The 57671-nt window shown below is 54.3% G+C and carries 59 protein-coding genes (2 of these 59 only partly in view); 24 read left to right on the top strand and 35 right to left on the bottom strand.

Annotated features, from left to right (window positions below; genetic code table 11):
- Both ftsH and rlmE read right to left on the bottom strand, forming a co-directional pair.
- Positions 1-1822, bottom strand: the 5' portion of a protein-coding gene (gene ftsH, locus J1G48_RS02720; protein WP_001107481.1) for an ATP-dependent zinc metalloprotease FtsH. Its footprint begins 113 nt before the window's first position; the window shows 1822 of its 1935 coding nt (coding positions 1-1822); it begins with the start codon at positions 1820-1822; its stop codon lies off the left edge, out of view.
- A gap of 103 nt (positions 1823-1925) precedes the next feature.
- Positions 1926-2552 (bottom strand): 23S rRNA (uridine(2552)-2'-O)-methyltransferase RlmE, encoded by a 627-nt coding sequence (rlmE, locus tag J1G48_RS02715; RefSeq protein WP_000145974.1) that lies wholly within the window; start codon positions 2550-2552, stop codon positions 1926-1928.
- A 126-nt stretch (positions 2553-2678) separates the two neighbouring features.
- Between rlmE and yhbY the strand changes: the two genes are divergently transcribed.
- Positions 2679-2972 carry a ribosome assembly RNA-binding protein YhbY gene (yhbY, locus tag J1G48_RS02710; protein ID WP_001592995.1) on the top strand — a complete coding sequence of 98 codons (294 nt, stop codon included), beginning with the start codon at positions 2679-2681 and terminating at the stop codon, positions 2970-2972.
- Positions 2973-3127: 155 nt separating this feature from the next.
- Here yhbY and greA read toward each other — a convergent pair whose 3' ends face one another.
- Entirely contained in the window at positions 3128-3604 is a 477-nt protein-coding gene (gene greA / locus J1G48_RS02705; protein WP_001148008.1) for a transcription elongation factor GreA, read from the bottom strand.
- 247 nt (positions 3605-3851) lie between these two features.
- Between greA and dacB the strand changes: the two genes are divergently transcribed.
- Entirely contained in the window at positions 3852-5285 is a 1434-nt protein-coding gene (gene dacB / locus J1G48_RS02700) for a serine-type D-Ala-D-Ala carboxypeptidase (RefSeq protein WP_001212681.1), read from the top strand.
- A 130-nt stretch (positions 5286-5415) separates the two neighbouring features.
- Here dacB and cgtA read toward each other — a convergent pair whose 3' ends face one another.
- The 4 genes from cgtA to rplU all read right to left on the bottom strand — a co-directional run bounded on the left by cgtA (position 5416) and on the right by rplU (position 8287).
- Entirely contained in the window at positions 5416-6588 is a 1173-nt protein-coding gene (cgtA, locus tag J1G48_RS02695) for an Obg family GTPase CgtA (protein ID WP_000673556.1), read from the bottom strand.
- A gap of 15 nt (positions 6589-6603) precedes the next feature.
- On the bottom strand, positions 6604-7569 hold the full coding sequence (locus J1G48_RS02690) for a DMT family transporter (RefSeq protein WP_000813052.1): 966 nt from the start codon (positions 7567-7569) through the stop codon (positions 6604-6606).
- Positions 7570-7698: 129 nt separating this feature from the next.
- Entirely contained in the window at positions 7699-7956 is a 258-nt protein-coding gene (rpmA, locus tag J1G48_RS02685) for a 50S ribosomal protein L27 (protein ID WP_000940593.1), read from the bottom strand.
- A gap of 19 nt (positions 7957-7975) precedes the next feature.
- The gene (rplU, locus tag J1G48_RS02680) at positions 7976-8287 is read right to left on the bottom strand and encodes a 50S ribosomal protein L21 (protein ID WP_000271396.1); all 312 of its coding nucleotides are present in this window, start codon (positions 8285-8287) and stop codon (positions 7976-7978) included.
- Between the two features lie 257 nt (positions 8288-8544).
- On the opposite strand from rplU, the gene ispB reads away from it, so the two are divergent.
- Both ispB and sfsB read left to right on the top strand, forming a co-directional pair.
- On the top strand, positions 8545-9516 hold the full coding sequence (gene ispB / locus J1G48_RS02675; protein ID WP_001047354.1) for an octaprenyl diphosphate synthase: 972 nt from the start codon (positions 8545-8547) through the stop codon (positions 9514-9516).
- 231 nt (positions 9517-9747) lie between these two features.
- Positions 9748-10035, top strand: coding sequence for a DNA-binding transcriptional regulator SfsB (sfsB, locus tag J1G48_RS02670; protein ID WP_000444167.1), 288 nt, complete (start codon positions 9748-9750; stop codon positions 10033-10035).
- A gap of 58 nt (positions 10036-10093) precedes the next feature.
- On the opposite strand, the gene murA is transcribed toward sfsB, so the two are convergent.
- From murA to mlaF, 7 genes are all read right to left on the bottom strand, one after another.
- Entirely contained in the window at positions 10094-11353 is a 1260-nt protein-coding gene (gene murA, locus J1G48_RS02665) for a UDP-N-acetylglucosamine 1-carboxyvinyltransferase (protein WP_000357287.1), read from the bottom strand.
- 53 nt (positions 11354-11406) lie between these two features.
- Positions 11407-11661: a BolA family iron metabolism protein IbaG gene (gene ibaG / locus J1G48_RS02660; protein WP_001518349.1), complete on the bottom strand. Its 255-nt coding sequence runs from the start codon at positions 11659-11661 to the stop codon at positions 11407-11409.
- Positions 11662-11848: 187 nt separating this feature from the next.
- Positions 11849-12145: a lipid asymmetry maintenance protein MlaB gene (mlaB, locus tag J1G48_RS02655; protein WP_000188844.1), complete on the bottom strand. Its 297-nt coding sequence runs from the start codon at positions 12143-12145 to the stop codon at positions 11849-11851.
- Positions 12145-12780 (bottom strand): phospholipid-binding protein MlaC, encoded by a 636-nt coding sequence (gene mlaC / locus J1G48_RS02650; protein WP_000476475.1) that lies wholly within the window; start codon positions 12778-12780, stop codon positions 12145-12147. Before mlaC ends, mlaB begins: the two co-directional genes overlap by 1 nt.
- Positions 12781-12798: 18 nt before the next feature.
- Entirely contained in the window at positions 12799-13350 is a 552-nt protein-coding gene (gene mlaD, locus J1G48_RS02645) for an outer membrane lipid asymmetry maintenance protein MlaD (RefSeq protein WP_001193591.1), read from the bottom strand.
- Positions 13351-13354: 4 nt separating this feature from the next.
- Positions 13355-14137, bottom strand: coding sequence for a lipid asymmetry maintenance ABC transporter permease subunit MlaE (gene mlaE, locus J1G48_RS02640; RefSeq protein WP_000925786.1), 783 nt, complete (start codon positions 14135-14137; stop codon positions 13355-13357).
- Between the two features lie 7 nt (positions 14138-14144).
- Positions 14145-14957, bottom strand: a complete 813-nt coding sequence (gene mlaF / locus J1G48_RS02635) for a phospholipid ABC transporter ATP-binding protein MlaF (protein ID WP_000531566.1) — start codon at positions 14955-14957, stop codon at positions 14145-14147.
- Positions 14958-15169: 212 nt separating this feature from the next.
- Here mlaF and J1G48_RS02630 point away from each other — a divergent pair, with 212 nt between their 5' ends.
- From J1G48_RS02630 to yrbL, 12 genes are all read left to right on the top strand, one after another.
- Positions 15170-16147, top strand: a complete 978-nt coding sequence (locus J1G48_RS02630; RefSeq protein ID WP_000922742.1) for a calcium/sodium antiporter — start codon at positions 15170-15172, stop codon at positions 16145-16147.
- A gap of 13 nt (positions 16148-16160) precedes the next feature.
- Positions 16161-17147 (top strand): arabinose-5-phosphate isomerase KdsD, encoded by a 987-nt coding sequence (gene kdsD, locus J1G48_RS02625; RefSeq protein WP_000018617.1) that lies wholly within the window; start codon positions 16161-16163, stop codon positions 17145-17147.
- A gap of 20 nt (positions 17148-17167) precedes the next feature.
- Positions 17168-17734 (top strand): 3-deoxy-manno-octulosonate-8-phosphatase KdsC, encoded by a 567-nt coding sequence (gene kdsC / locus J1G48_RS02620; protein ID WP_000030032.1) that lies wholly within the window; start codon positions 17168-17170, stop codon positions 17732-17734.
- Complete coding sequence (gene lptC, locus J1G48_RS02615) at positions 17731-18306, top strand: LPS export ABC transporter periplasmic protein LptC (protein WP_000047845.1); 576 nt, start codon at positions 17731-17733, stop codon at positions 18304-18306. The genes kdsC and lptC overlap by 4 nt, the downstream gene beginning before the upstream one ends.
- A complete protein-coding gene (gene lptA, locus J1G48_RS02610; RefSeq protein ID WP_000669770.1) occupies positions 18275-18829 on the top strand; it encodes a lipopolysaccharide ABC transporter substrate-binding protein LptA in 555 nt (184 codons plus the stop codon). The genes lptC and lptA overlap by 32 nt, the downstream gene beginning before the upstream one ends.
- Before the next feature lie 6 nt (positions 18830-18835).
- Positions 18836-19561, top strand: coding sequence for an LPS export ABC transporter ATP-binding protein (lptB, locus tag J1G48_RS02605; RefSeq protein ID WP_000224104.1), 726 nt, complete (start codon positions 18836-18838; stop codon positions 19559-19561).
- Between the two features lie 47 nt (positions 19562-19608).
- Positions 19609-21042 (top strand): RNA polymerase factor sigma-54, encoded by a 1434-nt coding sequence (gene rpoN, locus J1G48_RS02600; protein WP_000809020.1) that lies wholly within the window; start codon positions 19609-19611, stop codon positions 21040-21042.
- Between the two features lie 22 nt (positions 21043-21064).
- A complete protein-coding gene (gene hpf / locus J1G48_RS02595; RefSeq protein ID WP_001176589.1) occupies positions 21065-21352 on the top strand; it encodes a ribosome hibernation promoting factor in 288 nt (95 codons plus the stop codon).
- A 117-nt stretch (positions 21353-21469) separates the two neighbouring features.
- Positions 21470-21961 carry a PTS IIA-like nitrogen regulatory protein PtsN gene (gene ptsN, locus J1G48_RS02590; protein WP_000609332.1) on the top strand — a complete coding sequence of 164 codons (492 nt, stop codon included), beginning with the start codon at positions 21470-21472 and terminating at the stop codon, positions 21959-21961.
- Between the two features lie 45 nt (positions 21962-22006).
- The gene (gene rapZ / locus J1G48_RS02585) at positions 22007-22861 is read left to right on the top strand and encodes an RNase adapter RapZ (protein ID WP_000243749.1); all 855 of its coding nucleotides are present in this window, start codon (positions 22007-22009) and stop codon (positions 22859-22861) included.
- Positions 22858-23130, top strand: a complete 273-nt coding sequence (gene npr, locus J1G48_RS02580) for a PTS phosphocarrier protein NPr (RefSeq protein WP_000216797.1) — start codon at positions 22858-22860, stop codon at positions 23128-23130. Before rapZ ends, npr begins: the two co-directional genes overlap by 4 nt.
- Positions 23131-23379: 249 nt before the next feature.
- A complete protein-coding gene (gene yrbL, locus J1G48_RS02575) occupies positions 23380-24012 on the top strand; it encodes a PhoP regulatory network protein YrbL (RefSeq protein WP_000602193.1) in 633 nt (210 codons plus the stop codon).
- Between the two features lie 74 nt (positions 24013-24086).
- On the opposite strand, the gene mtgA is transcribed toward yrbL, so the two are convergent.
- The 4 genes from mtgA to J1G48_RS02555 form a co-directional block, all read right to left on the bottom strand.
- Positions 24087-24815, bottom strand: coding sequence for a monofunctional biosynthetic peptidoglycan transglycosylase (mtgA, locus tag J1G48_RS02570; protein ID WP_000044648.1), 729 nt, complete (start codon positions 24813-24815; stop codon positions 24087-24089).
- Entirely contained in the window at positions 24812-25465 is a 654-nt protein-coding gene (gene elbB, locus J1G48_RS02565; RefSeq protein ID WP_000719822.1) for an isoprenoid biosynthesis glyoxalase ElbB, read from the bottom strand. Before elbB ends, mtgA begins: the two co-directional genes overlap by 4 nt.
- Positions 25466-25691: 226 nt before the next feature.
- On the bottom strand, positions 25692-28028 hold the full coding sequence (gene arcB, locus J1G48_RS02560; protein ID WP_000809819.1) for an aerobic respiration two-component sensor histidine kinase ArcB: 2337 nt from the start codon (positions 28026-28028) through the stop codon (positions 25692-25694).
- 93 nt (positions 28029-28121) lie between these two features.
- Positions 28122-29051, bottom strand: a complete 930-nt coding sequence (locus J1G48_RS02555) for a TIGR01212 family radical SAM protein (RefSeq protein WP_001176879.1) — start codon at positions 29049-29051, stop codon at positions 28122-28124.
- Between the two features lie 671 nt (positions 29052-29722).
- Between J1G48_RS02555 and gltB the strand changes: the two genes are divergently transcribed.
- The 5 genes from gltB to J1G48_RS02530 all read left to right on the top strand — a co-directional run bounded on the left by gltB (position 29723) and on the right by J1G48_RS02530 (position 39557).
- Positions 29723-34183, top strand: coding sequence for a glutamate synthase large subunit (gene gltB, locus J1G48_RS02550; RefSeq protein WP_000965032.1), 4461 nt, complete (start codon positions 29723-29725; stop codon positions 34181-34183).
- 9 nt (positions 34184-34192) lie between these two features.
- Positions 34193-35611 carry a glutamate synthase subunit GltD gene (gene gltD / locus J1G48_RS02545; protein WP_000081705.1) on the top strand — a complete coding sequence of 473 codons (1419 nt, stop codon included), beginning with the start codon at positions 34193-34195 and terminating at the stop codon, positions 35609-35611.
- A 206-nt stretch (positions 35612-35817) separates the two neighbouring features.
- Complete coding sequence (locus J1G48_RS02540; RefSeq protein WP_000184323.1) at positions 35818-36921, top strand: PDDEXK nuclease domain-containing protein; 1104 nt, start codon at positions 35818-35820, stop codon at positions 36919-36921.
- 115 nt (positions 36922-37036) lie between these two features.
- The gene (gene codB / locus J1G48_RS02535) at positions 37037-38290 is read left to right on the top strand and encodes a cytosine permease (protein ID WP_000076269.1); all 1254 of its coding nucleotides are present in this window, start codon (positions 37037-37039) and stop codon (positions 38288-38290) included.
- Positions 38277-39557, top strand: a complete 1281-nt coding sequence (locus J1G48_RS02530) for a cytosine deaminase (protein ID WP_001180689.1) — start codon at positions 38277-38279, stop codon at positions 39555-39557. Before codB ends, J1G48_RS02530 begins: the two co-directional genes overlap by 14 nt.
- Positions 39558-39638: 81 nt before the next feature.
- Here J1G48_RS02530 and nanQ read toward each other — a convergent pair whose 3' ends face one another.
- The 12 genes from nanQ to zapE all read right to left on the bottom strand — a co-directional run bounded on the left by nanQ (position 39639) and on the right by zapE (position 49866).
- Positions 39639-40106 carry an N-acetylneuraminate anomerase gene (gene nanQ, locus J1G48_RS02525; protein WP_000979905.1) on the bottom strand — a complete coding sequence of 156 codons (468 nt, stop codon included), beginning with the start codon at positions 40104-40106 and terminating at the stop codon, positions 39639-39641.
- Entirely contained in the window at positions 40103-40978 is an 876-nt protein-coding gene (gene nanK / locus J1G48_RS02520) for an N-acetylmannosamine kinase (protein WP_000208970.1), read from the bottom strand. The genes nanQ and nanK overlap by 4 nt, the downstream gene beginning before the upstream one ends.
- Entirely contained in the window at positions 40975-41664 is a 690-nt protein-coding gene (locus tag J1G48_RS02515; RefSeq protein ID WP_000054439.1) for an N-acetylmannosamine-6-phosphate 2-epimerase, read from the bottom strand. The genes nanK and J1G48_RS02515 overlap by 4 nt, the downstream gene beginning before the upstream one ends.
- A gap of 46 nt (positions 41665-41710) precedes the next feature.
- Positions 41711-43201, bottom strand: coding sequence for a sialic acid transporter NanT (gene nanT / locus J1G48_RS02510; RefSeq protein ID WP_000108071.1), 1491 nt, complete (start codon positions 43199-43201; stop codon positions 41711-41713).
- Positions 43202-43316: 115 nt separating this feature from the next.
- On the bottom strand, positions 43317-44210 hold the full coding sequence (gene nanA, locus J1G48_RS02505; protein ID WP_001029665.1) for an N-acetylneuraminate lyase: 894 nt from the start codon (positions 44208-44210) through the stop codon (positions 43317-43319).
- Between the two features lie 134 nt (positions 44211-44344).
- A complete protein-coding gene (nanR, locus tag J1G48_RS02500; protein WP_000382926.1) occupies positions 44345-45136 on the bottom strand; it encodes a transcriptional regulator NanR in 792 nt (263 codons plus the stop codon).
- 108 nt (positions 45137-45244) lie between these two features.
- Positions 45245-45745: a ClpXP protease specificity-enhancing factor gene (gene sspB / locus J1G48_RS02495; protein ID WP_000366112.1), complete on the bottom strand. Its 501-nt coding sequence runs from the start codon at positions 45743-45745 to the stop codon at positions 45245-45247.
- 5 nt (positions 45746-45750) lie between these two features.
- A complete protein-coding gene (gene sspA / locus J1G48_RS02490) occupies positions 45751-46389 on the bottom strand; it encodes a stringent starvation protein SspA (protein WP_000257298.1) in 639 nt (212 codons plus the stop codon).
- Between the two features lie 262 nt (positions 46390-46651).
- Positions 46652-47404, bottom strand: coding sequence for a DUF695 domain-containing protein (locus J1G48_RS02485; protein ID WP_000950539.1), 753 nt, complete (start codon positions 47402-47404; stop codon positions 46652-46654).
- A 199-nt stretch (positions 47405-47603) separates the two neighbouring features.
- Complete coding sequence (gene rpsI / locus J1G48_RS02480; RefSeq protein ID WP_000829815.1) at positions 47604-47996, bottom strand: 30S ribosomal protein S9; 393 nt, start codon at positions 47994-47996, stop codon at positions 47604-47606.
- Positions 47997-48011: 15 nt separating this feature from the next.
- On the bottom strand, positions 48012-48440 hold the full coding sequence (gene rplM, locus J1G48_RS02475; protein WP_000847559.1) for a 50S ribosomal protein L13: 429 nt from the start codon (positions 48438-48440) through the stop codon (positions 48012-48014).
- A gap of 301 nt (positions 48441-48741) precedes the next feature.
- The gene (gene zapE, locus J1G48_RS02470; protein ID WP_001191221.1) at positions 48742-49866 is read right to left on the bottom strand and encodes a cell division protein ZapE; all 1125 of its coding nucleotides are present in this window, start codon (positions 49864-49866) and stop codon (positions 48742-48744) included.
- A gap of 192 nt (positions 49867-50058) precedes the next feature.
- Here zapE and zapG point away from each other — a divergent pair, with 192 nt between their 5' ends.
- The 3 genes from zapG (at position 50059) to degS (ending at position 53144) form a co-directional block, all read left to right on the top strand.
- Positions 50059-50457 carry a Z-ring associated protein ZapG gene (gene zapG, locus J1G48_RS02465; protein ID WP_001519074.1) on the top strand — a complete coding sequence of 133 codons (399 nt, stop codon included), beginning with the start codon at positions 50059-50061 and terminating at the stop codon, positions 50455-50457.
- Between the two features lie 156 nt (positions 50458-50613).
- Entirely contained in the window at positions 50614-51981 is a 1368-nt protein-coding gene (gene degQ / locus J1G48_RS02460) for a serine endoprotease DegQ (protein ID WP_119795181.1), read from the top strand.
- A gap of 92 nt (positions 51982-52073) precedes the next feature.
- On the top strand, positions 52074-53144 hold the full coding sequence (gene degS, locus J1G48_RS02455) for an outer membrane-stress sensor serine endopeptidase DegS (RefSeq protein WP_000497705.1): 1071 nt from the start codon (positions 52074-52076) through the stop codon (positions 53142-53144).
- 33 nt (positions 53145-53177) lie between these two features.
- Here the strand turns inward: degS and J1G48_RS02450 are convergent, their stop codons facing one another.
- The 5 genes from J1G48_RS02450 to ttdB all read right to left on the bottom strand — a co-directional run.
- Positions 53178-53909 carry a triphosphoribosyl-dephospho-CoA synthase gene (locus tag J1G48_RS02450; RefSeq protein ID WP_000602034.1) on the bottom strand — a complete coding sequence of 244 codons (732 nt, stop codon included), beginning with the start codon at positions 53907-53909 and terminating at the stop codon, positions 53178-53180.
- A gap of 19 nt (positions 53910-53928) precedes the next feature.
- Positions 53929-55230: an oxalacetate decarboxylase subunit beta gene (locus tag J1G48_RS02445; protein ID WP_000444887.1), complete on the bottom strand. Its 1302-nt coding sequence runs from the start codon at positions 55228-55230 to the stop codon at positions 53929-53931.
- Between the two features lie 12 nt (positions 55231-55242).
- On the bottom strand, positions 55243-57015 hold the full coding sequence (oadA, locus tag J1G48_RS02440) for a sodium-extruding oxaloacetate decarboxylase subunit alpha (RefSeq protein WP_000150436.1): 1773 nt from the start codon (positions 57013-57015) through the stop codon (positions 55243-55245).
- 15 nt (positions 57016-57030) lie between these two features.
- Complete coding sequence (locus J1G48_RS02435) at positions 57031-57273, bottom strand: oxaloacetate decarboxylase subunit gamma (RefSeq protein WP_000180123.1); 243 nt, start codon at positions 57271-57273, stop codon at positions 57031-57033.
- A gap of 156 nt (positions 57274-57429) precedes the next feature.
- Positions 57430-57671 carry the final stretch of a L(+)-tartrate dehydratase subunit beta gene (gene ttdB / locus J1G48_RS02430; protein ID WP_000162404.1) on the bottom strand. The gene runs 376 nt beyond the window's last position, so the window shows 242 of its 618 coding nt (coding positions 377-618); its start codon lies beyond the right edge, outside the window — the gene reads right to left on this strand; it ends in the stop codon at positions 57430-57432.

Genomic DNA, 57671 nt, shown 5'->3' with positions numbered 1-57671 from the left:
TTGGATCTTCCCAGCCCGCAGGCGGACGCACTTCACGACGCGCCATCAGGTCATCAATCTGCGGCGCATCGATGGTTTCATATTTCATCAGCGCATCTTTCATCGCGTGCAGAATATCCATATTGTCAGTCAGGATCTGACGAGCGCGATTGTAGTTACGTTCAATCAGCGCTTTCACTTCCTGGTCGATGATACGCGCAGTTTCATCAGACATATGTTTCGCTTTTGCGACGCTACGGCCGAGGAATACTTCGCCCTCTTCTTCCGCATACAGCAACGGACCGAGTTTCTCCGAGAAGCCCCACTGGGTGACCATGTTACGCGCCAGGTTAGTCGCGACTTTAATGTCGTTCGACGCGCCGGTAGAAACATGCTCAACGCCGTAGATAATCTCTTCCGCCAGACGGCCACCGTACAGCGTGCTGATTTGGCTTTCCAGCTTCTGACGGCTGGCGCTGATCGCGTCGCCTTCAGGCAGGAAGAAGGTCACGCCCAGCGCACGACCGCGCGGGATAATCGTCACTTTGTGCACCGGATCGTGTTCCGGCACCAGGCGACCGATAATCGCGTGGCCCGCTTCGTGGTACGCGGTCGACTCTTTCTGCGCTTCCGTCATCACCATGGAGCGACGTTCGGCGCCCATCATGATTTTGTCTTTCGCTTTCTCGAACTCAACCATCGACACAACGCGCTTGTTACCACGAGCCGCAAACAGCGCCGCTTCGTTCACCAGGTTCGCGAGGTCAGCACCGGAGAAGCCCGGCGTACCGCGCGCAATGATCGCCGCATCAATATCCGTCGCTAACGGTACGCGACGCATATGCACCTTCAGAATCTGCTCACGACCGCGAACATCCGGCAGGCCTACCACCACCTGACGGTCAAAACGACCTGGACGCAGCAGCGCCGGGTCCAGAACGTCCGGACGGTTGGTTGCCGCGATAACGATGATACCTTCGTTACCTTCGAAGCCGTCCATCTCAACCAGCATCTGGTTCAACGTCTGCTCACGTTCATCGTGACCACCGCCCAGACCTGCGCCACGCTGGCGGCCTACGGCGTCGATTTCATCGATGAAGATAATGCACGGCGCCGCTTTCTTGGCCTGTTCGAACATGTCACGCACTCGAGACGCGCCGACACCGACGAACATTTCCACAAAGTCAGAACCGGAAATCGTAAAGAATGGCACCTTCGCTTCACCCGCAATGGCTTTTGCCAGCAGGGTTTTACCGGTACCCGGCGGGCCGACCATCAGGACGCCTTTCGGAATTTTACCGCCCAGCTTCTGGAAACGGCTCGGTTCACGCAGGTATTCAACCAGTTCCGCCACTTCTTCTTTCGCTTCGTCACAACCCGCGACGTCAGCAAACGTGGTTTTGATCTGATCTTCCGTCAGCATACGCGCCTTGCTCTTACCGAACGACATGGCGCCTTTGCCACCGCCGCCCTGCATCTGACGCATGAAGAAGATCCAGACGCCGATCAGCAACAGCATCGGGAACCAGGAAATGAAGATAGAAGCCAGCAGGCTTGGCTCTTCAGGTGGTTCGCCAACAACCTTGACGTTTTTAGTCAGCAGGTTATCAAGCAGCTTCGGATCATTAATCGGAATGTAAGTCGTGTAACGGTTACTATCTTTCTTGGTAACGTTGATCTCACGTCCGTTGATACGCGCTTCGCGAACCTGGTCCTGATTGACCTCTTGCAGGAAGGTAGAGTAATCCACCTTACGGCCATTAGACTCGCTGGGCCCAAAGCTCTGGAATACTGACATCAGCACAACGGCAATGACCAGCCAGAGTATTAGGTTTTTCGCCATGTCACTCAAGGGATTAACCTCTTATTACAACTGTGTTAAAAACAGCGTCAGGATACTCTATATCCAGTTTCTTTCAAACCTTACGTCTGAAATCTGCCGGTTATCACTTTCGCCCGGTCGCTACAATGTACACTTCACGCGAACGCGCACGCGAAGAGTCCGGCTTACGAACTTTAACCTTCGTAAACAGGGAGCGAATTTCCCTTAGATACTCATCGAAACCTTCGCCCTGGAACACCTTCACTACAAAACTTCCGCCTGGCGCCAGCACATCGCGGCACATCTCTAACGCCAGCTCCACCAGATACATGGCGCGGGGGATATCCACCGCCGGTGTTCCGCTCATGTTTGGTGCCATATCCGACATGACAACTTGTACTTTACTGTCACCCACGCGTTCCAGTAACGCTTTCATGACAAGTTCATCACGAAAATCGCCCTGAAGAAAGTCCACACCAACGATAGGATCCATAGGTAAAAGATCACAAGCGATGATGCGGCCTTTGCCGCCAATCTGCGTGACCACATACTGTGACCAGCCTCCTGGCGCAGCGCCGAGATCGACTACCGTCATTCCCGGCTTAAAAAGTTTGTCACTTTGCTGTATTTCATCAAGTTTAAACCAGGCACGGGAGCGTAGCCCCTTTTTCTGCGCCTGTTGAACATATTTATCGCTAAAGTGTTCCTGAAGCCAGCGGCTTGAGCTGGCAGAACGCTTTTTACCTGTCATTTAACTTTCCCGTCGGGGCAGTTCATCGTAGCCAATGGCGTAAATTTCTACACGCCTATTTGGCGATATAAGGGAGATGGCGGTAGAATGACCCGTTTTCAATCCCAACGTAAGCAAAAATATACGATGAATCTGAGTACTAAACAAAAACAGCACCTAAAAGGTCTGGCACATCCGCTCAAGCCTGTTGTTATGCTTGGCAATAATGGTTTGACCGAAGGGGTACTGGCCGAGATTGAACAAGCGTTAGAGCACCATGAACTTATCAAGGTGAAAATCGCCTCGGAAGATCGCGAAACAAAAACCTTGATCGTGGACGCTATCGTGCGCGAAACCGGCGCCTGTAACGTACAGGTCATCGGTAAAACGCTGGTGCTGTATCGCCCAACTAAAGAGCGTAAAATCTCGCTGCCGCGTTAAGGATATCCTAAAGTCGAACACAAAATCTGTGTAAAACGAGGGGTTTTCCACGAGCAGGAGAGCAAAATGCCACGCTCTCTCCGTTGATAAAAGGCCGCTATGCGGCCTTTTTCCTTTCTTTACAATACACCAACAATTTGCGTATTGAGTACTACTTAAAGGTATTCCACTTTAAGCACTTCGTATTCCACATCGCCGCCAGGCGTTTTGATCACCACGACGTCATCCTGCTCTTTGCCGATCAGGCCGCGAGCGATTGGCGAGTTTACCGAAATGAGATTTTGCTTAAAATCCGCCTCATCATCGCCAACAATGCGGTAGGTCTGCTCTTCGTCGGTGTCCAGGTTCAGCACCGTGACGGTAGCGCCGAAAATCACGCGGCCATTGTTCGGCATTTTAGTGACATCAATCACCTGCGCATTCGACAGTTTTGCTTCGATATCTTTAATGCGCCCTTCGCAGAAACCCTGCTGTTCGCGTGCAGCATGATACTCCGCGTTTTCTTTTAAATCGCCATGTTCGCGCGCTTCGGCGATAGCGGCGATGATTTCAGGACGGCGCACAGATTTCAGAAAATCCAGCTCTTCGCGCAGTTTTTCGGCTCCGCGTAAGGTCATCGGAATAGCTTGCATTTGTTATACCTCTTGAACATTCCTGTAGGGGGCAATGAACTCTACCCCGGCTGCTAAGCCAGCCCCGGCATATGCCATACCAGGGTCAGAAGCAAAAAAACACCAACCCGGGCGCGCAGTCCCAGGTCAGCTACAATTTCCTCTTTGATAACCATTTTACCCTGGAGTTCCCTATGGGTCATCGTTTACTTTTTAGGGCGTTGCGCCGTAGTATGACGGCTTGTTTCCAGGGTGTTAGCGCGAGATTATGCGATTTTCCAGATTTATCATCGGATTGACCACCAGTATAGCGTTCAGCGTTCAGGCCGCGAATATTGACGAATACATCAAACAGCTTCCGGCCGGCGCCAACCTCGCGCTGATGGTGCAAAAGATTGGCGCGCCCGCGCCGGCTATTGATTATCATAGTCAGCAGATGGCGCTTCCCGCCAGTACCCAAAAGGTGATTACCGCGCTGGCGGCGCTGATTCAACTCGGCCCGGATTTCCGTTTTACGACCACGCTGGAGACTAAAGGCAACGTCGATAACGGCATCCTGAAAGGTGACGTAATTGCGCGCTTTGGTGGCGATCCAACGCTAAAACGTCAGGATATTCGCAATATGGTCGCGACGCTGAAAAAGTCCGGCGTCACGCAAATCGACGGCAATGTGCTTATCGACACGTCGATTTTCGCCAGCCACGATAAAGCGCCAGGCTGGCCGTGGAACGACCTGACGCAGTGTTTCAGCGCGCCTCCCGCCGCCGCCATTGTTGACCGCAACTGTTTTTCTGTGTCGCTTTATAGCGCGCAAAAACCAAACGATTTAGCCTTTATTCGCGTGGCTTCTTATTATCCGGTAACGATGTTCAGCCAGGTACGGACTCTACCGCGCGGTTCGGCAGACGCGCAGTATTGCGAGCTGGATGTTGTGCCTGGCGATTTGAACCGTTATACGCTTACCGGCTGTTTACCACAGCGCGCCGACCCGCTGCCGCTGGCCTTTGCTATTCAGGACGGCGCCAGCTACGCGGGCGCGATCCTCAAGCAGGAACTGAAAGAGGCCGGGATAACTTACCGCGGCACGCTGCTGCGCCAGACGCAGGTTAACGAGCCCGGAACGATCGTCGCCAGTAAACAGTCGGCGCCACTGCACGATCTGCTTAAGATTATGCTGAAAAAGTCAGACAACATGATCGCCGATACTGTTTTTCGGATGATTGGTCATGTCAGGTTTAACGTGCCTGGCACCTGGCGGGCGGGATCGGATGCCGTTCGCCAGATCCTACGCCAACAGGCGGGAATTGATATCGGCAATACCATTATTGCCGACGGTTCCGGTCTTTCTCGCCATAATCTGATCGCTCCCGCCACGATGATGCAGGTGCTGCAATATATCGCCCAACACGATAACGAGCTGAACTTTATCTCTATGCTGCCGCTGGCGGGCTATGATGGTTCATTACAATACCGCGCCGGGCTGCATCAGGCGGGCGTAGACGGTAAGGTTTCGGCGAAAACCGGATCACTGCAGGGCGTGTATAATCTGGCGGGCTTTATTACCACCGCAAGCGGACAACGGATGGCATTTGTACAGTATTTGTCCGGCTACGCGGTTCCACCTGCCGATCAGCGTAATCGCCGAATCCCGCTGGTACGCTTCGAGAGTCGGTTGTATAAGGATATTTATCAGACTAACTGAGTGCATTATTGCCGGATGGCGGCGCTAACGCGTCTTATCCGGCCTACAACGAACATAATAAAATGGGCCGCAAATGCGGCCCGTTGGCTTTTGTAGGCCGGATAAGCTTTAGCGCCATCCGGCTACGAGATTAACGTTTGTAGATGAATTCGACGCCTTCTTCGTCGTCTTCATCCCAGTCGTCATCCCAGTCATCGTCTGCGTCTTCTTCCACTTCAGCCAACTGCTGGCGATGATAATCGTCCCACATGAACTCGACTTTTTCCGGCTGTTTTGCTTCTTCAGCCTGCGCGATCGGATTCTCGATGATAAAGGTCATCACATCCCAGCAGAGATCTTTCACCCCTAGCTGACTGGCGGCGGAAATCAGATAGTATTTCCCTTCCCAGCCCAACGCTTCGGCGATCGCTTTCGCTTTCTCTTCCGCTTCGGTTTTATCCATCAGATCGATCTTGTTGAACACTAACCAGCGCGGTTTAGCCGCCAGATCCTGGCTGTATTTTTCCAGTTCGCCAATAATGATACGGGCGTTTTCCACCGGATCGGAACCGTCGATCGGATCGATATCAATGAGGTGCAGCAGTACGCGGCAACGTTCGAGGTGCTTCAGGAAGCGAATCCCCAGGCCCGCGCCTTCCGCCGCGCCTTCGATCAACCCCGGAATGTCGGCCACCACAAAACTCTTTTCGCTGTCCATACGTACCACGCCCAGGCTCGGCACCAGCGTGGTAAACGGATAGTCCGCGACTTTCGGTTTTGCTGCCGATACCGCGCGAATGAACGTTGATTTACCGGCGTTTGGCATCCCCAGCATCCCGACATCCGCCAGCAGCATCAGTTCCAGCAGCAGGTCGCGCTTATCGCCCGGCGTACCATTGGTTTTCTGGCGCGGCGTACGGTTAACCGAGGATTTAAAACGGGTATTGCCTAGCCCATGCCAGCCGCCCTTCGCGACCAACAGACGCTGACCGTGTTTGGTCATGTCGCCCATCGTTTCACCGGTTCCCTGGTCGATAACGCGCGTACCGACCGGCACTTTGATGGTCACGTCTTTACCGCGTTTACCGGTACAGTCGCGGCTCGCGCCATTCTGACCACGTTCAGCGCGGAACGATTTTTCAAAGCGGTAATCGATCAGCGTATTCAGGTTTTCATCGGCTTCCATCCAGACGTCGCCGCCGTCGCCGCCATCACCGCCGTCCGGGCCGCCTTTCGGGATATATTTTTCGCGGCGAAAGCTCACACAGCCATTACCGCCATCGCCTGCAACGACCAGAATCGATGCTTCATCAACAAACTTCATTTTATTCTCCGTAAATCATTCGCCTGAGCGGGGTTGCGAAACCACCGTTTCATGCTTGCGTAAACCGCCCCAAATACGATGACCAATGGCGGAATACATCGCGCCCGCAACCACGACAAACGCACCGAGATAACCTAAAAGGTTTAACATCGGTCTGGCGAAGAAATCGGGCCAGGCCATAGATAAAAGATCTGAAAACAGCAGGGTAAATAGCGGTGTAAGCGTGATTATCGCGCTCACCTGCGCCGCCTGCCAACGCGCCATCGCTTCCGCCAGGGCGCCATATCCTACCAGCGTATTTAGCCCGCAGAAAATCAAACAGGCGAGCTGCCAGTCGCTCAGTTGCGCTATCACCATCGGTTTTGCCAGCGGCAAGAGCGCTATCGTACATAAAGTGTACAGTAAAAACAGGATCTGCTGCGAGGCCAGACGTCGCAATAATACTTTTTGCGCCACGCCATAGCTCACCCACACCATCGCCGCGCCTACGCCAAAAATAACGCCCCAGGTGTAGTCGGTCAGTCGGGTAAAAATCTCGATCAGACTGGTGTTAAAAAACATCACCAGCCCGCTCAATAACATCAGCGCGCCAATCACCTGCGTACCGCGCATCTTTTCTTTCAGAATAAAGACGCTGGCGACCATCATGCCAACCGGCGAGAGCTGGCCGATAACCTGCGACGCGGTTGGGCTTAAATATTGCAGGGAAGAACTGAACAAAATGAAATTACCGAACAGTCCGCAGGTCGCTATCGCCAATAACACCAACCAACGCGGCTTACGAAAAATACGCAGCGGCGGCAGCTTTCTTTTTACTGCCAGTATCGCCCCGAGGCCAATGCTGGCCATTAAGAAGCGGTAGAAGACAATGGTTGAAGGCTCCATCACCTCCAGCACTTGCTTCATTGCTATTGGCAACGCTCCCCAGCACATCGCGGTAGTGAGCGCTAAAAGAATGCCAATGCCTGCCTGCTGCTTCATGCCGTGTTCCCTGCAAAGACCCGTTAACGGCATTCGCACAGCCACACGGGTATATTTTAGTCGGCCATCGAATGTAAAAAGCCCCGCAACAGGTGCGGGGCTTTCATCCGTTACCGGACCACAAAAAACTTACTCAGCAACGATGCTGATGTATTTACGGTTTTTCGGGCCTTTAACTTCGAATTTCACTTTACCGTCTGCTTTAGCAAACAGAGTGTGGTCACGACCGCAACCAACGTTGGTGCCAGCGTGGAATTTAGTACCACGTTGACGAACGATGATGCTGCCTGCCAGAACTGCTTCACCGCCAAAGCGTTTTACGCCCAGACGTTTAGCTTCAGAATCGCGACCGTTACGAGTCGAGCCGCCAGCCTTTTTATGTGCCATTTAATCTGCTCCCCTAATCTTAAGCGCTGATGCCGGTAATTTTCACATCAGTGAACCACTGACGATGGCCCTGCTGCTTACGGTAGTGTTTACGGCGACGAAACTTAACGATTTTAACTTTCTCGCCACGACCGTGGGCAACAACTTCAGCTTTGATTACGCCGCCATCAACGAAAGGAACGCCGATTTTGACTTCTTCACCGTTTGCGATCATCAGAACTTCAGCGAACTCGATAGTTTCGCCAGTTGCGATGTCCAGCTTTTCCAGGCGAACGGTCTGACCTTCGCTTACTCGGTGTTGTTTACCACCACTTTGGAAAACCGCGTACATAAAAAACTCCGCTTCCGCGCACACCTTTCAATGATTCAGAGCGCGCTATAAATATTCACAATAGGGCGCGAATATTACGCAAATTGCACGGCTTTGACAAGTGCTACCATCAATACATGAAGAAAAAAAACACAACGCATACGGTAACGTTTATCTGCGGCGTTTTTTCAGTACAATCAGGGTATATTTCTAACCATAAACCCTACGTTACCTCATTCAGACATGGGATAATCGGGGCGATAAGCCCGGCTTTTGCGATGAATTTAGAAAAAATCAACGAGTTAACCGCGCAAGATATGGCGGGTGTCAATGCGACAATCCTTGAACAGCTTAATTCCGACGTTCAACTGATTAATCAGCTAGGATATTACATTATTAGCGGCGGCGGAAAACGCATTCGTCCGATGATTGCCGTTCTTGCCGCACGCGCGGTGGGTTATCAGGGTAACGCGCACGTGACTATCGCCGCTCTGATCGAGTTTATCCACACGGCGACGCTGCTACATGATGATGTGGTGGATGAATCTGATATGCGTCGCGGCAAAGCGACGGCAAATGCCGCTTTCGGTAATGCCGCCAGCGTGTTGGTCGGCGACTTTATCTATACCCGCGCCTTCCAGATGATGACCAGCCTCGGCTCGTTAAAAGTGCTGGAAGTGATGTCGGAAGCGGTCAACGTGATTGCAGAAGGTGAAGTGCTGCAATTGATGAACGTGAATGACCCGGACATTACCGAAGAAAATTACATGCGGGTGATTTACAGTAAAACGGCCCGTCTGTTCGAAGCCGCCGCCCAGTGCTCCGGTATTCTTGCCGGTTGTACGCCTGAGCAAGAGAAAGGGTTGCAGGACTATGGCCGCTACCTTGGTACGGCTTTCCAGCTCATTGACGATCTGCTGGATTACAGTGCCGACGGCGAGCATCTCGGTAAAAATGTGGGTGATGACCTCAATGAGGGCAAACCTACCTTACCGTTGCTTCACGCCATGCGCCACGGTACGCCAGAACAGTCAGCGATGATCCGTACCGCTATTGAACAAGGCAATGGCCGTCATCTTCTGGAACCGGTTCTGGAAGCGATGACCACCTGCGGTTCGCTGGAATGGACGCGTCAGCGAGCGGAAGAAGAAGCCGACAAAGCGATATCCGCGTTGCAGATATTGCCGGATACCCCATGGCGTGAGGCGCTAATCGGTCTCGCACACATCGCGGTGCAGCGCGATCGTTAATGCCGTTCTCTTATCCCGCGTACTGCGCGGGATATCCCATTAAGTTCTAATAAACTCCAGATACCCTATCGCCTGTTTTTCACATACTCATCCAGGACTTCCCCTGGCATATTCTGAATATTGCCGCCACTTACATGAACTTTTTAGAACATTCCTTCACGAAGCGTTATAGTATCGAACGTCGTCGGGTTGTTAAAACCGTAAGTGATTAACCTAAGGAGTGATGGATGTATGGAAAGCAAGCTTATTGACTGGCATCCGGCCGATATCATTGCCGGACTACGTAAAAAAGGGACTTCAATGGCCGCTGAGTCACGTCGGAATGGATTGAGTTCATCCACGCTGGCCAATGCATTAACGCGCCCGTGGCCGAAAGGAGAGTTGATTATCGCGAAAGCATTGGGAACGGAACCCTGGGTTATTTGGCCATCGCGTTATCACGATCCGCGCACGCATGAGTTTATCGACAGAACGCGGCTTATGAGAGCGCGTAATAAAGACAAACAGAATGTAGAGTAAGCGCCTGTAAAATACCCCCCGCAATCGCGTTCGCGGGGGTTATTCAGCGTACAGAAGGTTATTCGCCTTTCACGCGTTCAATATTCGCGCCTAGCGCGCGCAGTTTGTCTTCGATGCGCTCATAACCGCGATCGATGTGATAAATGCGATCCACAATCGTCGTGCCTTCCGCAATACAGCCCGCCAGCACCAGGCTCGCAGATGCCCGCAGATCTGTCGCCATAACCTGGGCGCCAGAGAGCGTTTCTATGCCATGGCATATGACGGTATTGCTTTCAATTTCCGCACGCGCGCCCATGCGGCTGAGTTCAGGCACGTGCATAAAACGGTTTTCAAAGACAGTTTCAGTGATAAAGCCCGTCCCTTCCGCCACCAGGTTCAGCAACGTGAACTGCGCCTGCATATCGGTCGGGAATGCCGGGTGCGGCGCGGTACGGACATTGACCGCCTTCGGTCGTTTGCCGTGCATGTCCAGACTAATCCAGTCCTCGCCCACTTCGATATCCGCGCCAGCATCGCGCAGTTTCGCCAGTACTGCGTCCAGAGTGTCCGGTTGCGCGTTACGGCAGAGGATTTTGCCGCGAGAGATCGCTGCCGCCACCAGGAAAGTCCCCGTTTCGATACGATCCGGCAGCACACGATAAACGCCGCCGCCCAGACGCTCTACGCCCTCGATCGTAATACGATCGGTGCCCTGCCCGGCGATCTTCGCCCCCAGCGTAACCAGGAAGTTAGCGGTGTCGACAATTTCCGGCTCGCGCGCGGCGTTTTCAATGATGGTCGTCCCTTCCGCCAGCGTGGCGGCGCACATAATGGTGACGGTCGCGCCGACGCTGACCTTATCCATCACGATATGCGCCCCTTTAAGACGTCCTTCGACGGAGGCCTTTACGTAGCCCTCTTCCAGCTTGATGGTCGCACCCAGTTGTTCCAGACCGGTAATATGCAAATCAACCGGACGCGCGCCGATAGTACAGCCCCCCGGCAGAGAGACTTGTCCCTGACCAAAACGGGCAACTAGCGGCCCCAGCGCCCATATCGAGGCGCGCATGGTCTTAACCAGATCATAAGGCGCGCAGAACACGTTCACCTGGCTGGCGTCAATGTGTACCGATCCATTGCGTTCCACTTTCGCGCCTAATTGGCTCAGGAGCTTCATCGACGTATCCACGTCTTTCAGTTTTGGAACGTTTTGGATCTCTACCGGTTCTTCTGCCAGCAGAGCGGCGAACAGGATCGGCAGCGCGGCGTTTTTGGCGCCGGAAATTGTGACTTCGCCCTGGAGCGTCGTTGGCCCCTGTACACGAAATTTATCCATTATTGTATTCTCAGTTAAGCATTCATCTCCGCTACCGGCAGGTTACCCGTAGCTTAAAATCCGTTAAGTTTACGATCGCGCGCCCATTCCGCCGGGGTATATGCTTTGATCGATACGGCATGGATACGGTTGTCCGCAATGTACTCCATTAGCGGCCCATAGACCGTTTGCTGTTTCTTGACCCGGCTCATGCCGTCAAACATCTCGCCCACGGCAATAACCTGAAAGTGACTGCCATCGCCGGAGACGTGGACTTCCTGGAGGGAGAGGGCATTCATCAGCACACTCTGAATTTCATGATTTTCCATGGGTTCTTTATTCGTCAAATAGTGAAAACAGCCCAACATCTTAGAGCAAAGTCGCGCCGTCTTAAATAAGCAAAAGATTACGCTGATAAATCAGCGCGGTAAAAGTGCCGGATGGTGCTGCTAACGCAACTTATCCGGCCTACGGGGATCATGCGAAGTGTAGGCCGGATAAACCATCCGGCATTCATTACATACGGGGAAGTACGTCTTCGGGCAAGTTATATAATTGCGCCAGCGCGTAAACCTTGTCGTTAACGCCAGACAGCGACACGGCATTGCCCTGCTTTTTTGCCTGGTTCACAAGGTGCGCCAGCAGCGCCAGTCCCCCCGTATCCACCCTGGAGATCTGGCTCAGGTCGATACGGGTAACGCCAGTCATCGCTTCTACGCGCGCGTCCCATAGCGGCGCCAACACGTCCTGATCCAGCTCTCCCGCCAGCACCAGAGTGTCCGCCTCACGCGTCCAGGTGAGTTGCGGCGTCATTACTGTTTCTCGTCCAAAGTAATTTTCTGTTGAGAGATAGATTTCAGTTGTGCGGTCAGGCCGTCGATGCCTTTAGTACGCAGCAGATCGCTCCACTCATTTTGCTTGGTGGTGATCATGCTGACGCCTTCCGCAATCATGTCATACGCCTGCCAGTTGCCGGTCTGAGTGTTTTTGCGCCACTGGAAATCCAGGCGTACCGGCGGACGACCGTTGGGATCGATAATCGTTACACGGATAGGCACAATGGTCGCATCGCCCAGCGGTTGCTCAGGCGCTATCTGGTAAGTCTGACCGTGGTACATCGCCAGCGCCTGACCGTATGCCTGTTTCAGGTATTCGCGAAACGCGGCAAAATAGGCTTCACGCTGCGCCGGGGTCGCCTCTTTGTAGTAGCGGCCCAACACCAGCGCGCCGGCATATTTTACCTGCACGTACGGCAGAAGTTCCTGATCAACAACGTCTCGCAGGTAATCCGGATTGGCACGAATTTTCGGCTGTTCGTTTTTCAGGCGATCAAACGTTTTCTGCGCCGCCTCGTTCATCAGTTTATAAGGATTGCTCTGATCCGCTGCCGTTGCTGCGCTTAATGGCGCAATGACCAGCAGGGCCACCATCATCAGTCGTTTAAACATGCCTCAATTCTCCTGAGATTATTTCGTTTCGCCCGCGGGCGTTGTGGCTTCAGTATGGCCTTCCGTTGCGGCTGGCGCATCGCCAGAATTCTTATTGTCGTCGCCTTTGCTGTTATAAAGGAACTGGCCAATCATATCTTCCAGCACCATTGCAGACTTGGTGTCCTGAATCGTACTCCCATCTTTGAGGATAGACGTTCCCAGCTCAGGATCTTCAAAACCGACGTTTAATGCCAGATATTGCTCCCCCAGCAGCCCGGAAGTACGAATACTCAACGAGCTGGTATCGGGAATATGGTTATAACGCTCTTCGATGTCGAGCGTTACGCGCGGCAGGTATGTTTTCGGATCAAGCGAGATATCTTCAACCCGCCCGACAACCACCCCGCCGATGCGTACCGGGGAACGCACTTTCAGACCGCCGATGTTATCGAAGGTCGCATAAACCTTATAGGTCGGCTCCGTGCGCATAGAGGTCACATTTGCCGCCTTCAGGCAAACAAACAGCGCCGCCAGCAACGCTACCAGCAAAAAAACGCCTACCCAAATTTCATTTTTTTTCGTTTGCATGAACTCAATTCCCAAACATCAGTGCGGTCAGCACAAAATCCAGCCCCAGAACGGCCAACGATGCGTGAACCACGGTACGCGTCGTTGCCCGGCTAATCCCGGCAGAAGTTGGTATTGCGTCATAACCGTTGAATAACGCAATCCATGTTACCGTAATGGCGAACACCACGCTCTTTATCAGACAGTTCACCAGGTCCATACGCCAGTCGACGGCATTCTGCATCGCGGACCAGAAGAACCCGGCGTCGATTCCTTTCCAGCTTACGCCGACCAGCGAGCCGCCCCAGATACCGACCGCCACAAAGATAATGGTCAGTAGCGGCAACGAAATCACGCCCGCCCAAAAGCGCGGCGAAATCACCCGGCGCAATGGATCGACCGCCATCATCTCCATACTGGAGAGCTGCTCCGTCGCCCGCATCAGGCCGATTTCCGCCGTCAACGCCGACCCGGCCCGCCCGGCAAACAGCAACGCCGCGACCACCGGCCCCAGCTCGCGCAGCAGCGAAAGCGCCACTAACATGCCAAGACTGGTCTCCGCGCTGTAAGTGGTCAGAACCAGATAGCCTTGCAGCCCCAGCACCATACCGATGAATACGCCGGAGACAATAATGATAAGCATCGACAAGACGCCCACATTATAAAGCTGGCGCACCAGCAGCGGCGCATGTTTGCGAAACTCCGGCTTACCGATAATCGCATTGAATAACATTAACCCGGCGCGCCCGAACGTCCTGACGGTTTTGATCCCGCTGTGTCCGAGTGCTGCCAGCGCATTTAACAGCATGAGTGGCTTAACTCCCTGTTTCGAGTAAATCAAGGTGATAGTCGCCCGCCGGATAGCGGAACGGAACCGGCCCGTCGGCAATGCCGTCAAGGAACTGACGCACGCGCGGGTCCGTATTCTCCTGCAACGCCTGAGCGCTACCGTGAGCGACGATTTTTTTGTCCGCCATGATCCAGGCGTGATCAGCAATACTGAGCACCTCTGGCACATCATGCGAGACCACCACGCAGGTCACGCCCAGCGCGCTGTTCAATTCTGAAATCAGCTTCACCAGAACGCCCATGGTAATCGGGTCCTGGCCGACAAACGGCTCATCGAACATGATGAGATCCGGTTCCAGAGCGATGGCGCGCGCCAACGCGGCGCGGCGCGCCATCCCACCGGAGAGCTCGGAAGGCATCAGTTTTGCCGCGCCGCGCAGCCCGACAGCTTCCAGTTTCATCATCACGACGCTTTTTAGCAGCGGCGCGGGTAAATTGGTGTGCTCCCGTAGCGGATAGGCCACATTGTCAAACACGTTCATGTCGGTAAACAGCGCTCCCGACTGAAACAGCATACTCATACGTTTGCGGACGGTGTAGAGCCGCGAACGGGACATGGCCGGCACATTCTCGCCATCAAATAAGATCTCGCCCTTATCCGGCGGGATCTGTCCGCCAATCAGGCGCAACAGCGTGGTTTTACCGATGCCCGACGGCCCCATGATCGCCGTGATCTTCCCGCGCGGCACCGTCAGGGAAATATTATCGAAAATGCAGCGTTCGCCACGGGAAAAGCTGACGTCGCGCATATCGACTAAATTGGCCGCAGACTGACCCATTGATTCATCCTTCGTATTGCCTTGTTGAGGTAACCATGGCGCTGAATTTAACCATGGGTTCGACATAATTACAGAATATTAACTGACAGGGTTAGCGAAAGCTGGCATTCGTTTTACTTTTTAGCCGCATAAAGTCAAAATTAGGACTTCGTTACGGCTTCCAGATATCCCTTCCAGGGGACCGGCGAGTATACCTGAAGAAAGGACTTTAGATGCTTTTAGCGATGGCGCTACTCATAATTGGTTTGCTTCTGGTGGCCTACGGCGCCGATCGTCTGGTGTTTGCGGCCTCTATTTTATGCCGTACATTCGGTATTCCCCCGCTGATCATCGGGATGACGGTCGTGAGTATCGGCACCTCGCTGCCGGAAATTATTGTGTCGGTCGCCGCATCGCTACACGGTCAGCTCGATTTGGCCGTCGGCGCGGCGCTCGGTTCTAACATCACCAATATTTTGCTGATCTTAGGGCTGGCGGCGCTGGTTCGTCCATTTACCGTGCATTCCGATGTTTTACGTCGCGAATTGCCATTAATGTTATTTGTTAGCGTGGTAGCCGGTTCCGTACTGCATGACGGACAGTTAAGCCGCAGTGATGGTATCTTTCTCCTGCTTCTGGCTGTGCTATGGCTGTTATTCATTGTTAAAATCGCGCGTCTGGCCGAACGCCAGGGGAATGACAGCCTCACCCGCGAACAACTGGCGGAGCTGCCGCGCGAAGGCGGGCTCCCCGTCGCGTTCTTATGGCTGGGCATTGCGCTGGTCATCATGCCGATGGCGACGCGCATGGTAATCGATAACGCTACGGTGCTGGCGAACTATTTCGCCATGAGTGAATTAACGCTCGGTCTGACAGTCATCGCCGTCGGCACCAGTCTGCCAGAACTGGCGACGGCGATTGCCGGCGTGCGAAAAGGCGAAAATGATATTGCCGTTGGTAATCTCATTGGCGCCAATATTTTTAATCTCGCCATCGTGCTGGGACTGCCTGCGCTGATCGCGCCGGGGGAGATCAACCCGCTGGCATTTGGGCGTGATTATAGCGTTATGTTGCTGGTTAGCGTGGTTTTCGCTTTACTTTGCTGGCGGCATCCGCGTCAGATTGGTCGGGGCGCAGGTATACTGCTGACCGGCGGGTTTATCGTATGGCTGGCGATGCTCTATTGGCTATCGCCACTTCTTGTTGGATAACTGGAAACGGATTATGTCGCATTTAGCGTTGCAACCGGGGTTTGACTTTCAGCAGGCAGGCAAAGAGGTCCTGGAAATTGAACGTGAAGGCCTGGCGGAGCTTGATCAATATATCAACCAGCATTTCACGCTGGCCTGTGAAAAAATGTTCAACTGCACCGGAAAAGTGGTGGTCATGGGGATGGGAAAATCCGGTCATATCGGACGGAAAATGGCCGCCACGTTCGCCAGTACCGGCACCTCTTCCTTTTTTGTACATCCAGGCGAAGCCGCGCACGGCGATTTGGGGATGGTTACGCCGCAGGATGTGGTTATCGCTATCTCCAACTCCGGCGAATCCAGCGAGATCGCGGCGCTAATACCGGTACTTAAACGTCTGCACGTGCCGTTAATTTGCATTACCGGGCGACCGGAAAGCAGCATGGCGCGTGCGGCAGATGTGCATCTGTGTGTTAAAGTGCCCAAAGAAGCGTGTCCGTTAGGACTGGCGCCTACCAGTAGTACCACCGCAACGCTGGTGATGGGCGACGCGCTCGCTGTGGCGTTGTTAAAAGCGCGCGGCTTTACCGCCGAGGATTTCGCTCTGTCGCATCCTGGCGGCGCGCTGGGACGTAAGCTACTGCTGCGAGTAAGCGATATTATGCATACTGGCGATGAGATCCCGCATGTTAATAAACATGCCACCCTGCGTGATGCGCTGTTAGAAATTACGCGTAAAAATCTCGGTATGACCGTCATTTGCGATGAATCCATGAAGATCGACGGTATCTTCACCGACGGCGATTTACGTCGCGTATTCGATATGGGCGGCGATATGCGCCAGTTGGGGATCGCCGAGGTGATGACGCCAGGGGGCATTCGCGTGCGTCCCGGTATTCTCGCTGTCGATGCGCTGAATTTAATGCAGTCCCGCCATATCACCTCCGTACTGGTTGCTGATGGCGACCAGTTACTCGGTGTGTTACATATGCATGATCTCCTGCGTGCAGGCGTCGTGTAGAAACTCAAGGATAATTAACGATGAGTAAAGCAGGTGCGTCGCTTGCGACCTGTTATGGCCCCGTCAGCACCCATGTCATGACCAAAGCGGAGAATATCCGCCTGCTCATCCTGGACGTGGATGGCGTATTGTCTGACGGCCTGATTTATATGGGCAATAACGGCGAAGAGCTGAAGGCTTTCAACGTTCGTGACGGCTATGGTATTCGCTGTGCTTTGACCTCCAATATCGAGGTTGCCATTATTACCGGACGAAAGGCTAAACTTGTAGAAGATCGCTGCGCCACGCTGGGGATTGTCCATCTTTATCAGGGACAGTCGAATAAGCTGATCGCCTTTAGCGATCTGCTGGAAAAACTGGTCATTGCGCCGGAAAATGTTGCCTATGTCGGCGATGATCTGATTGACTGGCCAGTGATGGAAAAAGTGGGGTTAAGCGTTGCCGTTGCGGATGCGCATCCGCTGCTGATCCCCCGCGCTGACTATGTGACGCACATTGCCGGCGGGCGCGGCGCGGTACGTGAGGTGTGCGACTTGTTGCTGCTGGCGCAGGGCAAGCTGGATGAGGCCAAAGGGCAATCGATATGAGTAAAACCAGACGTTGGGTTATCATTCTACTGTCGCTGGCCATTCTGGTACTGATTGGTATCAATCTGGCGGATAAAGACGATCCTGCTGCCGTGATGGTCAACAGCAACGATCCCACGTATAAAAGCGAGCATACGGATACCGTCGTGTACAGTCCGGAAGGCGCGTTGAGCTATCGTCTGATCGCGCAGCACGTTGAATATTTTTCCGATCAGGCGGTCTCATGGTTTACGCAACCGGTATTAACCACCTTTGATAAGGATAAGGTGCCGACATGGTCGATCAAGGCCGATAAAGCCAAATTGACTAACGATCGGATGCTCTATCTGTATGGTCATGTTGAAGTCAACGCCCTGGTGCCTGACGCTCAATTACGCAGAATTACCACCGATAACGCGCAGATTAATCTGGTGACGCAGGATGTTACCTCGAACGATCTGGTGACGTTATACGGCACAACATTTAACTCCAGCGGACTGAAAATGCGCGGTAACTTACGCAGCAAGAACGCCGAGCTGATTGAAAAGGTTAGAACCTCTTATGAAATTCAAAACAAACAAACTCAGCCTTAATCTTATGCTTGCCGGCTCGCTGCTGGCCGCCAGCATTCCGGCTTTCGCCGTCACGGGCGATACCGAACAGCCTATTCATATTGACTCGGATCAACAGTCGCTGGATATGCAAGGCAACGTCGTGACCTTTACGGGCAACGTGGTGATGACCCAGGGCACGATTAAGATCAACGCCGATAAAGTCGTGGTTACCCGCCCTGGCGGCGAACAGGGGAAAGAGGTGATCGACGGTTACGGCAATCCGGCCACCTTCTACCAGATGCAGGACAACGGTAAGCCGGTGAAAGGCCACGCTTCCCATATGCATTACGAGCTGGCGAAAGATTTTGTGGTGCTGACCGGCAACGCTTATCTGGAGCAGCTTGACAGCAACATTACCGGCGACAAAATCACCTACCTGGTGAAAGAGCAGAAAATGCAGGCCTTCAGCGAGAAAGGCAAACGCGTCACCACCGTTCTGGTGCCGTCGCAGTTGCAAGACAAAAACAAAGGCCAGACTCCGGCGCAAAAGAAGAGTAACTAATTCGTTATGGCAACATTAACTGCAAAGAATCTGGCGAAGGCCTATAAAGGCCGTCGCGTAGTGGAAGATGTCAGTCTGACCGTTAACTCCGGGGAGATTGTCGGGCTGCTCGGTCCAAACGGCGCGGGTAAAACCACCACCTTTTATATGGTCGTCGGTATCGTGCCGCGTGACGCAGGCAATATCATCATCGATGATGAAGATATCAGTCTGCTGCCGCTGCACGCGCGCGCGCGCCGCGGTATCGGCTATTTGCCGCAGGAAGCTTCTATTTTCCGCCGTCTCAGCGTATTTGATAACCTGATGGCGGTACTGCAAATTCGTGACGATTTGACCGCAGAACAGCGAGAAGACCGCGCCAACGAGCTGATGGAAGAGTTTCATATCGAGCATCTGCGCGACAGCATGGGACAGGCGCTGTCCGGTGGTGAACGCCGTCGTGTAGAAATAGCCCGCGCGTTGGCCGCTAATCCCAAATTTATCCTGCTGGATGAACCCTTTGCCGGCGTTGACCCGATTTCCGTTATCGACATCAAACGCATTATCGAGCATCTGCGCGATAGCGGGCTCGGCGTGCTGATCACCGACCATAACGTCCGTGAGACGCTGGCAGTCTGTGAACGCGCCTATATCGTGAGCCAGGGCCACCTTATTGCCCACGGTACGCCGACAGAAATCCTGCAAGACGAACACGTTAAGCGTGTATATCTTGGGGAAGACTTCAGACTCTGATAGGGTAGAGGGCTATGCTGCTCTAGCGGGAGAAAACGACTCTGAATATGAAGCAAGGTTTGCAACTCAGGCTTAGCCAACAACTGGCAATGACGCCTCAGCTACAACAGGCCATCCGTCTGTTGCAGTTGTCTACGCTGGAACTTCAGCAGGAACTCCAGCAAGCGCTGGAAAATAACCCGCTGCTTGAGCAAACCGATCTTCATGACGAAATCGACACTCAGCAACCTCAGGATAACGATCCTCTCGATACCGCCGACGCGCTCGAACAAAAAGAGATGCCGGAAGAGCTGCCGCTTGACGCCAGTTGGGATGAAATTTACACCGCCGGGACGCCGTCCGGCCCCAGCGGCGATTATATCGACGATGAGCTGCCCGTCTATCAGGGTGAAACGACGCAGTCGTTGCAGGATTATCTGATGTGGCAGGTTGAGCTAACGCCCTTCTCGGACACCGATCGCGCTATTGCGACATCCATTGTCGATGCGGTAGATGATACCGGCTATCTCACCGTATCCCTGGACGAAATTCGCGAAAGCATGGGCGATGTAGAGGTGGATCTCGATGAGGTCGAAGCCGTCCTGAAGCGTATTCAGCGTTTTGATCCGGTAGGCGTCGCGGCAAAAGATCTTCGCGACTGTCTGCTGATCCAGCTTTCACAATTCGACAAATCCACGCCGTGGCTGGAAGAGGCGCGGCTCATTATCTGCGATCATCTTGATCTGCTGGCCAACCACGATTTCCGCACGTTGATGCGCGTTACCCGACTAAAAGAAGAGGTGCTGAAAGAGGCGGTAAACCTGATTCAGTCGCTCGATCCCAGACCCGGTCAATCGATCCAGACCGGCGAGCCGGAGTACGTTATCCCGGATGTGCTGGTACGCAAGCATAACGGTCGCTGGACGGTGGAGCTTAATAGCGACAGTATTCCCCGTTTACAGATTAACCAGCACTATGCCGCCATGTGCAATAGCGCGCGCAACGATGCCGACAGCCAGTTCATCCGCAGTAATTTACAGGATGCGAAATGGCTGATAAAAAGCCTTGAAAGCCGCAACGACACGCTGCTGCGCGTCAGTCGCTGCATCGTCGAGCAACAGCAAGCCTTTTTTGAACAGGGCGAAGAATATATGAAACCGATGGTACTGGCGGATATCGCCCAGGCCGTCGAGATGCACGAATCCACTATATCCCGCGTGACCACGCAGAAGTATTTGCACAGCCCGCGCGGTATTTTTGAACTCAAATATTTCTTTTCCAGCCACGTCAATACCGAAGGCGGAGGCGAAGCCTCTTCCACCGCGATTCGCGCGCTGGTGAAGAAGTTAATTGCGGCGGAAAACCCCGCGAAACCGCTGAGCGACAGCAAGTTAACCTCTCTGCTGTCAGAACAAGGTATCATGGTGGCGCGCCGCACTGTTGCGAAGTACCGAGAGTCTTTATCCATTCCGCCGTCAAACCAACGCAAACAGCTGGTTTGACCCAACCGATAAGGAAGACACTATGCAGCTCAATATCACCGGACATAATGTCGAAATTACTGAAGCCCTGCGTGAATTTGTGACGACAAAATTCGCCAAACTTGAACAGTATTTTGAGCGGATTAATCAGGTATACGTGGTGTTGAAAGTGGAGAAGGTCACGCATATCTCGGATGCGACGCTACACGTTAACGGCGGCGAAATTCACGCCAGCGCGGAAGGCCAGGATATGTATGCCGCCATTGACGGCTTGATTGATAAACTGGCAAGGCAGTTAACCAGGCATAAAGATAAACTGAAACAACACTAATTGTCCGGGCAGTTAGCCAGTGCAGGACGGCCTGTTGTGTGACACAACGGGCCATTTGTACAGTTAGCGCTCCGAACCTGGCCATCAACCTGACAGGACAGGTTCTTAGGTGAAATTATGATAAATAACGATACGACTCTACAACTGAGCAGTGTACTTAACCAGGAGTGTACGCGTAGCGGCGTTCATTGTCAGAGTAAGAAACGCGCGCTGGAAATCATCAGCGAACTGGCGGCAAAACAGCTCAGTTTACCTCCTCAGGTCGTGTTTGAAGCCATTCTGACACGCGAAAAAATGGGCAGTACCGGTATTGGTAATGGTATCGCCATCCCGCACGGGAAACTGGAAGAAGATACCTTACGCGCCGTCGGCGTGTTCGTTCAGCTCGAAACGCCGATCGCGTTCGACGCCATCGATAACCAGCCGGTCGATCTCCTCTTCGCCCTGCTGGTGCCCGCCGATCAAACTAAAACGCATCTGCACACGCTGTCGCTGGTGGCGAAACGTCTGGCGGATAAAACGATCTGCCGCCGCCTGCGCGCGGCGCTGAATGATGAAGAGCTGTATCAAATCATTACTGACACCGAAGGTGAGCAGAATGAGGCATAACAACTCAATGGCATTTCTTTCTGTCGTTGTGAGGAGAAACGGTACATGGTACTGATGATCGTCAGCGGGCGTTCCGGATCAGGTAAATCTGTCGCTCTGCGCGCGCTGGAAGATATGGGATTTTACTGCGTGGATAACCTCCCCGTCGTGCTGTTGCCCGATCTGGCGCGAACGCTGGCCGATCGCCAGATTTCCGCCGCCGTCAGCATTGATGTGCGCAATATGCCTGAATCACCTGAGATTTTTGAACAGGCGATGAATAATCTGCCTGGCGCTTTCTCGCCGCAATTGCTGTTTCTTGATGCCGACCGCAATACCTTGATTCGCCGCTACAGCGACACGCGCCGTTTGCATCCGCTTTCCAGCAAAAATCTTTCTTTAGAGAGTGCGATCGATAAAGAGAGTGACTTGCTGGAGCCGTTACGCTCACGTGCGGATCTGATCGTCGACACTTCAGAAATGTCCGTCCATGAGCTGGCGGAGATGCTGCGTACCCGGCTGTTGGGCAAACGCGAGCGCGAACTGACGATGGTATTTGAGTCCTTCGGCTTTAAACATGGTATCCCGATTGATGCGGACTATGTGTTTGATGTCCGCTTTCTGCCCAACCCGCACTGGGATCCAAAACTGCGCCCCATGACCGGGCTTGATAAGCCGGTAGCCGCGTTTCTTGACCGACACACAGAAGTTCACAATTTTATCTATCAGACTCGCAGCTATCTTGAGCTATGGTTACCGATGCTGGAGACCAACAACCGCAGCTACCTTACCGTCGCTATCGGTTGTACCGGCGGGAAACACCGTTCGGTGTATATTGCAGAACAGCTGGCAGACTACTTCCGCTCGCGCGGTAAAAATGTCCAGTCTCGCCATCGCACGCTGGAAAAACGCAAAACATGACCGTAAAGCAAACTGTTGAAGTCACCAATAAGCTGGGCATGCATGCCCGGCCTGCCATGAAGCTTTTCGAACTGATGCAGGGGTTTGACGCCGAGGTGCTATTACGCAATGACGAAGGCACCGAAGCGGAAGCAAACAGCGTCATCGCTCTGTTAATGCTCGACTCCGCCAAAGGGCGTCAGATCGAAATTGAAGCCACCGGCCCGCAAGAAGTTGAAGCGCTGGCGGCGGTTATCGCGCTGTTCAATTCCGGCTTTGACGAAGACTAAACCTCCCCCTCTATACCCTATTTTCCCCCAACGCCGTCCCGGTATTTGATGACAGTCACCCCAAAACCGGGCGTGTTACGCCTGCCTGCCACTTGTCCCGCAGCCCCACCCTTTCGTAAGATTTGTACATTTCGTGCGCTTTACCTATGCATAAAAACATTAAGAAAACCTTAAAAAATTTCGTTTAGGTTTTGTTTAAGTTCTTTGTCCATACTAAATTTATGTGAATAAATTTTTCCAGGACTTGCCATGATCCTTTTATCCGAACAGACTCCGCTGGGCGCTGGTCGACATCGTAAATGCTATACGCATCCGGATAATGCCCGGCGTTGCATAAAAGTTATTTACAACCGTGACCACGGCGGTGATAAAGAGATTCGGCGTGAACTGAGCTACTATGCGCATCTGTCCCGCTACCTGACGGACTGGAGCGCTATCCCCCGTTATTACGGCACGGTAGAAACCGATTGCGGCACCGGCTATGTCTACGACATGATTACCGATTTCAACGGCGCGCCCTCTATTACCCTGACCGAGTTCGCCGCGCAATGTCGTTATGAAGAGGATGTCGCTGTCCTGCGGCGGCTACTGAAAAAACTGAAACGTTACCTGCTGGATAACCATATTGTGACGATGTCGCTGAAGCCGCAAAATATCCTGTGCCAGCGTATCAGCGAGTCAGAAGTGGTTCCGGTGGTTTGCGACAATCTGGGGGAAAGTACCTTTATCCCGCTGGCGACCTGGTCAACATGGTGCTGTGAACGCAAACTGGAGAGAGTGTGGCAGCGGTTTATCGCCCAGCCTGCGCTGGCCGTTGCCCTGGAGAGGGACGAGCAGCCAAAAGACAAGAAACGGCTGGCGCTTACTTCTCACGAAGCTTAATGGCCTGTGCTTATCAGGCCTGGACGACACAGATCGCAGGCCGGATAAGGCGTTCGCGCCGCCAATCGGCAAAATTAATTAAGCTGGTTGCGCGTCATAAAAGATTCCCCGCCCAGTTGTCGCATCTGGCGCATAATCCACGCCTGCCGGCTACGCACATAGCCAGACGGCGCATTCGCCTTATAGCGTAACGGATTTGGCAATACCGCCGCCAGCAACGCGGCTTCAGACACACTCAAGCGACTGGCAGGTTTATGAAAATACCGTTGTGCCGCAGCCTCCACGCCAAAAATACCATCGCCAAACTCCGCGATATTCAGATAAACCGTGAGAATGCGCTTTTTGCTCCAGACAGTTTCAATGCCCAGCGTTAGCCCGGCCTCCAGACCTTTGCGCAGCCAACTGCGTCCATCCCATAAAAAGAGATTTTTCGCCGTTTGCTGCGAAAGCGTAGAGGCGCCGCGAATACGGCTCTCATTCCGCTCATTATGCGCCAGCGCTTTTTCAATCGCCGGAACATCAAAGCCCCAGTGCTCAGGGAACTTCTGGTCTTCCGCCGCAATTACCGCCAGCCCCATCCACGGCGAGATATCCGCCATACTGACCCAGTCAGAATGCGCCACATAACCGAACTCTCCGCCGAGCCAGGCGCTAATCTGCCGTTCCGCCATCACCGCCGAAAAAGGCACCGGAACCACGCTAAACAGCGCAATGCCGCCGCCCCAAAAGACGGCGAGCGCAGCAAGGATACGTAAAAGTAGACGGCGCAAAAACGTTAACGGCGCGATGCGTCGTTTGCTCATTCCGCCAGAACCAGCACGCGCGACACTAATTTATCAATGCCGCTTGCCGCCTGGGCGATATCCTGCGCCAGCATATAGGCAGGGGTGGTCACGACCTTGTTATCCTCGTCCACAACGATATCATCAACCGGGCAAGGTACGTGTTCGGCGCCCATCTCTTCAAGTACTTCAGCGGTATCAATATCCGTCCCTATTGTCAGACGTAGCGGGAAGTCAAAGATTTTCGGCAACATTGCGGGCGCGATACAGATGAATCCCAGCGGCTTGCCGGACTGGTGCATGGCCTTCGCCAGCGCGACGACATCGCTATCCACCCGGCATTCGCTCCCCTGGCTGGCGAAATTACTCAGGTTCTTCGCCGCGCCGAAACCACCGGGCACAATGAGCGCATCCAGTTCCTCTGGCTGCGCCTGGGACAGGGGACGAATATCGCCCCGCGTAATACGCGCCGCCTCAATCAGGACGTTACGCGTTTCCGCCATCGCTTCGCCGGTCAGGTGATTAATCACATCCGCTTGTGGTTTATCCGGCGCGAAGCAGACAGCCTGCGCGCCGCTGCGGGCAATGGCCAACAGCGTCAGAACGGCCTCATGAATTTCGGTGCCGTCATAGACGCCGCATCCGCTGAGCACTACGCCAATTTTTTTCATGGTGAACATCCTCCTGCAACCGACTCAAGCCCATTAATAATTTTGATTAAAATGCTACGCTTCACACATTTAAATGATTCATGTAACAAATCATTTAGGATTTGCTATCTTAACTGCGTGCGGCCTGAAAACAGGACTGCGCCTTTGACATCATCATAATAAGCACGGCGCAGCCACGATTTCCCTGGTGTTGGCGCAGTATTCGCGCACCCCGGTCAAACCGGGGTCATTTTTTTTCCGCGTTTGCCACCCAGGCTTTCAGCACCGCGACATCGTGCTGCCACTCCTGCTTCATCTCTTCAATCCATTCCGCGACATTATCTTCCCAGGCAGGAAGATCCGGCGACTGGATTTGCTGGCCAAGCTGTTGCAGATGACGCAGCCCTACCGAACCGGCTGCGCCTTTAATCTTATGCCCTTCCTCAACGACGCCTTTTTTGTCACGCGCCGTCAGATTGGACTCCAGCACGCTTAAATAGCCGGGCATCATTTTTTCAAACACCGCGAGACCGTCGGTGATCAATTTAGGCCCAACCAACTCGATGTACTGTTCCAGCATCGGGATATCCAGCAGCGCTTGCGCTTTATCGCTCTCTTCAGGCGTCACGGTACTCTCCTCTTTATCGGTGGCATCCCAGAATTTTTTAATCATCGCGGTTAAGGCTGGCACCGACAGCGGCTTACTCAGCACATCGTCCATACCAGCGTCCAGATACTCTTTTTTATCTTTCAGAACGTTAGCCGTAAGCGCTACCAGCGGCGGTAAATCTTCCCGCGTGTGGCGACGGGTCAGTTCTCTGGCAATATCCAGACCCGTCATATCCGGTAGCTGAATATCCAGCAAGACCAGGTCATATTCGCCTGGCGCGAACATCTCCAGCGCCGCCTTGCCGGTCATCGCGACATCCACGCTGTTACCCAGTTTTTCCAGTACCGAACGCGCTACGATCACGTTCAGTTCAATATCTTCGACCAGCAGAACATGCAGCGCCGGCAGCGGCATGTCGTCTTCATCAAAGGCGTCCTCCACCTCTTCCGCCACCGCTGGCGCATGAACCGTTAGCGTAAAGGTCGATCCTTTGCCCGGCAGACTGGAAACGGTAATATCGCCGCCCATATTTTTCGCCAGCCGACGGGAGACCGCCAGCCCGATACCGGTACCCGTCGCCGGTTTACCGCCATGACTGTCTTTCACCTGATAATACATGGCGAAAATTTTATCCTGCTCATCCTGCGGAATGCCGATCCCGGAATCTTCCACTTCAAAGTGCAGCATGTCGCCTTCATCATAGCGCGCCCGCACCGTCACCTGGCCCTGCTGAGTAAATTTCACCGCATTGCTGATCAAATTCCATAAAATCTGGCGCAGACGCGTTCCGTCGGTAATGACTTTGTGCGGCAGCGGCAGCGTCGGCTCAAGCACAAAACGTAGCCCTTTTTGCTGCGCCTGCAAACCGGAAAGGTTTTCCAGATCGGCCATAAAGCTGGTGAAATCAACCGGTTGGTTATCAAGCTGAACCTTACGCCGCTCCATCTTATCCATATCAATGATATCATTGAAAATATTGCCTAACGTCACGGCGGAGACATGGATTGTCTTAAGGTATTTTTCCTGTTCGGCGGTAAGATCGGTATCCAGCAGGATGCGGCTTAAACCGACGATGCCGTTAAGCGGGGTGCGCAGCTCATGACTGATGGTAGAGATAAATGTGGTCTTGTCGCGGCTGGCGCGTTCCAGCGCGTCCTGATAACGCTTACGTTCGGTAATATCACGACCAAATCCCATCAGGCCATGACGTTTACCGACACGGTCGTAATAAGGCACTTTACGAATTTCAAAGCAGGCCTTTCGTCCGTCCGGGTAATCCAGCCACTGTTCGTAGGTCAGGGAGACGTTATGGCGGAATACTTTTTCATCGGTTTCAATGACTTTCTCCGCCGCTTCGGGAGAGTACACATCTTCCGGCTTCAAATGCACCAGCTGTTTTTCGCTCTTGCCGGTTAGCAATTCCATTGCGCGGTTACAGCCGGAAAATTCTTTATCCTCATTACGATAAAAAACCAAATCCGGCGAGGCGTCCAGAAAGGAGCGCAGAAAAGAGGATTGCTGTTCTAGCTGGATTTGCGCTTCTTCACGCTCTTTAATTTCTACTTTTAGCTGTTCAAATGTCTCTTGCAGCTCCGCTTCCGCTTTTTCGCGATCGGCAATTTCCTGATTAAGCTGGGCAATATTGTCCTTCAACTGTACGTTAAGCTTGAGATCGCGCTCGCGCATCTCCTCCAGCTTTTGCACCAGACGCGACAGTCGCTGCCTTGACTCTTCCAGTTGTTCAACAACAACGGATAAGAAATAGACCGCCCAGGGCGTAATTAACAGGCCAAAAAAGATGGAACGAATAACGTCGATACTTTCAACCTGACCATGCAGCACCATGGTCACCGCCATCTGCACGACAATCGCCAGCACCACCAATGCCAACGCCAGGAGCATGGAAAAGCGCACCAGACCCAATTTCATCATCAGGTCGACATAGTATTGCGCCAGCATACGAATTTGCTTCATAGAGGATTCCTTCACCACAACTTCGCACATAATACCCAATTATGGGAACCGCGTTGAATATTGTGCGAAATATGCGTAGCGCCCCTCATCACGCTACGCTACAGGTGGTATCCAGGGACGGGCCAGCGCAGAGCCCTGTACGCCATGCTCATTCAGGTATTTGTCCAGCTCAACCATCCCCGTCCAGCGATTCTCGCACCACAGCGGGGCAAGCAGCGTCGGACGGCGAGCGCTGGCTGAAATTCGGTGATAAATCACCTCCGGCGGCGTATGACGAATCATCTCACCTGCCGTTAGCGTGTAGTCGTCCAGTTCGATGCCGTTCAGCCGCCCCGCTTCCCAGGCTTTGGCCATCGTACTGCCTTTCACAATATGCAGCGGATGCAGTTTAATACCGTCAACGCCCGTCTCCACCACACGCTCCATGGTTTGCAGGCATTCTGCCTGCCCTTCTCCCGGCAGCCCCACAATCAGATGCGCACACACTTTCAGCCCGCGCTCCCGGGCAATCCGGGTGGTACGCTGATAGCAGGCGAAGTCATGCCCGCGGTTAATTCGGTGCAGGGTTTTATCGTGCGCGGTTTGCAATCCCAGTTCCAGCCATACCTCGTAGCCTTGATCTTTATATTCACACAGTAAATCTACTACTGCCTGCGGGACACAATCCGGACGCGTACCGACGCATAACCCGACGATACTGGCCTGGCTGACCGCCTGTTGATACATGGAACGCAGCACCTGCACTTCCGCAAAGGTGCTGGTGTAGGCCTGGAAATAGGCCAGATAACGTTTAGCGCGGTTCACCAGATGCGCCTGATGCGCAAGCTGCTCGGCAATCGAATGATGCTGCTGCGCCTCATCGGCAAAAGAGGCGACATTACAGAAGGTGCAACCGCCACGCCCGATGGTGCCGTCGCGGTTAGGGCAGCTAAAACCGCCATGAAGCGTCAGCTTATGAACCTTTTGCCCATACCGACGTAAAAGATCCCCACCAAACATATTGACTAATTTCTGTAACTGCATAATCTGATAGACCGCCTCTTAAAAAGAGGCCAAAGCCTGCCATTTTTAGTCTCCTTTGGCGATGACCTGGATCAATCGTCCCGGAAGGCTTTTATCCGTTGCATAATCAAGCAAAATAAACGACATTTCATTCATAATCCCGTTGATGATTTTTCCTGATATTCCCCTCTTTTTTCAGCGTCTGCTGGGTCATCGATAAAAACAGTAGCATTCAATACTGCTCACGCTTAAAACAGCATAAAATGCCAAGATTTTTGAAAAAGAAAGGTCAGATAACGTCTGGCGAGCGGCTCTTATAGTGAGACAGATCACAGGCTTTCTGCCGCTCCGTATTAGCAGCCCCTCTATAAAAAACCTTTTAATTTCAATATATTCAAAAAGTTATCTGTGCTACAGCACACTTTTGCATAAATCAGTTTGCCATTTGACCTGGGTGTGGATTCCCGATAAGTTGGGGATCCGCTGGAAGCTTTCTGGATGAGCCGTCTGCTCATCATATTTATGCAGTAATTGAGATTCCCTCTTAACCGTATTTACCAATGCGCAAAGGACACAAAGAGGGCGAATGCGAGGTAAGCGTATGATGCGCCAGCCCCGTCGCCATGCTCTTGCTGTGCCCGCGCGCCGTCGGTTGGGAGAGCGTCCCGTAGAGCCTGGGGAGGTTCACTGATATGTTGTACGATAAATCCCTTGAGAAGGATAACTGTGGTTTCGGCCTGATCGCCCACATAGAAGGCGAACCTAGCCACAAGGTAGTGCGTACCGCCATACACGCGCTGGCCCGGATGCAGCACCGTGGCGCGATCCTTGCCGACGGTAAAACCGGCGACGGTTGCGGCTTGCTGTTACAAAAACCTGACCGTTTCTTTCGCATCGTGGCCGAAGAGCGCGGCTGGCGCTTAGCCAAAAACTACGCCGTCGGGATGATCTTTTTGAATAAAGATCCTGAACTGGCCGCCGCGTCACGCCATATTGTCGAAGAAGAATTACAGCAGGAAACCCTGTCGATTGTCGGCTGGCGCGATGTGCCCACCAATGAAGGCGTGCTCGGTGAAATCGCCCTCTCCTCCCTGCCGCGTATTGAGCAGATTTTTGTCAACGCTCCGGCGGGCTGGCGTCCGCGCGATATGGAGCGCCGTCTGTTTATCGCCCGCCGACGCATTGAAAAACGCCTGCAGAACGACAAGGATTTCTACGTATGCAGCCTGTCGAACCTGGTCAACATTTATAAAGGTCTGTGTATGCCGGCGGATCTGCCGCGTTTCTACCTGGATCTTGCGGATCTGCGTCTGGAATCGGCCATCTGTCTGTTCCACCAGCGCTTTTCCACTAACACCGTGCCGCGTTGGCCGCTGGCGCAGCCGTTCCGCTACCTGGCGCATAACGGCGAGATTAACACTATCACCGGCAACCGCCAGTGGGCGCGCGCCCGTACCTATAAATTCCAGACGCCGCTGATCCCGGATTTACAGTCCGCTGCGCCGTTTGTTAACGAAACCGGTTCGGATTCCAGCTCGCTGGACAACATGCTGGAACTGCTGCTGGCAGGCGGGATGGACATCATCCGCGCCATGCGCCTGTTGGTGCCGCCCGCCTGGCAGAACAACCCCGATATGGACCAGGATCTGCGCGCCTTCTTTGACTTTAACTCCATGCATATGGAGCCGTGGGACGGTCCGGCAGGCATCGTGATGTCCGACGGGCGCTTCGCCGCCTGTAACCTTGACCGTAACGGCCTGCGCCCGGCACGCTACGTCATTACCAAAGATAAGCTGATCACCTGCGCCTCCGAAGTCGGTATCTGGGACTATCAGCCGGATGAAGTGGTCGAGAAAGGCCGCGTCGGCCCAGGCGAGCTGATGGTGATCGACACCCGCGGCGGACGTATTCTGCATTCCGCGGAAACCGATGACGATCTGAAAAGCCGCCATCCATATAAAGAGTGGATGGAGAAAAACGTCCGCCGCCTGGTGCCGTTTGAAGAGCTGCCTGATGAAGAAGTTGGTAGCCGCGAACTGGACGATGACCTGCTCGCCAGCTATCAGAAACAGTTTAACTACAGCGCCGAAGAGCTGGACTCGGTTATCCGCGTATTGGGCGAAAACGGCCAGGAAGCCGTCGGTTCAATGGGCGACGATACCCCCTTTGCCGTGCTCTCCAGCCAGCCGCGTATTATTTACGACTACTTCCGCCAGCAGTTCGCGCAGGTCACTAACCCGCCTATCGACCCGCTGCGTGAAGCGCACGTCATGTCGCTCGCCACCAGCATCGGTCGCGAAATGAACGTCTTCTGCGAAGCGGAAGGTCAGGCCCATCGCCTGAGTTTTAAATCGCCAATTCTGCTGTACTCCGATTTCAAACAGCTCACCACCATGAAAGAGGAGCATTATCGCGCTGACCGTCTGGATATCACCTTCGACGTGACCGAAACCACACTGAACGCGACGGTTAAGGCGCTGTGCGATAAAGCGGAACAGATGGTGCGCAACGGCACCGTGCTGCTGGTCCTCTCGGATCGCAATATCGGTAAGAATCGCCTGCCGGTCCCCGCGCCGATGGCGGTGGGCGCGGTGCAAACGCGTCTGGTAGAACAAAGCCTGCGCTGCGACGCCAACATCATCGTAGAAACCGGAAGCGCCCGCGATCCGCATCACTTTGCGGTACTGCTCGGCTTTGGCGCAACGGCTATCTATCCGTACCTGGCCTACGAAACGCTGGGGCGTCTGATTGATACCCAGGCCATCGCCAAAAACTACCGTACCGTGATGCAGAACTACCGTAACGGCATCAACAAGGGGCTGTACAAGATTATGTCCAAAATGGGCATTTCGACCATTGCCTCTTACCGCTGCTCCAAACTGTTTGAAGCGGTCGGACTGCACGATGATGTGGTAAACCTGTGCTTCCAGGGCGTGGTCAGCCGTATCGGCGGCGCGAGCTTTGATGACTTCCAGCAGGATCTGCTGAATCTCTCCAAACGCGCCTGGCTGGCGCGCAAACCCATTAGCCCGGGCGGCCTGCTGAAGTACGTCCACGGCGGCGAATATCACGCCTATAACCCGGATGTCGTGCGTACCCTGCAACAGGCGGTACAGAGCGGCGAATACAGCGATTATCAGGAATACGCCAAACTGGTCAATGAGCGTCCGGCGGCAACGCTGCGCGATCTGCTGGCGATACATCCAGACGGCGAGGCGGTGACTATCGACGAGGTTGAGCCCGCCAGTGAGCTGTTTAAACGCTTTGATACCGCAGCCATGTCTATCGGCGCATTAAGTCCGGAAGCGCACGAAGCGCTGGCGGAAGCGATGAACAGCCTCGGCGGCAACTCCAACTCCGGCGAAGGCGGCGAAGACCCGGCGCGCTACGGCACCAATAAAGTGTCGCGTATCAAGCAGGTGGCTTCCGGCCGTTTTGGCGTGACGCCAGCGTACCTGGTCAATGCCGATGTGATTCAGATTAAAGTCGCGCAGGGCGCGAAACCGGGCGAAGGCGGTCAGTTGCCGGGGGATAAAGTCACTCCGTATATCGCTAAACTACGCTATTCAGTGCCGGGCGTGACGCTGATCTCCCCGCCGCCGCACCACGATATTTACTCTATCGAGGACTTAGCGCAGCTCATTTTCGACCTCAAACAGGTCAACCCGAAGGCGATGATCTCCGTGAAGCTGGTGTCCGAACCGGGCGTCGGCACCATCGCGACCGGCGTGGCGAAAGCCTATGCGGATCTGATCACTATCGCCGGCTACGACGGCGGTACCGGCGCCAGCCCGCTCTCTTCGGTGAAATATGCGGGCTGTCCGTGGGAACTCGGACTTGTTGAAACCCAGCAGGCGCTGGTCGCCAACGGTCTGCGTCACAAGATTCGTCTGCAGGTGGACGGCGGTCTGAAAACCGGCGTCGATATCATTAAAGCGGCAATTCTCGGTGCGGAAAGTTTCGGCTTCGGCACCGGCCCGATGGTGGCGCTGGGCTGTAAATACCTGCGCATTTGCCATCTGAACAACTGCGCAACCGGCGTGGCGACGCAGGATGAAAAACTGCGTAAGAACCACTATCACGGCCTGCCGTTCAAGGTAACCAACTACTTTGAATTTATCGCCCGCGAAGTGCGCGAGCTGATGGCTTCGCTTGGCGTGACCCGCCTGGTGGATTTGATTGGCCGCACCGACCTGCTGAAAGAGCTGGAGGGCTTCACCGCTAAACAGCAGAAGCTGGCGCTGTCTCGTCTACTGGAAACCGCTGAACCTCATCCGGGTAAAGCGCTGTACTGCACCGAAAATAACCCGCCGTTTGATAACGGCGTGCTGAATGCGCAACTGTTGCAGCAGGCGAAACCGTTTGTCGATGCGCGCCAGAGCAAAACCTTCTGGTTCGACATCCGCAACACCGATCGTTCCGTCGGCGCGTCGCTTTCCGGCTACATCGCACAGACCCACGGCGATCAGGGGCTGGCTTCCGATCCGATTAAAGCGCACTTCAGCGGTACCGCAGGCCAGAGCTTTGGCGTGTGGAACGCGGGCGGCGTAGAGTTATATCTGACTGGCGATGCCAACGACTATGTCGGTAAAGGTATGGCAGGCGGTTTGATCGCCATCAGACCACCGGTAGGTTCCGCCTTCCTCAGCCATAAAGCCAGCATTATCGGCAACACCTGCCTGTATGGAGCCACCGGTGGCCGTCTGTACGCGGCGGGCCGCGCGGGCGAACGTTTCGGCGTGCGTAACTCCGGGGCGATTACCGTAGTAGAGGGCATCGGCGACAACGGCTGTGAATACATGACCGGCGGCATCGTCTGCGTGCTGGGTAAAACCGGCGTTAACTTCGGCGCGGGGATGACCGGCGGCTTCGCCTATGTGCTGGACGAAGATGGCGAATTCCGTAAACGCGTGAACCCGGAACTGGTAGAAGTACTGGACGTTGATTCGCTGGCTATCCACGAAGAGCATCTGCGCGGCCTGATCACCGAGCACGTGCAGCATACTGGTTCGCAACGCGGCGAAGAGATCCTGTCCAGGTGGTCAAGCTTCTCAACCCAATTCGCGTTAGTTAAGCCCAAGTCCAGCGATGTCAAAGCCCTGTTGGGCCACCGTAGTCGTAGTGCGGCAGAATTGCGCGTGCAGGCGCAGTAAGGAATTGAAATGAGCCAGAATGTTTATCAATTTATCGACCTGCAGCGCGTTGATCCGCCGAAGAAACCGCTGAAGCTCCGTAAGATCGAGTTTGTTGAAATCTACGAACCGTTTTCTGAAGGTCAGGCGAAAGCCCAGGCGGATCGCTGTTTGTCCTGCGGGAACCCCTACTGCGAGTGGAAATGTCCGGTACATAACTACATCCCGAACTGGCTGAAACTGGCTAACGAAGGGCGTATTTTTGAGGCGGCTGAGCTATCGCACCAGACCAACACCCTGCCGGAAGTGTGTGGCCGCGTCTGCCCGCAGGACCGCCTGTGCGAAGGCTCCTGTACGCTGCACGATGAGTTCGGCGCAGTGACCATCGGTAACATTGAGCGCTATATCAACGATAAAGCGTTTGAGATGGGCTGGCGCCCGGATATGACCGGCGTACGCCAGACGGACAAACGGGTAGCGATAATCGGCGCAGGTCCGGCAGGGCTGGCGTGCGCCGACGTGCTGACCCGCAACGGCGTGAAGGCGGTGGTCTTTGATCGCCATCCGGAAATCGGTGGTCTGCTGACCTTCGGTATCCCGGCCTTCAAGCTGGAGAAAGAAGTCATGACCCGCCGCCGTGAGATCTTCACCGGCATGGGTATTGAGTTCAAACTTAATACCGAAGTGGGTCGTGATGTACAGCTTGAAGATCTGCTGAAAGATTACGATGCGGTATTCCTTGGCGTCGGCACCTATCAGTCGATGCGCGGCGGGCTGGAAAATGAAGATGCGGACGGGGTTTTCGACGCTCTGCCGTTCCTGATCGCCAATACGAAGCAGATCATGGGGTTTGGCGAAACCAGCGACGAACCATATGTCAGCATGGAAGGCAAACGCGTGGTGGTGCTGGGCGGCGGCGATACCGCAATGGACTGCGTACGTACCTCCATTCGTCAGGGCGCAACGCACGTAACCTGTGCTTATCGTCGTGATGAAGAGAACATGCCGGGCTCCAGACGCGAAGTGAAGAACGCGCGCGAGGAAGGTGTCGAATTTCAGTTTAACGTTCAACCGCTGGGCATTGAAGTCAATGCCAACGGCAAAGTGAGCGGCGTAAAAATGGTGCGCACTGAAATGGGCGAACCGGATGCCAAAGGCCGTCGGCGGGCAGAGATCGTCGCCGGTTCCGAGCATGTGGTTCCGGCTGATGCGGTGGTGATGGCGTTTGGTTTTCGTCCACACAGCATGGAATGGCTGGCGAAACACAGCGTGGAACTGGACTCGCAGGGACGAATTATCGCGCCGGAACGCAGCGATAATGCTTTCCAGACCAGCAACCCGAAAATCTTCGCCGGTGGCGACATCGTGCGCGGTTCCGATCTGGTGGTGACGGCGATTGCCGAAGGCCGTAAAGCGGCTGACGGGATTATGAACTACCTCGAAGTATAACCCTTCCGGCTCCCCGCTTACTGCCTTGGCTGATGGCTGGGGAGCCGATATTCCTCTCCTCAATATCTCTCCTGCCGATTCTGGAAACCCGCTCGTAAATCGAGATGTAATGCCATGTAAAATCCGTTCATGGATTGATCCGTTTACGCCTGAAGCGTATTGATAGCGTTCTAATTTCACAATAAAACTATCACGTAAGGGATGACATGACGAATCCAACTTTAGTGCCACAGTCTGATGAATATCAGCAAATTCATGACGGTATTATTCGTCTGGTCGATACGGCACGTACCGAGACCGTGCGCAGCATCAATGCCATTATGACTGCCACCTACTGGGAAATTGGCCGACGCATTGTCGAATTTGAACAGGGAGGAGAAGCGCGAGCGGCCTATGGTACTCAGCTTATCGAACGATTATCGGTAGATTTAAGTCAGCGCTATAAGCGCGGTTTTTCCACCAGAAACCTATGGCAAATTCGTACATTTTATCTTTGTTTTCAACACATTGAAATTCCGCAGACACTGTCTGCGGAATTTTCAAATCTCATACCGCTCGCCAAAACATTCCCTCTTCCCTGGTCAGCGTATGTCCGCCTCTTGTCGGTAAAAAATCCCGATGCCCGCACTTTTTACGAGAAAGAGACGCTACGTAACGGCTGGTCAGTTAGGCAGCTCGATCGGCAAATCGCCACTCAGTTTTACGAACGAACGCTACTGTCCCACGACAAATCCGCCATGTTGCAGCAGCCTGCACCCGCCGAGCCAAACGTTTTGCCGGAGCAAGCCATACGCGACCCGTTCATTCTGGAATTTCTTAACCTGAAGGACGAGTATTCCGAATCAGATCTCGAAGACGCGCTGCTCAGCCACCTGATGGACTTTATGCTGGAGCTCGGTAACGATTTTGCTTTTGTTGGCCGCCAACGCCGACTACGCATAGACGATAGCTGGTTCCGCGTCGATCTGCTGTTCTTCCATCGTCGCTTGCGCTGCCTGTTGCTCGTTGACCTGAAAGTAGGCAAATTCGGTTATGCGGATGCCGGGCAGATGAATATGTACCTGAACTATGCCAAAGAGCACTGGACAATGCCCGGAGAAAACCCGCCAGTCGGCCTGGTTTTGTGCGCAGGGAAAGGCGCGGGGGAAGCGCATTACGCGCTGACTGGCCTGCCAAACACCATCATGGCGAGCGAGTACAAAGTGCAGTTGCCCGACGAAAAATTACTCACAGACGAACTTATTCGTTCGCAAACCATGCTGGAAACTCAACTCACACGCGGTGGTTCACTGACAACGGAGAAAAACTAACGAACCATTAATATCATGAATAATTATCAAAAAAATATCATACGAAAACGTTTGCTTTATTCTGAGAACTGTATATTATGCGGCGGATTTTTTGGGCAAAATTCATGGAGGCGTTGTGTCGCAGGACAACAATTATAGCCAGGGCCCCGTCCCTCTGGCGGCGCGGAAGGGCGTGATTCCACTGACGTTTGTCATGTTGGGTTTAACGTTTTTTTCCGCCAGTATGTGGACCGGAGGGACACTCGGCACCGGTCTTACCTATCACGATTTCTTCCTCGCAGTTCTCTTCGGTAATCTCCTCCTCGGTATCTACACTGCATTTCTTGGTTACATCGGCGCAAAAACCGGACTCTCCACCCACCTCCTTGCACGTTACTCCTTTGGCGTTAAAGGATCATGGCTTCCCTCGCTGCTGCTAGGCGGCACACAGGTAGGCTGGTTTGGCGTTGGCGTAGCGATGTTCGCTATTCCGGTCAGTAAAGCGACGGGCATTGATGCCAATATTCTGATTGCCATTTCGGGTCTACTGATGACCCTGACCATTTTTTTCGGCATCTCGGCGTTGACCATTTTGTCTATCATTGCCGTACCCGCGATCGTTATACTGGGCAGCTACTCCGTCTGGCTGGCGGTCAGCGGCGTGGGTGGGCTGGAGCATTTAAAAACGATAGTGCCGCAGACGCCGCTGGATTTTTCCAGCGCGCTGGCGCTGGTGGTGGGCTCGTTTGTCAGCGCCGGTACATTGACCGCCGACTTCGTCCGCTTCGGGCGTCATGCCAAAAGCGCCGTACTGATTGCGATGGTCGCTTTTTTCCTCGGCAACTCGCTGATGTTTATCTTTGGCGCGGCAGGCGCTGCCGCCGTCGGTCAGGCGGATATCTCTGACGTGATGATAGCGCAGGGGCTGCTGCTGCCCGCGATTGTGGTGCTTGGCCTGAATATCTGGACCACCAACGATAACGCGCTGTACGCATCGGGTCTGGGCTTCGCCAATATTACCGGTCTTTCCAGCCGTACGCTGTCGGTGGTGAACGGGATTATCGGTACCGTGTGCGCGCTGTGGCTTTACAATAATTTTGTCGGCTGGCTGACGTTCCTGTCATCTGCCATCCCACCGATTGGCGGAGTGATTATTGCCGACTATCTGTTGAACCGCCGCCGCTATGCCGACTTCAACACCGTGCGCTTTATTCCCGTTAACTGGATTGCTATTCTTTCCGTCGCGCTGGGCATCGCCGCCGGACATTATGTTCCGGGTATTGTGCCCGTCAACGCCGTACTCGGCGGCGTCTTCAGCTATATCCTGCTGAATCCACTTTTCAACCGCAGCCTTGCTAAATCACCAGAGGTCAGCCATGCAGAACAATAACATCACTATTCGTCAGACGCGTCTGCAGGGACACGAAGGATTATGGCAGATTACGATTGAAAACGGGCGCTTTAGCCGGATTGAGCCTCAGGAAGCCGCATCGTTACCGCAGGGCGAAGTGCTTGATGCCGAAGGCGGCCTGGCTATTCCACCGTTTGTTGAGCCACATATCCACCTGGATACCACGCAAACGGCGGGTGAACCGAGCTGGAACCAGTCCGGCACACTGTTTGAAGGGATTGAGCGCTGGGCAGAACGTAAAGCAATGCTCACGCATGAAGATGTGAAAGCGCGCGCGATGCAGACCCTGAAATGGCAGATGGCTAACGGCATCCAGTACGTTCGTACTCACGTTGACGTTTCAGATCCTACGCTCACCGCGCTGAAAGCCATGCTGGAAGTGAAGCAAGAGGTTGCGCCGTGGGTAGACCTGCAAATTGTCGCCTTTCCGCAAGAAGGTATTCTGTCTTATCCCAACGGTGAAGCGCTGTTAGAGGAAGCCGTGCGTTTGGGCGTTGACGTTATTGGCGCCATTCCGCACTTTGAATTTACGCGTGAATATGGCGTTGAATCGCTGCACAAAACCTTCGCCCTGGCGCAAAAATACGATCGCTTGATCGATGTGCACTGCGACGAAATTGATGACGAGCAGTCTCGCTTTGTCGAAACGGTCGCGGCGCTGGCGCATCGCGATGGCATGGGGGCGCGCGTGACCGCCAGCCACACCACGGCTATGCACTCGTACAACGGCGCGTATGCGTCACGCCTGTTCCGTCTGTTGAAAATGTCGGGGATTAACTTCGTCGCCAACCCGCTGGTGAATATTCATCTGCAAGGACGGTTTGACACTTACCCGAAACGTCGTGGCGTCACGCGAGTGAAAGAGATGCTGGAAGCGGGGATCAACGTCTGCTTTGGCCATGATGACGTCTTCGATCCGTGGTATCCATTAGGCACGGCAAATATGCTGCAGGTGCTGCATATGGGGTTACACGTTTGCCAGTTGATGGGGTATGGGCAAATCAACGACGGGTTAAATCTGATCACTACCCACAGCGCAAAAACCCTGCATTTACAGGACTACGGTCTGAGCGTCGGCAATGCCGCGAATCTGGTTATCTTACCCGCTGAGAATGGATTCGATGCGGTACGTCGCCAGACGCCTGCGCGTTACTCGATTCGCCACGGGCGAGTGATTGCCGAGACGGTGCCGAGCCAGACGACGCTGCACCTGACCCAGCCGGAAGCCGTGACGTTTAAGCGTTAACCCGTCATACCCGCGCTCTCCGGCACATTCACCACGCAGCCCGTAAGGGGCTGCGTTCGGAAGACTGCTCCGGCAAGAGATTCAGGCCGCCAGCAGACTGGCGCGTACTTTCACTACCACTTTCTTGATGTCATCCGGCTCACCCACTGCACATCCCGGTTTATGCGGTTCTCCTGGCATAAACACAGCAAACATCCCCGCTTGCAGCGTAATAGTCTGCTCGTCGACAATTTGACTACAAAGCTGGTAATCCTCTTCAACGTGCATCTCCTCGCACTGGCGAGCGGCACCGGACATCCCAAACGCAATACGCTCGACGCCGGTTAGTAGTAGCTGAATATCAATGTATTGTTCATGCAATTCCGCTTTCTTCTCGGCCGGCATTTGCGTCGTTAACTGCATTACATTCATAAAGACATTGTCGCCCTGCAATTCATAGCGCCCCGGCGCTTTCTCCTGCGGCCTTGCCGCCAGCGCGAGAGTCAAGGCATCCAACAATCGCGGATGCAACCCGCAAGAAGGCAACGACTGTACTTCCCCCATCATCATAATGTGTCTCCTTGAGCTAACAACGCAGCGCCTAATAATCCTGCGTCATGCCGATAGCGAGCGGCGCTCAGCGCCACGTGATAAGGCGCAGGCTCTTGCATCAAAAACGCGCGAACCTGCTCCAGGTATCCCTCAGCTAACCCTACGCTGCCGCCAATGACCACACACTGGCAGTCGGTAGTCGCTTTCACATCGGCGATCATTCGCGCTATTACCTGCGCGGATTGGCTTACCAGATGTCGCGCCTGCTGATGACCTTCGCCAGCGCGAATAAATAGGGTTTTGGCGTCGCATCCCGCCAGATCGTCCCGCGCCGCCGCGGCCATCCCTCGTCCAGAGGCGATGGCCTCTACGCAGCCAACGCGTCCACAGCCGCATACGGGCCCGTGTGGGTCCGCCAGGGTGTGTCCCAGGTGCCCGGCCAGACCGCCTTTTCCGGTAAGGAGCTTGCCGTCGCAGACAACGCCGCCGCCAACGCCGGTTGAAACGGTGATAAATACCATATCGCGGATATCATCAGGGAGCGCGTGATACTCCGCCCAGGCCGCCGCCTGCGCGTCGTTCACCGCCAGCGTCGGCAGGCCAGCGATCGTTTCCAGTGTTTGTACTAACGGAAAGTGTAGCAATCCGCCCAGATTATGGGGGTTTAGCGCCAGCAGCATCCCTTCCTGAATGATCCCGGTAGAAGCTATCGCTACCTGACGCGCCTCTGCCCGTAGTGGTTCAACCAGCGCCTTTAATGCTTCACGTAACGCATCCGGCGTTTTGCTCGCGGGGGTCGGTAGCTCGCGACGCTGGCTAATGCGCAAGTTTTTGTCGATGAGCGCGGCGGCAAGTTTAGTACCGCCAATATCGATTGCTAACGTAGTCATGACGCCGCCTTTTTTAATGCGTCGTTATACCATCCACAGATATGTTCCAGACGGGTAATGGCGGACCCCACCGTCACCGCCCATGCGCCATAGCGGATCGCCTCCGCTGCCAGTGCTGGCGAGTTATAGCGCCCTTCGGCTATTACCCGGCATCCGGCGTCATGCAACGCTTTGACTAAGGGCAGATCGGGTTCCTCCGGCGTATCGGGGGTGGTGTAGCCGGACATTGTCGTGCCGATAATGTCCGCGCCCAACCGTTGACAGGCGAGACCATCGTCCACGGATGAGCAGTCGGCCATCGCCAGTAGATGGTGGTGATGAATGCGCGCCAACAACGCCTCAACGGCTACCGGCCGTTGCCGAGCGGTTCCATCAACGGCGATAATAGCTGCTCCGGCCTGTGCCAGCGCATCTACATCGTCGAGAAAAGGGGTAATGCGCACTGGAGAGTCGTCCAGATCGCGTTTGATAATGCCGATAATGGGTACCGAAACGAGCGAGCGGGTCATACGCAGGTTGTCTATGCCTTCAATACGCACCGCAACCGCGCCCGCCTGTTCCGCTGCCAACGCCATTGCCGCTACAATCTCCGGCTTATCCAGCGGACTGCCCGGAACGGGCTGGCAGGAGACAATCAGGCCGCCAGAAGCGGCAATATTTTTATCCAGTTGTTCAAGTAACGACATACTACTCCCTTACAAATATTGCCCGGTTGAAAACCGGGCAAGCGGATTAACTTTTCGTTTTTACAAAGGCACCTTTACCACTGCCAAGCGGTACGGCTCCGCTGAACGGTTTGTCGTCAATAGCATCGTGGGTGCGTAACGCTTCCGGACGTAGCCAACGCTGTACGCGAGACGGCATATCAAGCCCAATAAGCAGGATCACGACAAACGTCAGGCTGAAAGAGAGCGATGCCAGCGCAGTGCCCAAATCCAGACGTTGAGCGATCAGCGCTCCCAGGATCGGCGCCAGCGCGCCGCCGAGCGCGCCGACGTTATAAGTAAAGCCCAGCCCCGCCGCGCGCTGATCGGTATCGAAGTAACCGCCGATCAGTTTCGGTAGAATCCCGGCAATCCCCTGCCCCAACATCTGTTGGAAAAACAGTAGCAGACCCAGAACCCAGACGTTTGTGCCGCCAATCGCAAAGACCGGAATAATGAGGATTTGCGAGGCCAGCAGGCTACAGACATATGCTTTACGCGTTCCCAGCCAGTCGCCAAGAAAACCGCCTACGCAGCAACCAACCGCCGCGCCAAATCCGCTAAAGAACAGGACATTCGCCACCGTATGCGGATCGTAGGCCAGCTCGGTTTTCAGATAAGTGGGTAATAGCGCCTGAATCGGCCAGGAATAGAGGAAAGCAAACAGTACCACCAGCATCAGCATGACGCCAGTGGGCCAGCGTTTACCGCTGCTCTGCACCATAAAGCTGATAAAGATAACCGCGCACAGTAGTCCCAGCCCCGCCACAATCGCAGCATTTTGTAGGTTACCGGCAAAACAGAACCACAGCGCAGCGGCGGCGGCGAAAGTCATTAAAATGTTGATGATGCGATGCTCGCCCCGATAAAGAATGTCGACCATCGTGCGTACCGGCGCTTTACCCGCGTGTTTCTCTTTCCAGTCTTCCGCTTCCGGAATGTTTTTCCGCAGCCAGAGAGCGAAGATAATTGGCAAAATGCCAATGAAAAACAGCGCGCGCCAGCCCCAGACAGGCACCACCAGGCTGTACACCTGCGCGGCAACGACCGCGCCGACGGAGAAGCCGGAAATCAGAAAACCGCTGGCTTTATTGCGTAAATGTTTTGGCCAGCTTTCAATCACATAGGTCGCGCTGGAACCATATTCGCCCGCCATGCCCATACCAATCACCAGTCGGGCGATGAACATGGTGGTGTAACCGGGCGCAAACCCGCATGCCAGGGTTCCCACCGAAAACAGAATGATGCTGCTGACCATCGCCAGACGACGCCCATAGCGATCGCCCATCGCGCCCAGTAATAACCCGCCGAACCAGCGAGAGATAAAAGCCGCAGAAATCAGGCTTGCCGCCTGTACCGTCGTCAGCCCAAATTCGCTTTGTACCTCAGTCAGTACAAGAGCAATCAACACAAAATCAAAACCATCAAGCAGATATCCCAGCCAGGCAGCGGAAAATGCCCGCCACTGCGCCCGGTTGAGATGGCGATACCACGGGATGTTCTGGGTAGAAGTACTCATTTTACTCTCCCGACGATTTTTGTTGTCGTTATGCCGAATGGCGGCTCCGCCTTATCCGGCCTACTGTTCGCACTGTTGTAGGCCGGGCAAGCGTAGCGCCCCCGGCATTATGCTGTTACGCCTTTTCTTCCATCAGTTGTTGAGCCAGCGCCTTGAGCGCCGGCAGGTATTTTTCATCAACAGGCGCAAACGGTTTACGACACAGCGGCACCGATAGCACGTCCATATAATGCAGGACCGTTTTCAGGCCGCGGAATACGCCGGTTTTAATCAGTAAATCAATAACCTTATTGCACTCGGTTTGCAGGCGCTGCGCTTTCGCCACATCGCCCTCACGTAATGCCTGAACAATCCCCTGATAACGCCAGCCCATAATGTTGTATGTGCTGCCGATACCGCCGTCCGCGCCCGCCAGCAGACCGGAAGCGAAGATTTCGTCATAACCGTTGTACAGCACCAGATCCGGATGCGCGCGGCGGATCTGCTCCATCTGGAAGAGATCGCCGGAGGTTTGCTTCAGCGCGCTCACGCCCGGTAATGTCACCAGCGTATTGATCTGATCGAGGGTAAGTTTTACGCCGCTTAACGCCGGAATGTTGTATACCACCATCGGCAATCCATCTGCGGAATCAATGATTGCCCGATAATGGTCACAGTGCTCTTCAAAACTGAAAGGGTAATAAAAAGGCGTCACCGCAGAGACCGCATCAAAACCGTAACGCTTTGCGGCGCTGGCAAGCTGCTGGCTTTCTGCGGTGCTTACTGTCCCGACATGGGCGATCAACGTGATTTTTCCCTTCGCCTCTTCGGCGACAATCTCCAGTACCTGCTCTCTTTCAGCAAGGCTCTGTACGAATGCTTCCCCGGTGGAACCGCCAACGTACAGCCCGTCGATACCCTGCCCAATGTTAAAACGCACCAGACGGCGCAGGCTTTCGCTATCCAGTTGCTGCTGATGATCAAATGGGGTCAACAACGCCGCCATTACGCCTTGCAATGCTTTTGCCATACCTACCTCTACGGATGATGAATATATTAACTACCTACCTTTATACCTGTTATACCAGATCAAATAAGCAGCAAATAATACAGAACGCTTATAGTGCGATCTGCTTCACTAAACCGGGATCGGAGGTGCGATCGCTACCGCATTTTTTGACTTTTTTTACCGAGTGCGTGCCAGGTAGCGGAAACGCTATTGAGGTGGGTTTGCAGAGCGCGATCCGCTTTATCGGGATCTCGCTGGCGAATGGCATCAACAATCACAATATGCTGTTGATAACTCACGTTATTATGTTCATGCAGCTCACGATCGGGAACGCTTGGGCGAGCGGCGATTAGCCAGTCCAGCAGAGCAACATGAATAGCCATAAAGATCGGATTGCCGGGAATTTCAGCCAACACCCGGTGAAACTCGACATCCGAACGAATAAACAGCGCGTTGTCATCCAGCGACTGGCTATTAATTTCCAGCGCTTTCGTTAACAACGCGATCTGCTCGTCGGTGGCATGTTCCGCCGCATAGCGTACCAGGCTGGATTCAAAGAAAAGCCGTAGCTGTTCAAAGTGAGCGATGCCGCCAGGATGAGTAAGAAAATCTTTCGCCATACCCGACAGTTCGCTGATGATGGTATCAGCAGAGGGGCGCGAGACGCGGGCGCGTTCGCCGTTATTGATTTGCACCAGACCTTTACGCTTCAGCGCAGCTAACGCTTCACGCACGGAGGGACGTCCCACATTGAAGAAGGCCATTAATTCACGTTCAGACGGTAGCTGTTCTCCCTCGCCAAACTCATGACGGCGGATCATCTGCTCCAGCTCTTCCTCAACCATTTCAGACAGTTTTTTACGCGCCAGCGGGCGGCGGCGCAAACTACGCCCGAGGGATGTCGGTGAATCTTCTGCTTGCGAATCAAATGCGTTCATAACGTCCATTCATGAGTGGTCGGTGGCAAATAATAGCAAGCTTATCGTAACACAGCTTCAAAAGCAGGGTGAACCCGCGAGGAGGCCAAACAAAACAGGCCCTTCAGGGCCTGTTGATTATTTTACTACGCGCAGTGCCGGACGTCCGCCACGCGGCGGAGGCGGCTCGTCATCAGGACTACTGTCGTCATCGTGGTCGGGCTTATCGCCATCAATGACGGACATCACGGTCTCGCTTTCCGCGCCTGCGGTATTGTCATCATCATTTAAGCTGACAACGTCTTCATCATAGGCGGCTTCAGGCTCAAACATGGTGCCTGCGCCGTTTTCACGGGCGTAAATCGCCAGCACCGCAGCCAAAGGCACAGAAACCTGACGGGGAACGCCGCCGAAGCGCGCATTAAAACGCACTTCATCATTAGACAGCTCCAGATTACCTACCGCCCGCGGCGCAATATTGAGGACGATTTGCCCATCGCGCGCATATTCCATAGGGACATGCACGCCAGGCAGCATCACATCCACCACCAGATGCGGAGTCAACTGGTTATCCAGCAACCACTCGTAGAAAGCACGCAACAGATAGGGACGACGCGGCGTCAACTGTGACAAATCCATACAGGTTAACCCCGACCGAGGCGCATTTCACGTTCAGCTTCGGTTAAAGAAGCCAGGAAAGAATCACGTTCAAAGACGCGGGTCATATAGCCTTTCAGCTCTTTCGCCCCTGCGCCGCTGAATTCAATACCCAACTGCGGTAAACGCCACAAGAGAGGCGCCAGGTAGCAATCAACCAGGCTGAATTCGTCGCTCAGGAAATACGGTTTCTGACCAAATACCGGCGCAATCGCCAGCAGCTCTTCACGCAGTTGTTTACGCGCAGAGTCGGCCTCGGAAGCAGACCCGTTTACGATGACGTTCATCAGCGTATACCAGTCTTTTTCAATACGGTGCATGTACAGACGGCTTTCACCGCGCGCGACCGGATAAACCGGCATCAGCGGCGGATGAGGGAAACGCTCATCCAGATATTCCATAATGATGCGAGATTCCCACAGGGTCAGCTCACGATCCACCAGTGTCGGAACGCTTTGATTCGGGTTGAGGTCAATCAGATCCTGAGGTGGATTGTCCTTTTCCACATGTTCGATCTCAAAACTAACACCCTTTTCAGCCAACACAATGCGGACCTGATGGCTATAGATGTCAGTAGGACCAGAAAACAGCGTCATTACCGAACGTTTGTTGGCAGCGACAGCCATGAAAACCTCCAGGTATATTCAGAATTTTTACTGCTACCAGCCACAATGTGACCAGCCAGATGTTATGTCACCCAGGGCGAAAAAAGCCATCATTGCTCAGAAACGAGACAAAAAATGAACATTCCCCGCTATTTGGGCAGAAAATTGGATGATAGTTTACCAGATTTTGTGACCTTTGTGGTGAGTCGATTCTGGAAATGAGGAAAAAGAGATATTCCTGGTCTGAAATGCTCGCCCCACCTGAGATATTGTCTTTCGCCTGTTATGCCTGTACTACCGGTGCGCCCCAGCCATCAAAACTGCCGCCATGTTTTTCAGCCAGATCGGTAAGCTGGCAAGTGATTTCTGTCATATGCCATTGTTGCGGAGCATCGGTGCTGATAAAAGACGCCATAAACCCCTGTTGCGGGTCATTCATTCGAATACTGACCAGCGTTATGCCATACGGTAATGCAGCAATATCTTGCGCCAAGTCGCGCGCTGCGACCTCTGTAGGCAATGTCGCATAATAATCAATAGCGCGCGGAAGCGTCAGATCATCACCTTGTTCCTGTAATCCCCGGCACACACGGGAATCGTGTATCCAGTTCCAGTCGTATCGGGTTGGATACAAGAACTGGCGGTAAAAGTTTCCTTTATCATTGTGACTCTCTCTATAACTAAAAGAGATTTCCGGGCCACCAGCGAGCAATTTATCCAGCGTCTTTTCCCAGTTAAGATCCTCTTCCGACATGAACACAAAATCGCGCCAGCCTTGTTGGGTAACCACACCCACCAGCCAGATCGGAAACGTCTTCCCCTTTTCATCAAGCCAGTCCTCTATACGATTTAAACGCTGTGTTTCATCGGGCTGCGGTAAACCATTTTCATAACAGTTGGTGTAATGAACACGTAAGAACCCGGTATGGATAAGGCGATCAAATTTTTCATCCTGAATGGCGCCGATATCCACACGTATACCCGTAACATGGTCATCCACCGTTGTTATAAAGAATTCCCATTTATTCGACAGCATTAACGACTCTTTCTTAGTAAACAATGAGTTAAAAAATCCCACTGCGACTTCCTTTTCTCTGAGCGTGCATGAAAGATGAATAAGATGAGAATAATGCTAAAGATAGGGAGGAAAAGAGACTGGATTCGGACTTTAGCCATAAAAAAACCCGCCGAAGCGGGTTTTTTCGCTAACAGTTGTCTGCCGAAGCAGAACCCCATTAACGTTTGGAGAACTGCGGACGACGACGTGCTTTACGCAGGCCGACTTTCTTACGTTCAACCTGACGAGCGTCACGAGTAACGAAGCCAGCTTTACGCAGTTCGCCACGCAGGGACTCGTCGTACTCCATCAGAGCGCGGGTGATACCGTGACGGATCGCACCAGCCTGACCAGAGATACCACCACCTTTAACAGTGATGTACAGATCCAGTTTCTCAACCATGTCGACCAGTTCCAGCGGCTGACGAACTACCATGCGGGCAGTTTCACGACCGAAGTACTGTTCCAGAGAACGTTGGTTGATAACGATTTTACCGTTGCCCGGTTTGATGAACACGCGAGCTGCGGAACTTTTGCGGCGACCAGTGCCGTAGTATTGATTTTCAGCCATTGCCTATAATCCCGATTAGATGTCAAGAACTTGCGGTTGCTGTGCCGCGTGGTTGTGCTCGTTGCCCGCGTAAACTTTCAGTTTACGGAACATAGCACGACCCAGCGGGCCTTTTGGCAGCATGCCTTTAACCGCGATTTCAATCACACGCTCAGGACGGCGGGCAATCATCTCTTCAAAGGTCGCTTGTTTGATACCACCGATGTGGCCGGTGTGGTGATAGTACACTTTGTCAGTACGCTTGTTGCCGGTTACAGCAACTTTGTCAGCGTTCAGAACGATGATGTAATCACCAGTATCTACGTGCGGAGTGTATTCCGCTTTGTGCTTACCGCGCAGGCGACGAGCCAGTTCAGTAGCCAGACGGCCCAGAGTTTTACCGGTCGCGTCAACAACATACCAGTCGCGTTTTACGGTTTCTGGTTTAGCTGTAAAAGTTTTCATTAAAAGCTTACCCAAATAAATAAGTTACACGTTGGTGAACACCCAAACGTTTTAAATAGTTGAGGTTCACACGACAAAGTCCGGTAAACCTACCCCCTCGGATATGTTTGGCCGGCACAGAGAAAGTTTGGGAAAAAACTCTCTTGTAACGTGGGGTCGCAGGATTATAGAGAAGTCCAGGTCAAAGATCGACCCCTTTTTGCGATTTGCCGCGGGTTTTGTTCAGGCCTGGTTCACCCTCGGTCGGGGAGGTTGCACAGATATAATACCGCATAATGCCGGGGCGCTGCGCTTGTCCGGCTTACGGCATATGCTCCCGCTTGAGGTACTCCGCACTCTGCATCTCTTGCAGGCGTGACAGACAGCGCTGAAATTCAAACTTGAGCTGTTCCCCCTGATAAATTTCATATAACGGTGCGGCGGCGCTGACCACCAGCTTAACGTGGCGCTCGTAAAACTCATCCACCAGCGCAATAAAGCGGCGCGCTTCGTTCTCCATCAGCGGCGTCATGACCGGCACGTCAAACAGCAGAACCGTGTGAAATAACCTTGAGAGCGCAATGTAATCATGCTGGCTGCGGGCCTCGACGCACAGCGTAGCGAAAGAGACCGCTAGCGTTTGGTTTTCAACGCCCAGGGTGGATAAAGAGCGATGATTGATTTCCAGCGTCGGAGCGTGCTCGCGCGCGGCCCCCGCTAACGCCAGCCACAGTTTATCCATTTGCCGCCGGGTTTCATCATTAAGCGGCGTTAGCCATAAATGGGCCTGCGTCAGCGTCCGCAGCCGGTAATCGACGCCGGCGTCCACATTCATAATGTCGCAGTGCTGTTTAATGGCATCGATAGCCGGCAGGAAGCGGGCGCGTTGCAAACCGTTGCGGTAGAGTTCATCCGGCGGAATATTGGAGGTCGCGACCAGCGTAATGCCGCGTGCAAACAGCGCTTTCATTAAACCGCCCAGCAGCATGGCGTCGGTAATATCGGTGACGAAAAACTCATCGAAACACAGTACGTCCGTCTCGGTTTTAAACCGATCGGCAATAATGTCTAACGGATCGATCTGTCCCTGTAGCGCGGTAAGTTCTTCATGCACGCGCAGCATAAACCGATGAAAATGCAGGCGTAATTTTCGCTCACCCGGCAGGCTGTGGTAGAAGAGATCCATGAGCCAGGTTTTGCCGCGACCCACGCCCCCCCACATATACAGCCCGCGAACCGGTATTTGCGCGTCCGGTTCGTTTTTGCCTAATAATTTCCCCAGTCGCGCTATCAGTCCGCCGGGTGGCGTAGCCGACGATTTTTTCGCGGTGAGCGCCTGATAAAGGGTTTCCAGACGGTCGACCGCCTCTTTCTGTACGTCGTCAGGCTGATGGGTGCCTTCGTTGAGTGCCTGGAGATAACGCGATGTAGGGGAAAGGCTTTGCATAATGTTATTGTTATTCCTTGAAAATCGATGTGCCGTCGTTCACGGCTGACGAAAAAAAGGCCGTTCTACACTACGCGATATGCTGTCGGGATTCCACTTCTACGGAATTAGCGGTTATAGTGGCATAATCAGGCGCGGGCATGGAGCCTGGAGCCAACACCCTACGGAAACATAAGACAACGGGAGATGTTCATGACCTGGGAATATGCGCTAATTGGATTAGTCGTCGGTATCATCATTGGTGCCGTGGCCATGCGTTTTGGTAATCGTAAGTTACGTCAACAGCAGGCATTGCAGTACGAACTGGAAAAAAACAAAGCTGAGCTGGAAGAGTACCGTGAAGAGCTAGTTAGCCACTTTGCCCGCAGCGCGGAACTGCTGGATACCATGGCGCATGATTACCGCCAGCTGTATCAGCATATGGCGAAAAGCTCCAGCAGCCTGCTGCCGGAAATGTCTGCGGAGTCGAATCCGTTCCGTAACCGTCTGGCGGAGTCTGAGGCGAGCAACGATCAGGCGCCAGTACAAATGCCACGTGATTATTCTGAAGGCGCGTCTGGCCTGTTACGTAGCGGCGCAAAGCGCGATTAATCGCACGCCGTTAAGAAATTTATCGGGCGCATCGCTTGCGCCCTCTCTCTATCTTTCCTGTCCCAGCTATTATCATTGTTACCAGGCTGAAAATTCAATAACATCAATCTGTTTTGAATTGTCTATCCGTTCATTCAAGGTACGAGAGCAGCATCCATGAAAAAACACACCCAGCTGTTAAGTGCATTAGCGTTAAGTGTCGGGTTAACTCTTTCGGCGCCGTTTCCAGCCCTTGCATCGATACCAGGCCAGGTGCCAGGCCAGGCGACGCTGCCAAGCCTTTCCCCTATGCTGGAGAAAGTGCTGCCTGCTGTCGTCAGCGTAAAAGTCGAGGGAACCGCCGCCCAGAGCCAAAAAGTGCCGGAGGAGTTTAAAAAATTCTTTGGCGAGGATCTGCCAGACCAGCCGTCCCAGCCGTTTGAAGGACTCGGTTCGGGGGTGATTATCGATGCCGCGAAAGGCTATGTATTAACCAATAATCATGTGATTAATCAGGCACAGAAGATCAGTATTCAACTGAATGACGGACGCGAATTCGACGCGAAGCTGATCGGCGGCGACGACCAGAGCGATATCGCTCTGTTACAAATTCAGAATCCCAGCAAGTTAACGCAAATTGCCATCGCCGATTCCGACAAACTCCGCGTCGGCGATTTCGCCGTGGCGGTCGGTAATCCGTTTGGTCTAGGACAAACCGCCACCTCCGGGATTATTTCAGCGCTGGGACGCAGCGGGCTTAATCTGGAAGGGCTTGAGAACTTTATTCAAACCGATGCCTCTATTAACCGCGGCAACTCCGGCGGCGCGCTGCTTAACCTGAACGGCGAGCTGATCGGGATTAATACCGCGATCCTCGCGCCAGGGGGCGGGAGCATCGGCATTGGCTTTGCTATTCCTTCCAATATGGCGCAGACGCTGGCGCAGCAGTTGATTCAGTTCGGCGAAATCAAACGCGGATTGCTGGGAATTAAAGGCACTGAAATGACCGCTGATATCGCTAAGGCATTCAAACTGAACGTTCAGCGTGGCGCTTTTGTCAGCGAGGTTTTACCCAATTCAGGTTCGGCGAAGGCCGGGGTGAAATCCGGAGACGTGATTATCAGTCTTAACGGTAAGCCGCTGAATAGCTTTGCCGAACTGCGTTCGCGTATCGCCACCACCGAACCGGGCACGAAAGTGAAGCTGGGCCTGCTGCGCGATGGTAAGCCGCTGGAGGTGGAAGTCACGCTGGATTCCAATACCTCTTCTTCCGCCAGCGCCGAAATGATCGCCCCGGCGTTGCAAGGCGCGACGTTGAGCGACGGCCAGCTGAAAGACGGGACGAAAGGCGTTAAGGTTGATAGCGTCGAAAAAAGCAGTCCTGCCGCGCAGGCCGGTTTGCAAAAAGATGATGTTATCATCGGCGTTAACCGCGATCGCATCAGTTCTATCGCCGAAATGCGCAAAGTGATGGCGGCAAAACCGTCCATCATTGCTCTTCAGGTAGTACGCGGCAACGAGAACATTTATCTATTGCTGCGCTAATCCTGTCTTAAACCGGGCATCAGCCTGCGATGTGATGTCCGGTTAACTCATGGTATGCTGCTGCCGTTCCCTTTTTTAACGACGCCTCCATCATGTTTGTGAAGCTCTTACGTTCGGTCGCAATAGGTTTAATTGTCGGCGCTATTCTGTTGGCCGTCATGCCTTCTTTGCGCAAAATTAATCCTATCGCCGTCCCGCAATTCGACAGTACCGATGAGACGCCAGCCAGTTATAATTTTGCGGTTCGCCGCGCCGCGCCTGCCGTCGTCAACGTCTATAACCGCAGTATGAACAGTACCGCGCATAATCAACTGGAGATCCGCACGCTAGGTTCCGGCGTGATCATGGATCAACGCGGTTATATTATTACCAACAAGCACGTGATTAACGATGCCGATCAGATTATCGTCGCGCTACAGGATGGCCGCGTCTTTGAAGCGCTACTGGTTGGCTCCGATTCGCTTACCGATCTGGCGGTGCTGAAGATCAACGCCACTGGCGGGCTGCCTACCATCCCGATTAATACAAAGCGTACACCGCATATTGGCGACGTCGTACTGGCTATCGGCAACCCATATAATCTGGGACAGACCATCACCCAGGGGATCATCAGCGCAACGGGTCGTATCGGCCTGAACCCGACGGGGCGACAGAATTTTCTCCAGACCGACGCCTCGATTAACCACGGTAATTCCGGCGGCGCGCTGGTCAACTCGTTAGGCGAACTGATGGGGATCAACACCCTCTCTTTTGATAAGAGTAACGATGGCGAAACGCCGGAAGGCCTTGGTTTTGCGATTCCCTTCCAGCTAGCCACGAAAATTATGGATAAGCTTATCCGCGACGGTCGCGTGATTCGCGGCTATATCGGTATTGGCGGACGAGAAATCGCGCCGCTGCACGCGCAGCAGGGTAGCGGCATGGACCCGATTCAGGGCATTGTCGTTAATGAAGTGACGCCAAACGGCCCCGCCGCGCTTGCCGGTATTCAGGTTAATGATTTGATTATTTCGGTCAATAATAAACCCGCTGTGTCCGCGCTGGAGACGATGGATCAGGTGGCGGAAATCCGCCCGGGCTCCGTCATTCCGGTCGTGGTAATGCGGGATGATAAGCAGCTCACGTTCCAGGTGACGGTGCAGGAATACCCGGCGTCGAACTAAAACGACGCGGCTTTTGCCCGCGTCGTTCGACGACTAGTCAATAAAGACTGGCCCTGCCGGAAAATGCGCCAGGAAACTCGTGAAGATCAGCAGAGCGGGGAGACTTTTCTCCCCGACGGCTTCTTCACGCAGCGCCTTATCCAGTACAAGCAGGCTATGCTCCCCCCCTTCCCCCAAAATGCCGCCCATCCAGAGCAGTCGTTGCGCCTGTTGACGCGCATACTGCGATGCGCTTTTCCAGGCAACCAGATGCAGCAACGTTTGTAACAGCAGGATCCGAGACGCGTGACCATCGCGTTGTAATCGCCTGAATACGGGTAATGCAATACTACGTACCGTCGAGAAACCGCTCGCCGCCTCCCCCTCAATCGGCGATAAACCAACAGCCGCCTGTTTGACGAAATCGCATAACTGATTGTGTGTTAATGGCCGCTCGCCTGCGCTCATATACCCTGCGGCAAAACAGAGTAACCCGATACCCTGAGCCCAATCGGTCGATGGCAGAATCCCCTGCGGAACATTCGGTGCCGACGTCTGTGCGGCACAAAGCCCCTCGTCGTAACACTGTGCAAAACGTTGCTCATATATTGCTGAGTTGACGCCAGACCACGGCAGCAAATGCAGTGCTGGCTCAAGCTCAGTTATCTGATTCACCGTCTCAACAACATAACGCAAGATGGTTTCTCTGGATGGCATGGATGTACCTTGCCGAAACGCAACCATTTCACTCATTACTGTGTCCTCATTTTGCGGGAGCAGAATCACTGCTCCCGATTAGATTGGATTACATTGCCAGCACGTACTTCAGCATCACGCCCGCGGCAATGGCCGAACCGATAACCCCCGCCACGTTCGGGCCCATCGCGTGCATCAGCAGGAAGTTCTGCGGGTCCGACTCCAGGCCCACCTTGTTCGATACGCGTGCCGCCATCGGCACCGCCGACACCCCCGCCGAACCGATAAGCGGGTTGATTTTGTTCTTACTGCACAGGTTCATCAGCTTCGCCATCAGCACCCCGGCCGCCGTCCCAATCCCGAACGCAATCACACCCAGCAGCAGAATGCCCAGCGTCTGCGGCTGCAAAAACTTATCCGCCACCAGCTTCGCGCCCACCGACAGCCCGAGGAAGATGGTCACGATATTAATCAGCCCGTTCTGTACCGTGTCGCTCAGACGCTCCACCACGCCGCTTTCACGCATCAGGTTGCCAAAGCAGAACATCCCCAGCAGCGGCGCGGCGTCCGGCAGCAGCAGGGCCACCAGTAGTAACAGCACCACCGGGAAGAGGATTTTTTCCCGCTTACTCACCGTGCGCAGCTGCACCATGCGGATTTTGCGCTCTTTCTCGCTGGTCAGCGCGCGCATAATCGGCGGCTGGATTAACGGCACCAGCGCCATATACGAGTACGCCGCCACCGCGATGGCCCCCAGCAGCTCCGGGGCCAGCTTGCCCGACAGATAAATCGCCGTCGGGCCGTCCGCGCCGCCGATAATGCCGATTGCCGCCGCCTGCGGCAGGGTGAAGGAAATCAGGCCGAAGTAGTTCAGCGTCAGCGCCCCCAGCACGGTGGCGAAGATGCCGAACTGCGCCGCCGCCCCCAGCAGCAGGGTGCGCGGGTTGGCCAGCAGCGGGCCGAAGTCGGTCATCGCGCCCACGCCCATAAAGATGACCAGCGGCGCGACACCGGAGCCAATCGCCACTTTATAGAACAGCGCCAGCACCCCCGGCGTGTAGCCCATGTCCACCGCCAGGTTCTCCATCTGGCTCTGCACCGACGGCAGCGCCAGCGCTAATGCCTCTTTAATGGCGTGCACGTCCGGCGCGCAGTTGAGCTTCGCGGCAATCACCGCCAGTTGCCCGGCGTCGTGGTGCGCCAGCAGGCTCTCCAGCGCGGTCAGCGCCATACCCGCTTCCGGGATATTGGAGAGCAGGCCGCCGAAGCCAATCGGCAGCAGCAGTAACGGTTCGAACTTCTTCGCAATCGCCAGCCACAGCAGCAGCAGGCTGACCAGCAGCATGATGGCCTGGCCTGCGCCAAGGTGCATCAGCCCCATGCCCTGAAGCAGGGCGTTCAGACTTTCCATTTCAGTTCTCCGTTACGCCAGCGTCATCAGGGTGTCGCCCACGGAGACCGCGTCCCCGGACTTCACCGCGATACCGCGTACCGTCCCGGCCTGCGCGGCGCGGATTTCGGTTTCCATCTTCATGGCTTCCAGAATCAGCAGCACGTCGCCTTCGGCCACGCTCTGGCCCTCGGTGGCAATCACCTTCCAGATGTTGCCCGCCAGCGGCGCGGTGACCGGGGTGCCGGCGCCTGCCGGGGCAACCGGGGATGCCGCCTGAACCGGCGCAGACGAAGCCGCCGTCAGCTGGCTGATATCGCCGCCGTCGCTGACCTTCACCACAAAGGCTTTGCCTTCCACTTCCACGGTGTAGATACCGGAGGCGGCAGGCTTCTCTGCTTTTGCCACCGGCTGCGCGGCTTCCGCCTGCGGTACCGGCTCAAACGCCGCCGGGTTGTGGCGGTTTTCGAGGAATTTGAGGCCAATCTGCGGGAACAGCGCCACGGTGAGCACGTCGTCGATGGCGTTTCCCGCAAGCTGAATGCCCTTCTCCTGCGCCTGGCGCCTGACGTCCGCTTCCAGTTCAGCCAGTTCCGGCTTCAGCAGGTCCGCCGGGCGGCAGGTCACCGGAGCGCCCCCTTCCAGCACGCGGGCCTGTAACGCGGCGTTCACCGGCACCGGGGTGTGGCCGTATTCGCCTTTCAGAATGCCCGCCGTTTCTTTGGCAATGGTTTTGTAGCGCTCGCCGGTCAGGACATTGAGCACCGCCTGGGTGCCGACAATCTGCGAGGTCGGGGTCACCAGCGGGATAAAGCCGAGGTCCTCGCGCACGCGGGGGATTTCCGCCAGCACCTGGTCGAGTTTGTCCGCCGCGTTCTGCTGCTTCAGCTGGCTTTCGAGGTTGGCGAGCATTCCGCCCGGCACCTGCGCCACCAGAATACGGCTGTCGTAGCCCTTCAGCTGGCCTTCAAAGGCGTGATACTTTTTGCGCACCTCGCGGAAGTACGCGGCGATATTTTCCAGCTTCAGGATATCCAGCCCGGTGTCGTGCTCAGTACCTGCCAACGTCGCCACCAGCGCTTCGGTGGCCGGGTGGCCGTAGGTGGCGCTCATGGAGGAAATCGCCGTGTCCACGCCGTCGACGCCCGCCTCGATGGCCTTCAGCAGCGCCATCTCCGCCATCCCGGTGGTGGCATGGCAGTGCAGGTGCAGGCGCACGTCATAGCGTTTTTTGATTTCGCTCACCAGCTCATACGCCGCCATCGGCGTGAGAATGCCGGACATATCCTTGATGGCGATGGAATCGACGCCGGTCTCTAACAACTGTTCGGTTAAATCCAGCCAGGTCTGCAGGGTGTGCGCCGGGCTGGTGGTATAGCTCAGCGTGCCCTGGGCGTGCGCGCCGTGGCTGCGCACCGCCTGCAGGGCGGCCTTCATATTGCGCGGGTCGTTCATGGCATCGAAGACGCGGAACACGTCCATGCCGTTTTTCACCGCCCGCTCAACGAAGCGTTCCACCACATCATCGGCGTAATGGCGGTAGCCGAGCAGGTTCTGGCCGCGCAGCAGCATCTGCAGGGGAGTCTTCGGCATGGCCTTTTTAAGCTCGCGCAGGCGCAGCCACGGGTCTTCGCCGAGAAAGCGGATACAGGCGTCAAAGGTGGCGCCGCCCCAGCACTCCAGCGAGCCGTAGCCCACGTCATCGAGCGCGGCGGCAATCGGCAGCATGTCATCAAGGCGCAGGCGGGTGGCGAACAGGGACTGGTGGGCGTCACGCAGGACGACGTCGGTAATGGCAATGGTCATGGATCCCTCCGGGAATTAAGCGTTAAGGCGGTGATGGTGAATGGCGGCGGCAATCACCGGCTTTAAGCGGGTGAAGTCGTCCACGACGGGAACGGCGCGCGGTGCGGGCGCGGCGACTGGTTCCGGGAAGAAGCGAGTAATCACGGCAGACATGCCGCGGATGGCGAAAATCAGCAGGAACAGAAACGCCAGCACGAACCCCATGCCGAGGAACATCAGGGTGAAGCCTTCACCTAATAGCAGAGCTGCATTAGTCATAAAATAGCCTTCAGGCAGGAGGCACGATAATGGGGCTATTTATGACGATGAAATAATAAGAGTGGATTTCCCTGAGCCGCCCCCGGCCAGAGCCCTTGGTTATTATTATCGTCATAACGTATTACCACCATTATCGTGCAATTTACGTAATCAGGTTTATTTGATGAAACTTACGTTCTGGCATATTTCATCAGCGACGATCTCTTTACGCTGATTAAAAATAATTTTGTTCTGTTCAAACAGATTATTCCCATGGGTATCAATAGAAACAATCAGCGGGCCAAACTCTTTAACCCGACAGAGCCACAGAGTTTCCGGCATCCCCAGATCGCGCCATTGGGCATCTTCAATTTCTTCCACGCACACGGCGGCTACAACCGCACAACCGGCAGGGAATA

Origin of the sequence: Salmonella sp. SAL-020, from assembly GCF_017372215.1 — a bacterium.
Classification (GTDB): domain Bacteria; phylum Pseudomonadota; class Gammaproteobacteria; order Enterobacterales; family Enterobacteriaceae; genus Salmonella; species Salmonella enterica.
The sequence above is the reverse complement of the archived record's forward strand: the minus strand, read 5'-3'. Positions and strand labels throughout refer to the sequence as shown.

Bases quoted from the DNA above. Each gene is read 5' to 3' on its own strand.
- nanQ (WP_000979905.1), bottom strand. From the start codon at position 40,106: ATGATGATGGGGGAAGTACAGTCGTTGCCTTCTTGCGGGTTGCATCCG.
- rplM (WP_000847559.1), bottom strand. From the start codon at position 48,440: ATGAAAACTTTTACAGCTAAACCAGAAACCGTAAAACGCGACTGGTAT.
- rpmA (WP_000940593.1), bottom strand. From the start codon at position 7,956: ATGGCACATAAAAAGGCTGGCGGCTCGACTCGTAACGGTCGCGATTCT.
- gltD (WP_000081705.1), top strand. From the start codon at position 34,193: ATGAGCCAGAATGTTTATCAATTTATCGACCTGCAGCGCGTTGATCCG.
- J1G48_RS02435 (WP_000180123.1), bottom strand. From the start codon at position 57,273: ATGACTAATGCAGCTCTGCTATTAGGTGAAGGCTTCACCCTGATGTTC.
- zapE (WP_001191221.1), bottom strand. From the start codon at position 49,866: ATGCAAAGCCTTTCCCCTACATCGCGTTATCTCCAGGCACTCAACGAA.
- npr (WP_000216797.1), top strand. From the start codon at position 22,858: ATGACCGTAAAGCAAACTGTTGAAGTCACCAATAAGCTGGGCATGCAT.
- gltB (WP_000965032.1), top strand. From the start codon at position 29,723: ATGTTGTACGATAAATCCCTTGAGAAGGATAACTGTGGTTTCGGCCTG.
- nanT (WP_000108071.1), bottom strand. From the start codon at position 43,201: ATGAGTACTTCTACCCAGAACATCCCGTGGTATCGCCATCTCAACCGG.
- zapG (WP_001519074.1), top strand. From the start codon at position 50,059: ATGACCTGGGAATATGCGCTAATTGGATTAGTCGTCGGTATCATCATT.
- nanA (WP_001029665.1), bottom strand. From the start codon at position 44,210: ATGGCAAAAGCATTGCAAGGCGTAATGGCGGCGTTGTTGACCCCATTT.
- mlaF (WP_000531566.1), bottom strand. From the start codon at position 14,957: ATGGGTCAGTCTGCGGCCAATTTAGTCGATATGCGCGACGTCAGCTTT.
- J1G48_RS02530 (WP_001180689.1), top strand. From the start codon at position 38,277: ATGCAGAACAATAACATCACTATTCGTCAGACGCGTCTGCAGGGACAC.
- rpsI (WP_000829815.1), bottom strand. From the start codon at position 47,996: ATGGCTGAAAATCAATACTACGGCACTGGTCGCCGCAAAAGTTCCGCA.
- greA (WP_001148008.1), bottom strand. From the start codon at position 3,604: ATGCAAGCTATTCCGATGACCTTACGCGGAGCCGAAAAACTGCGCGAA.
- rapZ (WP_000243749.1), top strand. From the start codon at position 22,007: ATGGTACTGATGATCGTCAGCGGGCGTTCCGGATCAGGTAAATCTGTC.
- degS (WP_000497705.1), top strand. From the start codon at position 52,074: ATGTTTGTGAAGCTCTTACGTTCGGTCGCAATAGGTTTAATTGTCGGC.
- lptC (WP_000047845.1), top strand. From the start codon at position 17,731: ATGAGTAAAACCAGACGTTGGGTTATCATTCTACTGTCGCTGGCCATT.
- J1G48_RS02540 (WP_000184323.1), top strand. From the start codon at position 35,818: ATGACGAATCCAACTTTAGTGCCACAGTCTGATGAATATCAGCAAATT.
- yhbY (WP_001592995.1), top strand. From the start codon at position 2,679: ATGAATCTGAGTACTAAACAAAAACAGCACCTAAAAGGTCTGGCACAT.
- sspB (WP_000366112.1), bottom strand. From the start codon at position 45,745: ATGGATTTGTCACAGTTGACGCCGCGTCGTCCCTATCTGTTGCGTGCT.
- ibaG (WP_001518349.1), bottom strand. From the start codon at position 11,661: ATGGAAAATCATGAAATTCAGAGTGTGCTGATGAATGCCCTCTCCCTC.
- J1G48_RS02555 (WP_001176879.1), bottom strand. From the start codon at position 29,051: ATGCAGTTACAGAAATTAGTCAATATGTTTGGTGGGGATCTTTTACGT.
- ispB (WP_001047354.1), top strand. From the start codon at position 8,545: ATGAATTTAGAAAAAATCAACGAGTTAACCGCGCAAGATATGGCGGGT.
- arcB (WP_000809819.1), bottom strand. From the start codon at position 28,028: ATGAAGCAAATTCGTATGCTGGCGCAATACTATGTCGACCTGATGATG.
- cgtA (WP_000673556.1), bottom strand. From the start codon at position 6,588: ATGAAGTTTGTTGATGAAGCATCGATTCTGGTCGTTGCAGGCGATGGC.
- rlmE (WP_000145974.1), bottom strand. From the start codon at position 2,552: ATGACAGGTAAAAAGCGTTCTGCCAGCTCAAGCCGCTGGCTTCAGGAA.
- J1G48_RS02630 (WP_000922742.1), top strand. From the start codon at position 15,170: ATGCTTTTAGCGATGGCGCTACTCATAATTGGTTTGCTTCTGGTGGCC.
- sspA (WP_000257298.1), bottom strand. From the start codon at position 46,389: ATGGCTGTCGCTGCCAACAAACGTTCGGTAATGACGCTGTTTTCTGGT.
- degQ (WP_119795181.1), top strand. From the start codon at position 50,614: ATGAAAAAACACACCCAGCTGTTAAGTGCATTAGCGTTAAGTGTCGGG.
- hpf (WP_001176589.1), top strand. From the start codon at position 21,065: ATGCAGCTCAATATCACCGGACATAATGTCGAAATTACTGAAGCCCTG.
- mlaD (WP_001193591.1), bottom strand. From the start codon at position 13,350: ATGCAAACGAAAAAAAATGAAATTTGGGTAGGCGTTTTTTTGCTGGTA.
- rplU (WP_000271396.1), bottom strand. From the start codon at position 8,287: ATGTACGCGGTTTTCCAAAGTGGTGGTAAACAACACCGAGTAAGCGAA.
- lptA (WP_000669770.1), top strand. From the start codon at position 18,275: ATGAAATTCAAAACAAACAAACTCAGCCTTAATCTTATGCTTGCCGGC.
- mtgA (WP_000044648.1), bottom strand. From the start codon at position 24,815: ATGAGCAAACGACGCATCGCGCCGTTAACGTTTTTGCGCCGTCTACTT.
- mlaC (WP_000476475.1), bottom strand. From the start codon at position 12,780: ATGTTTAAACGACTGATGATGGTGGCCCTGCTGGTCATTGCGCCATTA.
- kdsD (WP_000018617.1), top strand. From the start codon at position 16,161: ATGTCGCATTTAGCGTTGCAACCGGGGTTTGACTTTCAGCAGGCAGGC.
- J1G48_RS02515 (WP_000054439.1), bottom strand. From the start codon at position 41,664: ATGTCGTTACTTGAACAACTGGATAAAAATATTGCCGCTTCTGGCGGC.
- ptsN (WP_000609332.1), top strand. From the start codon at position 21,470: ATGATAAATAACGATACGACTCTACAACTGAGCAGTGTACTTAACCAG.
- sfsB (WP_000444167.1), top strand. From the start codon at position 9,748: ATGGAAAGCAAGCTTATTGACTGGCATCCGGCCGATATCATTGCCGGA.
- rpoN (WP_000809020.1), top strand. From the start codon at position 19,609: ATGAAGCAAGGTTTGCAACTCAGGCTTAGCCAACAACTGGCAATGACG.
- dacB (WP_001212681.1), top strand. From the start codon at position 3,852: ATGCGATTTTCCAGATTTATCATCGGATTGACCACCAGTATAGCGTTC.
- yrbL (WP_000602193.1), top strand. From the start codon at position 23,380: ATGATCCTTTTATCCGAACAGACTCCGCTGGGCGCTGGTCGACATCGT.
- nanR (WP_000382926.1), bottom strand. From the start codon at position 45,136: ATGGACGTTATGAACGCATTTGATTCGCAAGCAGAAGATTCACCGACA.
- J1G48_RS02690 (WP_000813052.1), bottom strand. From the start codon at position 7,569: ATGAAGCAGCAGGCAGGCATTGGCATTCTTTTAGCGCTCACTACCGCG.
- lptB (WP_000224104.1), top strand. From the start codon at position 18,836: ATGGCAACATTAACTGCAAAGAATCTGGCGAAGGCCTATAAAGGCCGT.
- mlaB (WP_000188844.1), bottom strand. From the start codon at position 12,145: ATGACGCCGCAACTCACCTGGACGCGTGAGGCGGACACTCTGGTGCTG.
- J1G48_RS02485 (WP_000950539.1), bottom strand. From the start codon at position 47,404: ATGCTGTCGAATAAATGGGAATTCTTTATAACAACGGTGGATGACCAT.
- elbB (WP_000719822.1), bottom strand. From the start codon at position 25,465: ATGAAAAAAATTGGCGTAGTGCTCAGCGGATGCGGCGTCTATGACGGC.
- mlaE (WP_000925786.1), bottom strand. From the start codon at position 14,137: ATGCTGTTAAATGCGCTGGCAGCACTCGGACACAGCGGGATCAAAACC.
- oadA (WP_000150436.1), bottom strand. From the start codon at position 57,015: ATGACCATTGCCATTACCGACGTCGTCCTGCGTGACGCCCACCAGTCC.
- kdsC (WP_000030032.1), top strand. From the start codon at position 17,168: ATGAGTAAAGCAGGTGCGTCGCTTGCGACCTGTTATGGCCCCGTCAGC.
- J1G48_RS02445 (WP_000444887.1), bottom strand. From the start codon at position 55,230: ATGGAAAGTCTGAACGCCCTGCTTCAGGGCATGGGGCTGATGCACCTT.
- murA (WP_000357287.1), bottom strand. From the start codon at position 11,353: ATGGATAAATTTCGTGTACAGGGGCCAACGACGCTCCAGGGCGAAGTC.
- nanK (WP_000208970.1), bottom strand. From the start codon at position 40,978: ATGACTACGTTAGCAATCGATATTGGCGGTACTAAACTTGCCGCCGCG.